Source organism: Sideroxyarcus sp. TK5 (assembly GCF_054601595.1).
The window spans coordinates 445,422-501,996 of sequence record NZ_BAAHSJ010000001.1; the positions used below are offsets into that span (position 1 = coordinate 445,422).

Genomic DNA, 56,575 nt, shown 5'->3' on the forward strand with positions numbered 1-56,575 from the left:
CCCACAGCGAGGCGTCCGAGGTGACGACGGTCAGCTCGACCCGCACCGCATGCCGTTGCTCGAACGCGCGCACCACTTCCGCCTCGGCGTAACCAGGCCAGGCCAGTACCCGTAACACGGGCTGCGCCGCGCCGGCCGGGGCGGATGCCAGCACGAGCAGCGACACGACTGGCAGCAGCAATCTCCGGCAGGTCGAGAGGAAGCGGGAAAGTGCCATGCGCTCAGACCATGAATCTGTGGGTGGCCTCGTTCAGTGTGTGCGCCGTGTCTATCATCCGCTCCGATTCCCGGACGCACAGTGATGTGAGCTTGGCGGTCTCGTCGGTGCTGTGCTGGTTCTCCTCGATACGCTTGAGCACCAGCCCCACCAGCATCTGCTGGTCGTCTGCCGCTTCGCGCACTTCCTCCACCGAAGCCTTCATCGCGGCCGTCGCCTGTTCGATCTGCACGAACGTCTCGGATGAGAGTCTGGAGGCGCGCAGGCCGTCGACGACGGCATTGGCGTTCTCTTCGGAGATGCTGACGGTGGATGCTACATCGGCGCTCACCTGCTTGAGCACGCCGTCGATGCGCGTGGTCGCCTGCGCGGCCTGCTCGGACAGTTTCCGGACTTCATCCGCGACCACGGCGAAGCCGCGCCCCTGCTCGCCCGCGCGTGCCGCCTCGATGGCCGCATTGAGCGCCAGCAGGTTGGTCTGGTCCGCGATGGCGCGGATGGCGGAGACCGCCGTCTCGACCTCCCTGGCGCTGGCCTCCAGACTGTTGGCATTGGCCGAGATCTTGCGGCTGGCCGCATCCAGCACGGAGATGGCCTGCTCGGTCGCGGACACATGCCGGACCCCGTTGCGCACCAGTTCATCGGCGGAGGCGGCACTGCCGCCCGCCGAGTCGGACAGTTCGAGGATGGTGCGCGAGGCATCGGCCATGCCGTTGATGACCTTGATGATCTCCTGCTCGTTCTGGCGGTATTCCGCCATGCTGGCACCGAGCGAGTTCATGGAGTCGCCGATCTCGCGCGCGGTCGCATCCACGGTGTTGGCGGATGCCGTCATCTCGCCCAGCGTGTCGCGCAGGCCGGAGGCCATGGCATCGAAGCCGCCGGTGATCTCGCCCACCGTGTCCGCGCTGCGTATGCCGCATCCCTCGCGCAGGTCGCCGTTGCGTATGCGTTCGGCGGCGACTGCCACCTTGCGCAGCTTGCCCACCAGCAGCCATTCCAGCAGCAGGTGGTTGAAGATGCCGATGGTGATGCCCGCCACGATGCAGCCGACGATGAACCAGCCCAGCATGCCGGGCTTCCATTGCACGAAGAAATTGGCATAGAACGGGAATATCAACCCCATGAGCAGGCCGAACCCGAGGAAGGAATACTTCAGTTGCTTGAGAATGGAGGGGGACTTGTTCGCCATTGCCGTCCTTTCGAAATAAGGTCTTGCTGCAATAATCCTGTGCAGCATATGCCTGTTTCGGCAAGAAACAATAATGCTTTAGTGTGTCCCACCCTCCTTCCTTGGGGGTGGGCGGCCGGGGGACTATGCCGCCGGTCTGCTCTCGCCGCCCAGCGCCTCGACCAGAGCGGGCAGCAATTTCTTCAGTTCGCCGCTCATCAGGGCGAAATCGGCATCGAAGGCGTCGTCCTGCGCATCGCTGTCGGCCTGCTCCTTGAGCAGGTCCAGTGCCTGCAGGCGTTTGATCTGGCCGTTCTCGTGCAATACGAAGGAGATGCGGTCGTACCAGGTCATCGCCAGCCGGGTCACTTCCTTGCCTGCGCTGATGTGCTTGGCGATCTCTTCCGCTTCCAGCGAGTGGCGCACATAACGCACGGTGGCTTTCTCTTCGCCCGAGGCGCGCAACTCGCAATCTCGGTCGACGGTGAACACTGAGGGCAGTTCCTCGCCCGCCAGCCAGGAGGTCATCGCGGTGGTGGGGGAGACTTCCGTCTTGAGCGGCGTGAAGGCAATGCCGTCCACCGACTTCACCAGCAGTTCCACCAGTTCGTCCGCCTTGGCCAGGTTGGCTGCATCCAGCACCAGCAGTCCAGCGGCGGTGTCTATCCATGCATACGTGCGGCGGCGAACGGCGAAGGCGCGCGGCAGCAATTCGTCGGTGACCGCTTCCTTGAGTTGCTTCATCTGCTTGCGGCCCGGCTTGTAGCCTTGCTGTTCTTCCATTTCCACTGCACGGTCTTTGCAGATGGTGTTGATGACCGATGCGGGTAGCAACTTCTTTTCCGCGCCGAGGCAGATCAGCATCTGCTTGCCCAGCGTGTGCACGAAGGACGGCTCAGCCTCCTTGGGCGGTATCCAGCCCGCGCGTTGCAGCTCCAGACCGGAGCAGGGCTGCAGTGCATGTTGCGAGAGTTTCTCTTCCAGTTGTCCGGGAGTGACGTCCCATTTGTTGAGACGATAGACGATCAGATTCTTGAACCACATGATTGCGTTTTGCCTTGCAGAAAAAGGGCGCGATCCTCGCGCAGATGCGTGCGGGTGCCGCCATGGCGACACCCGCGACGCGCGTGACTTACGATTGCAGGCCGACCACCACCGACTTGCCTTTCAGCGCCAGCGCCTTGCCCATGCGGGCGCGTTTGCCGAAATGGCTTTGCAGATCCTTGTCGTTGAGCGTCAGGCTCTGCTCCTTGCTGCCGCTGGAGGTGATGACGGTGACCTTGGGCTGACCGGCCACGGTCACCGCGGCCAGCTCGTCCCCGTCCGCCATGCCCATCACCACCACGCCCTTGCCGCCGCCCGCGAGCTGTTTCATCTCGGCCAGCAGGAAGGCGAGCAGACGACCGGATCTGCAGGCCGCCACCACCAGCGCATTGTCGGAAGGCGTGAACAGGGCAGGCGGCAGGATCGCTTCGCCTTCCACGCTGATGAACTGTTTGCCCGCCTTGTTGCGTCCCACCATGTTGCCCAGCGTGCAGGTGAAGCCGTAACCGGCGGCGGTGGCCAGCAGCACATGCTGTTCTGCCTTGCCGCACAGCACATGCACGATCTTCGCGCCGGTCGCCACTTCGATCAGCGTCGCCAGCGGCACGCCGTCGCCGCGGCCGCCCGGCAGCAAGTGCACGGGGATGCTGCACACGCGGCCGTTGCTGCAGATCACGATGCAGTGGTCGGTGGTGCGGCATTCGAACGCGCCCAGCAAGCCATCGCCGTCCTTGAACGAGATGCCCGCCAGATCGAGTCCGTGGCCCTGACGTGTACGGCCCCAGTGTTTCTTCGAGACGATGACTGTCACCGGTTCGTCCACCACCTGCGTGGTCAGCACCACGCGTTCGGCTTCCTCGATCAGCGTGCGGCGCTCGTCGCCATAGGTCTTGATGTCCTCGTCGATCTCTTTCGCCACGCGGCGGCGCATCATGGCATCGGAGGCCAGCAGTTTGCCCAGCTCTTCGCCTTCGTCCTTCAGTTGCTTCAGTTCGCGCTCGATCTTGATGCCTTCCATCTTCGCCAACTGGCGCAGACGGATCTCAAGGATGTCCTCGGCCTGACGGTCGGACAGATCGAAGCGCTCGATCAGCGCGGGCTTGGGTTCGTCCGATTCGCGGATCAGTGCGATCACCTCGTCCAGGTTCAGGTACACGATCATGCGACCGTCGAGGATGTGGATGCGGTCGTTGACCTGTGCCAGACGATGTTCGCAACGGCGGCGCACCGTGGCGATACGGAAGCTCGCCCACTCGCGCAGTACCTCGGCCATCGGCTTCTGGCGCGGCCTGCCGTCCAGACTGATCATCACCATGTTCAGTTGCAGCGAACTTTCCAGACTGGTGTGCGCGAGCAATATGGTCATCAGCTCGTCCACCGACTGGCGGCTGGACTTCGGTTCGAACACCAGCCGCACCGCATTGTCCTTGTCCGATTCGTCGGTCACCCTGTCCAGCACCGATAGCAGCAACTGCTTGTTCTGCACCTGCTCCTGCGTGAGTGCCTTCTTGTTGGCGCGCACCTTGGGATTGGTGAGGTCCTCGATCTCTTCCATGATCTTCTTGGCCGAAGTGCCGTGCGGCAGTTCGTACACCGCCACGCGCCACTGGCCGCGCGCCAGTTCTTCCACTTTCCAGCGCGCGCGCATCTTGAGCGAGCCGCGACCCGTGCGGTAACACTCGGCGATCTCGCGCGGCGAGGAGATGATCTGTCCGCCGCTGGGCAAGTCGGGGCCGCTGATCGAGGCCAGCAATTCCTCGTCGGAACATTTCGGATCGCGCACGCAGATGGCGGCGGCAGCGCCGATCTCGCGCAGATTGTGCGAGGGGATCTCGGTCGCCATGCCGACCGCGATGCCGGATGCGCCGTTGAGCAGCACCATGGGCAGACGCGCCGGCAGCATGGCCGGTTCGTCGAAGTGGCCGTCGTAGTTCGGCTGCATGTCCACCGTGCCCATGTCCAGTTCGGACAGCAGCAGGTCGGCGATAGGCGTCAAACGCGCTTCGGTGTAGCGCATCGCGGCGGCGTTGTCGCCGTCGCGCGAACCGAAATTGCCCTGGCCGTCCACCAGCGGATAGCGCATGGAAAAACCCTGCGCCAGTCGCACCATCGCCTCGTAGGCCGACGAGTCGCCGTGCGGGTGGAACTTGCCCAGCACCTCGCCCACCACGCGCGCGGACTTCACATGCTTGCGGTCGTGCGCCAGCCCCATCTCGCGCATCGCATACAGGATGCGGCGCTGCACCGGCTTCTGGCCGTCGCACACGTCTGGCAGCGCGCGGCCCTTGACCACCGATACCGCGTATTCCAGATAGGCGCGCTCGGCATACTGCGCCAGCGGCACCGAGTCACCATCCGGCGGCGGGGGCAGCGGCGCGAACTGGCGTGCGTTGCCGCCGCCGTCGCCTGCCGCTGCTTCCACTACTTCCTGTTGCATTGCTTCTTCCGGTTGTGCGCCTTCTTCTTCGAAAAGATCAGACATCGCCTGTTACCTCGTTACCGTGATATTCCAGCCAGGCGCGGCGCGCGCCCGACTCCTGTTTACCCATCAGCATGTTCATGACGCGATGCGTATCTTCTTTTGAAGATGCATCCAGCGCCACGCACAGCGCGCGCCGCGTGTCCGGGTTCATGGTGGTGTCCCACAACTGTTCCGGGTTCATCTCGCCCAGACCTTTGAAGCGCGAGATCGACCATGATCCTTCACGCACCTTGTCCTTGCGCAGACGGTCTTCGATGGAAGTCAGCTCGTCCTCGTTCAGGGCGTAGATCTTGCGCATCGGCTTCTTGCCTTGCGCGGGCACATCGACGCGGAACAACGGCGGCTGCGCGAGGAAGATGTGACCGTCCGCGACCAGACGCGGGAAGTGGCGGAAGAACAGTGTCAGCAGCAGCGTGGCGATGTGCGATCCATCCACGTCCGCGTCGGCCATGATGTAGATGCCCTTGTAACGCAGGCCGGACAGATCGACGTTGTCGGTGAGGTCGTGCGGATCGACACCGATGGCCACCGCGATGTCATGCACCTCGGCATTGGCGAACAGGCGGTTGCGATCCACCTCGAAAGTGTTGAGCACCTTGCCGCGCAACGGCAGAATGGCCTGGAACTCCTTGTTGCGGCCCTGCTTGGCCGAGCCGCCTGCGGAGTCGCCCTCGACCAGGAACAGCTCGTTGCGCTCCGGGTTGAAGTCGGCCGCGTCGGTCAGCTTGCCCGGCAGCACGGCGACTGCGGAGCCTTTCTTCTTCTCCACCTTCTGCGCCGATTTCATGCGGCTCTGCGCCTGCTTGATCACTACTTCGGCGATGCGCTTGCCGTAATCGACGTGTTCGTTCAGCCACAGCAGCAGTGGATCGGTGACCATGGTCGAGACGAGTTTCAGCGCGGTGCGCGACACCAGCCTGTCTTTGGTCTGGCCCTGGAAGGAAGGGTCGAGCACCTTGGCGGACAGCACGAAGCTGGCGCGGTTGGCGACGTCGTCCGAAGTCAGCTTCACACCCTTGGGCAGCATGCCGTGCAGTTCGATGAAGCTCTTTACCGCGTTGAACATCGCGTCGCGCAGGCCGGAATCGTGCGTGCCGCCGTTCCAGGTCGGGATCAGGTTCACATAGGACTCGCGCGTGATCGCGCCTTCCTCGGTCCACGCCAGTGCCCAGCTCGCGCCTTCGCCTTCGGCATAGTTGTCGTCGTTCTTGCCGACGTAGCGCTCGCCGGAGAACACCGGCGCGATCAATGCGCCGCCGTCTTCCTGCGCGTCCAGCGCCTGCGTCAGGTAGCCGCGCAGGCCGTCGGGATAGTTCCACTCCTTCTTCTCGCCGCTCTTCTCGATCAGCAGCGTGACGGTCACACCCGGCAGCAGCACCGCCTTGGAGCGCAGCGCGCGTTCCAGTTGCACCAGGTTGACGTTGGGTGCATCGAAATATTTTCCGTCCGGCCAGACGCGCACCGTGGTGCCGGTCTTGCGCTTGGGACATTCGCCCACGCGCGCCAGCGGCTGCTTCGCGACGCCGTGTTCGAATCGAAGATGGTGTTCGCCGCCGTCGCGGAACACGGTGACCTCGAGCGCGGTGGACAATGCATTGGTCACCGCCACACCCACGCCGTGCAGGCCGCCGGAGAACTGGTAGGCGCCGCCTTTCTCCTTGTCGAACTTGCCGCCCGCGTGCAGCACGGTGTAGGCGACCTCGACCACGGACTTCTTTTCCTCCGGATGCAGGCCGACCGGGATGCCGCGCCCGTCGTCCGACACCGTCACCGAACCGTCGATGTGTGCGGTGACGACGATGTTCTTGCAGAAACCGGCCAGCGCCTCGTCGCAGGCGTTGTCCACCACCTCGGCGATGATGTGGTTGGGGTTGTCCAGCGTGGTGTACATGCCGGGGCGCTGGCGCACGGGGTCCAGGCCGCGCAGCACCTTGAATGACGACTCATCGTATTTGACGCTCAACGGAGACTCCTGAATAGAACAACTTGCTGATTATTAAGCTTTGCTTTGGACGGGAGGCGTATCGGGCAACACGTTCTCCTCGCCATCCAGACGCGCGATGATAACCGCCCCGCATGAATCGCTGAAGACATTCACCGACGTGCGGCACATATCCAGCACGCGATCCACCGCCAGGATCAGGCCGATGGCCTCCAGCGGCAGGCCGATGGCACTCAGGATGATGGCGATGGCGACCAGGCTGGCGGAGGGGATGGCCGCCACGCCGATGGAGGTGACCAGCGCCAGCAGCACGACGGTGAACTGCTGCACGAAGCCCAGCTCGATGCCGTAAGCCTGCGCGATGAACATCGCCGCCACGCATTCGTACAGCGCGGTGCCGTCCATGTTCACCGTCGCGCCCAGCGGCAGCACGAAGCTGCTGGTGCGGTTGGACACGCCCGCGCGTTTCTCCACGCATTCCATGGTCAGCGGCAGGGTGGCGGCGGAAGAACTGGTGGAGAAAGCGGTGAGCAGGGCGGGGGCCATGGCGCGGTAATGGCGCAGCGGGCTCACGCCGCCTACGAAATACAGCAGGGCAGGCAGCGCCAGCAGGGAATGTATCGCCAGCCCGGCCAGCACGCTGAAGAAGAACCAGGCCAGCGGTGCGATGGCAGCGAAGCCGGTGCTAGCCACCACCTTGGCTACCAGCCCGAACACGCCGATGGGCGCGAACTTCATCACCCAGTCGGTGATCTTCATCATCACCTGGAAGATGCCGTTCCAGAGTTTGTACTGGCTCTCGGCGTAAGGCTCCTCGATCCGGGTCATGAAGAAACCGAACAGCAGGCTGAAGAAGATCAGCCCCAGCATCTGTCCGTCGGCTGCGGCGGACACGATGTTGGTGGGTACCATGCGCAGGAAGATGCCCACCAGGTCGCCCGCACCTTTGTCCTCGATGCTGGCCGCCACCTCATCGCTCACCTGCGCCATGCCGAGTCGTTCCTTCGCCGGTTGGCCGTCGATGATGCCGGGTGCGGTCATGTTCACGATGGCGAGGCCGATCAGGATGGCGAACAGGCTGGTGGTCGCGTAATAGATCAGCGTTTTTGCGCCCAGCCGCCCGAACGCGCCGCCCCCGCCGATGCCCGCGATGCCGACGATGATGGACGACACCACCAGCGGCACGATCAGCATCTTCAATGCATTGAGGAACAGCGTGCCGATGAAATCGAACACCGCGTACCAGCGCACGCCGAACAGTGTGGCGTCAGTACCCGCGACAGAGCCGGCGATGGCGGCCAGCAAAAGGGCGATGAGGATCTGCCAGTGCAGTTTGAGTTTGGTCATGGTTGCGGATATTCAGGTCGCGCCGGTCGTGGGACCGGCGCTGGTTTGGTGCGCAGTGGCTGCGCGGCGACTAGGTTGCGTTTGCCAGCTTGTGCTTCACTCTTGCGCACATCGCGCGATCTCGGCGTTGTCCGTCAGTTCGAGGCAGTGTCTGAAATCCAGATCCTTGGCACGCGGCTTGTTCGATGTGCTGTGCTTGTTGGGCTTGGCGGGTTTCATGGCCGGAGCGGGCGCTTCCGCTGTCTCCGCTGCGACCGGCTTCAACTCTTCAACTTCCAGTCTGGTGGCTGTGCTGCTATGCCCGCTGCCCTCTTCGCCGGCTGCAAATACGGTTGCACCGGTCAGCATCATCGCAGCGGCAAGCAAAGACATAAGATAATTTTTCATGAATGACTCCCTGTATCCGACTTCAAGCTATCGATGAAATGTTGCATCACGAGTGCCGGAGTATAGAGACTTTGCCGGGTTCGGCAAAATGAATATCCCGGTGTGAGAGAAGGCTGGTTGTGACCATTCGGCGCAGTAATGATAACGCCGGATGTGTGCTGCAATTTAAATGCTGTCTTTCAATATGCAAGGATGAGATGCGTGTTTCCGGGCGACGATCAGCCGTTCGCCTTCCTGAACTCCGCCATGAATCCAGACAGCTCTTCCACCGCCGACAGCGTCAAGCCGTTATAGAGCGAGGCGCGTATGCCGCCGATGGAGCGGTGTCCCCCCAGGCCGGAGAAGCCTGATGCGGAACAATCCTGCAGGAAGCGTTGCTCCAGTTCCTTGCTGGGCAGGTTGAAGGATACGTTCATCTGCGAGCGGTCGGCGATGGCGGCGTGGCCGCGATAGTAACCGTCGCTCTCATCCAGTGCGCGATACAGCAGTTCGGCTTTTTGTGTGTTAAGCGCGGCCATTCGCTCCAGTCCGCCGATCTCGTTCATCAACCAGCGCGTTACCAGCAACACCACGTAGATGGAGAACACCGGCGGGGTGTTGAAGATGGAGTGGGCTTTGATGTGGCTGCGGTAATCGAGGAAGCCGGGCAGGTCGTCCGGTGCGTCCTTCAGTATCTCGTCGCGCAACAGCACCACCGTCACCCCGGCGGGGCCGATGTTCTTCTGCGCATGCGCGTAGATCATGGCGTAGCGGTCCGCCGCGCAGGGGCGCGACAGGAAATCGGACGACATGTCGCACACGCGCGGCACGTCGTCGCGGCCGAGCACGCGCTGGAACTGCAGGCCTTCCACGGTCTCGTTGGAGATGTAGTGCAGATAGGGCGCGTCCGGCGAGTAGTCGAGTTCCGCATCGGTCGGCAGGCGGTCGAAGTGGTTCGCTTCGCCGCTCCACAGCACGCGCACCGGGCCTTCGCGCTTCGCTTCGGCCAGCGCCTTGCCGCTCCAGTAGCCGGTGTGCAGATAGTCCGCAGGCGTTTTTTTGCCGCGTAACAGCGTCATCGGGATCATGGAGAACTGTTGCGTCGCGCCGCCTTGCAGGAACAGCACGTGGTAGTCCTTGTTCAGGCCGAGCAGGGTGCGGATGTTGTCTTCCAGTTCCTGCACGACGGCGGCGAACCAGTCGGAACGGTGGCTGATGCCGAGGATGGAAAGTCCCACTTCCGGCACGGCGATGATGGCCTGCTGTACTTGTTGCAGCACGGTCTCCGGCAGCGCGCCGGGCCCGCCGGAGAAGTTCAGCCGGTTGCTGGGCTTAGCCATGGCGGCTCGCGGTCAGGCGTTGCAGATAGGCGCGGAAGGCATCGCGCGCCTTGGCGATGTGCTGCTGTTTGTAGGGGAACAGTTCTTCCGGGTCCATCGCGTGCACGACCATGGTGTGGTCGATCTCGAAGATGAGCAGCTTGCCGTCGCGCGTCTCGGCGCCGTCGATGAGCAGATAGTCCAGACCCGTGCGGCGGTATATCTCGTCCAGCGCATTGCGATGGCGTTGCGCGAAGTCGTCGAAGTGTTCCATGAAGGCGAGTTCCTCGGCGCGTTTGTTCGCGTCCTCGTACATGCCCGCGTTGAGGTAGTGGATCATCCAGTTGCCGGACACGGCCATGTGGCAGGCGTAGGGCTGGCCGGCTATGAGCGCGATGCGGAATTTGCGGAACAGGCCGTCGTCGCCGCTGTAGTCGACGAAACGCGCGATGAAGAGATCGCTTGCCTGTACCTTGGCAAGATACGCCGCCAGTTCTTGCGCCGAGGCGATGCGCGCCAGATCGCGTCCCGCTTGCGAGTCGTAGGGGCGCACGATGATCGGATAGTCGTTGCCGGGGAAGTTCGCGGCGAGCGTGGTCTGGCCTGCGGCGATCGCCTGCAACACTTCGCGTCCACAGCGCAGTGTAGGCGGCATCTCGATACCGGCTGCATCCCGCAGCAGTTCGCTGGCCGCATCGCGACCGACGCAGGGGATGTGCTTCGGCTGGTTGATGACCGGTTGCGGCCAGTCATGCAACTTTTCTTCCAGAGCGAGCAGTGTGGCGCGGTTGGCATCCGATTCGCTGATGGCGACCAGTACCGCATCGTGTTCGGGGATGGGCAATGCGAGCGGGTCTGGCTGGCTCACGTAATACAGGATCAGGTCCACGTCCGTGCGTTCCAGCAGGCAGTCGATGGGCGTGTTGGCCGCGATGTCGCCGGGTGCCATCAGTACCAGCAAACGCGTGAGGACAGGCTGCTGCATCGCCGGTAGACGGTAGATGCGCTGTTGCTCCAGCGCTATGGCCTGGATGGACAGGCCGATGTCGCGCTGGCCGATGCACTGCATGGCGACCGACAGGTTCATCCACAACTGGCCGTCGGTCTGCTTCTGCTGCGCTTCGGCGAGCAGGGCTTCGGCATAGGGTTTCAGGTCTTGTCCGGAGACGCTGGCGCGCAGGAAAGGGGCCAGTCCCAGGAAGGTCGTCTCGGAAGTGTTCTGCTCGGTGGTGGCGTTCATTGCTTTACTTTATTCAGGGCGAGGGGCAAGGATAGTTGAAAAGTACGGCTTTCGTGCCGCGAATAGCGCAGGAATTCCTTGATTCAACTTCGCTTTGGCGACAGGGAACATGCCGGACCCGCATGCTCGTCACGGTCAGGCGGACGGCCGTTGCTTGTGGAAGGTGAGCGGGATAATGGAAGGCGGAGGTGATTTAAGGATGTACTTCTTCGCCTTGCCCATCACGTGCATCTCGCACTTGCGGCAATCGAATTCCAGACGCAGGCGCTCACTGCCGTTGACCAGCGTCATCGGCTCGGCGCGCACCTGGCCCTGCACGCCGATCACCCCCTTGGCCTGTTTCGGGCACAGGCTCAGCGAATAGCGGATGCAGTGGCGCGTGATCATCAGTGGGACTTCGCCGGGCTCTTCGTGCGCCTCGTAGGCGGCGGCGATCAGCTTCACGCCGTGCTGCGCGTAGAAGTCGCGCGCGGCGCTGTTGTACACATTGGCGAGGAAGGAGAGCGTTTCTTCCGGATAGGTGGCAGGCGGTTGCACCGCCGCCTTGCGCGGCAGCGGCACATACGCAGCCAGGCGCGCGGCCTCCAGCTTTTCCACGGCATCGCGGCGCAAGGTGTTGAGCAGCGAAGAGGGGATGAACTGCGGTTGTGACCAGTGCACGTCTGCACCTTCCAGTTCGAAGTCGGTATTGCCCATGCGTGCGAGCTGCGCACGTACGGCGTCCTCTGCTTCTTCCGGTTGCTTCGCGGGTTGCTTGTCGAAGTCGGCGCTCGCGCTGACTTCGATGTCGTCCTCGTCGTGCAAGGTCAGCGTGTAACCCGTCGCGGTTTCCGCCAGCGTGGCGTGCACGCCGATCTTGCGCTCCGCCGACTTCTTGCTGAGCGCCATCTCCCACGCGTGGTCGCTGTTGCGGTTGATGGTGAGGCCGACGCGCAATCCAGTCAGTTCAGCCATCTTCTCGTTCGGCCACACGCGCCATGCCGCGCCCACCTGCTTCACCGTGTTTGCGCGCAAGCCGCGCGTCTCGCGTTTGTGCAGGTAGTTGAGGCCGTCGCCGTTCGAAAGCTGTTCGGTGGTCTCGATCTCGAACCAGTCCGGCCCGAGCTTGCTGATGCTGCCCAACGGCAGGCCGACGAAGCTGGGCGCATCGAACGCGCCGATGTCGATCTGGCGGCCGTTGGCGAAATAGTCGGTCGCGCCGCGATGGAAGGTCTTGTCCGGATCCGGTGTGAAGAACAGTTTCGTGGTGCCGCTGGAAGCCGCATGCAGGTCGTGGCGGTTCTCCAGGATCTCGTCCAGCAGGCGGCGGTAATGGCCGGTGATGTTCTTTACATACGGCGCATCCTTGTAGCGCCCCTCGATCTTGAAGCTGCGCACGCCCGCCTTGACCAGTGCACGCAGGTTCGCGCTCTGATTGTTGTCCTTCACCGACAGCAGGTGTTTCTCGAACGCGACGATCTGTCCCTTGTCGTCTTCCAGCGTGTAAGGCAGGCGGCAGGCCTGCGAGCAGTCGCCGCGATTGGCACTGCGTCCGGTGTGTGCGTGGCTGATGTTGCACTGGCCGGAATACGCGACGCACAACGCGCCGTGGATGAAATGCTCGATCACTGTGTCGCTGGGCGCCGCCGCGCGCACCTTGATGATCTCCTCGATGGTCAATTCGCGCGCCAGCACCAGTTGCGAGAAACCGACATCGGCGAGGAACTTCGCCTTCTCCGGCGTGCGGATGTCGCATTGCGTGGAGGCATGCAGGTCGATGGGTGGCAGGTCGAGTTGCAGCAGCCCCATGTCCTGCACGATGAGCGCATCCACACCGATGTCGTAGCAGTCCTGCGCCAGCCTGCGTGCAGGCTCAAGCTCCGCATCGTGCAGGATGGTGTTCAGCGTGACATAGACCTTGGCGTGGAAACGATGCGCATAACGCACCAGCTCCGCGATGTCGGCCAGGCTGTTGCCCGCCTTGTCGCGTGCCCCAAACGAAGGGCCACCGATATACACCGCATCCGCCCCGTGCAAGATCGCCTCGCGCGCGATGGCGACGGTCTTGGCGGGAGCGAGCAGTTCGAGGGAGGAGAGGGGGGCTGACATGGCGGCGCGATTATACGCGAGCAGGTTTGATCAATCACAATCACACTTTCTTGCAGATACATGCAATGCATCACCTGGTGACTCTCACAACATATGCAGTCTATGACCTATATATTTTGGCATATGGTTAATAGGGGGATTTCCTGCTAAGTTTCGCTGAGATGGATATTGCTAGGGTATTACTTAACTGATGGAAAGGGGTGCAGAAATGGGGCAAGCGAAAATTGAAATTACAATTGGACAGATTTCCTTCTCTGGCGAAGGAGAATCATCTTGGCTGTCTGAGCAGTTAGATAAAATTCTCGAGAGAGCTGAAAACCTGATGTCGTTAGCCCCTATTCCAGCTATACCCGCTGCCCTAGGTATTAATGGCGCTAGTCATGAAGCGGCAAATTTATCAGGCCATGCTGAAATATCTTCCAAGCCGTTAGCAATTTGGCTGAAGGAGAAAGGTGCAGATACAAATCAAAATCTTAAATTTCTTGCGACTGCCATCTGGCTCGAATCGAAGGGGCAGAACAGGCTGCAGACCAAAGATGTAACCTCAGCCCTAGGTACTGCAAATCAAAAACGACTTGGTAATGCAGCTGAAAATTTGAATCAGAATGTTAAACAGGGGTTCTGTGAAAAAGAAGGAAAGCAGTTTTACGTGACTGAAGAGGGTAAGCGTAAGTTAGGCATCAATTAATATGGCTGAACTCAAAACACTCCTAGGCTCCCTACCCGAAGGGTTAAGAACTCCATTGGTTCAGGAGTATAAAAAGCTCACTCAAAACTATATGGAGCATCGGTGGGAGCCTGCCGAGCTCAGCGCTGGAAAAATATGTGAAATAGCCTATTCCATAATTAAAGGCCACGTAGACGGCAATTACCCAATCTCGCCATCCAAGCCAAGAAATATGGCTGAGGCATGCAGGAAACTTGAAAACGAAACGTCCTTGCCAAGAAGTTTTCAGATACTAATTCCTCGAATGCTTCCAGCGCTATACGAGATCAGAAACAACCGAGGAGTTGGACATGTAGGTAGTGATGTAGATGCGAATGCGGTAGATGCCACGTTAATGCTTACGATGGTCAATTGGATTATGGCAGAGCTTGTTCGAGTGTTTCATACGGGCACATTGGAAGAGGCTCAAATTGCGGTAGATGCGCTCGCACAGAGAAGCACACCTTTGGTATGGGATAGTAATGGACTAAAAAAAGTATTGTCTCCAAAAATGAACTTGAAAGAACAGATTCTATTGTTGGCATCATCCACAGAAATGGATGTTTCCATTGAGAATCTGATGAAGTGGACGGAATCAACCAATAAAACCTACTACAAAAAAACTTTGAAAGTCTTACATAAAGAAAAGCTTATTCACTTTGATGAGAAGGCTGGAGTTGTCACTTTGTTGCCTGCAGGTAGCCACGCGGTAGCAAGCATAATTGAGCAGCATGCGAATCCGTAATTAGCCAATCGAATTTGTTTCTTCAGAGCGCTGACTTCTAGAGCACTTCGTGTTGTGCTAAGCATGAATAATCCAGCTGTCTGGATTGTCTCCATCACCAGCTGTTTTCGCCGACAAGCAGTTCCTATGACTTCACCCCGCCAAGCTAGATATGGCGGGGTTTTAGTTTTCGCTCAAGCAACGATCTTCTTACTACGCAACGTCTCAATGATCTCGTTGATCACTCCCGGGTCGTCGATGGTCGAAGGCACGTTGTAAGGCTTGCCATTGACGATGCCGTTCAGCGTCTTGCGTAGCGTCTTGCCGGAGCGGGTCTTGGGCAGGCGTTTCAATATCACCGTGTCCTTGTAGCAGGCGATGGCGCCGATGTTGTCGCGGATGCGTTTGACCAGTTCCTGTCCCAGCTGTGTTTCGTCTACGCTGACGCCGGATTTCAGCACCACCAGCCCCATCGGTATCTGCCCCTTCAACTCGTCGTCGCGCGCAATCACGGCGCACTCGGCCACGGCCGGGTGTCCAGCCACGACTTCCTCGATCTCGCCGGTGGAGAGGCGGTGTCCCGCCACGTTGATCACGTCGTCCACGCGGCCCATCACGAACACATAACCTTCGTCGTCGATGTAGCCGCCGTCGCCAGTGGTGTAGTAGCCGGGCAGGAATTGCAGATAGCTGTCGCGGAACTTATTGTCGTCGCCCCACACGCGGTTCATGCAGCTGGGCGGCAGCGGCAGCTTGATGGCGATGTAGCCCTGCTCATTGCGCGCCAGTTGTTTGCCGTTCTCGTCCAGGATGCGCACGTCGAAGCCCGGCGTCGGCAGGGTGGAAGAACCCAGTTTCACCGGCAGCGGCTCCACCCCCCACAGGTTGGCGGTGATGCCCCAGCCGGTCTCGGTCTGCCACCAGTGGTCGACCACGGTCTTGCCGCTCTTCTCGGTCAGCCATTCCTGCGTGGGCGGGTCGAGGCGTTCGCCTGCGGAGAAGATGACTTGCAGGCTGCTCAGATCATACGGCTTCATCAACAAGGCATCGGGGTCTTCTTTCTTCACGGCACGGAAGGCGGTGGGCGCGGTGAAGAAGGACTTCACCTTGTACTCGGAGATGATGTGCCACAGCGCACCCGCATCCGGCGTCATGATGGGTTTGCCTTCATAGACGATCGTGGTGCAACCGTGCAGCAGCGGGCCGTACACGATGTAGGAGTGGCCGACCACCCAGCCCACGTCCGACGCGGCCCAGAACACGTCGCCCGCTTCCACGTTGTAGATGGCTTTCATGCTGTAGTTGAGCGCCACCGCATGGCCGCCGTTCTCGCGCACCACGCCTTTCGGTTTGCCGGTGGTGCCGGAGGTGTAGAGGATGTACAGCGGGTCGCTGCCTTTCACCGGGGTGCAACCGACCGCCTTGGCTTTCGCCAGCAAGGTCGTCCAGTCGTGGTCGCGCCCGGCGACGAGCGATGCGCTCGCCTGCGGACGTTGCAGCACCACGCAGCTTTGCGGTTTGTGTGCGGCGAGGTCGATGGCTTTGTCCACCAGCGGTTTGTATTCGATGACCTTCTTCACCTCGATGCCGCACGATGCGGTCATGATGACCTTGGGGGTGGCATCGTCGATGCGCACGGCCAGCTCGGGCGGCGCGAAACCGCCGAACACCACCGAGTGGATCGCGCCCAGCCGCGCCACCGCCAGCATGGCGACCACCGCTTCGGGGATCATCGGCATGTAGATGATGACGCGGTCGCCTTTCACCACGCCCAGGTCGGCCAGCATGCCCGCCGTGCGCGCGACCTGGTCGGTCAGCTCGGCGTAGCTGATCTTCGCTTTCGTGTTGGTAACGGGGGAGTCGTAGATGATCGCAGTCTGGTTGCCGCGCCCGTTCTTCACATGATGGTCGAGCGCCATGTAGGCGGTGTTCATCTCGCCGTCGGCGAACCAGTGGCCGATGCCGTCGGCATCCTTGCTCAGAATCTGCTGCGGGAACTTGTACCACTCCAACTGTTTTGCCTGGTCACGCCAGAAGCCCTCGGGATCCTGCATCGAACGGTCATACTCTGATTGGTAACTCATTTCGAATCCTCCCTGATGGTGCAGCCCATGCGGGCAAAAAAAGTTATTCGGTTAAAACGAATCTAAAAACTATCTCCCGGAACACGCACATAGCCTTCCATCAGGATGCGCGCGCTGCGGCTCATCGTGACTTTCTCCACCTTCCACTCGCCGCCGTTTTGGCTGGCGGCCGCACCGACCCGCAAGGTGCCGGAAGGATGGCCGAATTTCACCACATCACGTTCGCCGCCGCCCGCGGCCAGATTCACCAGCGTGCCGGGGATCGCCGCGGCCGTGCCGATGGCAACGGCTGCCGTGCCCATCATGGCATGGTGCAGCTTGCCCATCGACAGGGCGCGCACCAGCAGATCGACTTCCGACGCTTTGATCGTTTTGCCGCTCGAAGACACATGGTCAACAGGCGGTGCGACGAAGGCGATCTTCGGGGTGTGCTGGCGGGTTGCGGCTTCTTCGGGGGTCTTGATCAGCCCCATGCGCAATGCGCCCGCCACGCGGATCTTCTCGAACCGCGCCAGTGCGGCCGGGTTGGTGTTGATGGCTTCGCGCAGTTCGGTGCCGGTGTAACCGATATCCTTTGCATTCACGAACACGGTCGGGATGCCCGCGGTGATCATGGTGGCCGGGAAACTGCCGACACCGGGGACATCGAGCTGGTCGACCAGATTGCCGGTGGGGAACAGGTTGCCGCCTTCTTCGCCCTCGTCGGACGGGTCCATGAAATCCAGCACGATCTCGGCGGCGGGGAAGGTTACCCCGTCCAGTTCGAAATCGCCGGTCTCATGCACCTGACCGTTCCTGACCGGCACATGCGCGTTGATGGTCTTGCTGATGTTGGCCTGCCAGATGCGCACGGTGCAGACGCCATCTTTAAGGCGCGCAGTGTCGATGTAGCCGGCATGGATCGCGAAAGCGCCTGCGCCCGTGGAGAGGTTGCCGCAGTTGCCGCTCCAGTCGACGAAGTCCTTGTCGATGGAGACCTGGCCGTAGAGGTAATCCACGTCATGGCCGGGGCGCGTGCTCCTGGACAGGATCACGCACTTGCTGGTGCTGGAGGTCGCACCGCCCATGCCGTCGATCTGCGCGGCATAGGGGTCGGGGCTGCCGATCACGCGCTGGAACAGTTTGTCGCGCGCCTTGCCCGGCACCTGCGCTGCCTGCGGCAGATCTTCCAAGCGGAAGAACACGCCTTTGGAAGTACCGCCGCGCATGTAGGTGGCGGGGATTTTGATTTGTGGGGCGTGGGACATCAGGACACCTCTAGTAATTCGTCACACCGGCGCAGGCCGGTGTCCAGCAATAAATAAGAGCAGTGCGACGCGCTGATAAAACTGCTTTTTTTATATAACCGCTGGATTCCGGCCTTCGCCGGAATGACGGAGTTTGAATTTTTTGAGATGCGCATCATGCCGCTCCTTCGAGGAAGTCCTGCGCGAAGCGCTGCAACACACCGCCCGCTTGATACACGCGCACTTCGGCAGCAGTATCCAGTCGGCAGGTCACCGGGATGCGCACGGTCTCGCCATTCTTGCGGTGCATCACTACGGTCAGCGCGGCGCGCGGTGCGATGCTGCCTTCCACATCGAAAGTCTCGGTGCCGTCGATTGCGTAAGTCTTGCGCGTATCGCCCGCCTTGAATTCCAGCGGCAGTACGCCCATGCCGACCAGGTTGGTGCGGTGGATGCGCTCGAAACCTTCCGCCACAATGGCTTCCACACCGGCCAGGCGCACGCCTTTGGCCGCCCAGTCGCGCGAGGAACCCTGGCCGTAATCGGCACCGGCCACGATGATGAGATTCTGCTTGCGTCCCATGTAGGTCTCGATGGCTTCCCACATGCGCATCACCTTGCCGTCCGGCTCGACGCGGGCGAGGGAGCCTTTCTTCACCTCGCCGTTGACCACGGCCATCTCGTTGACCAGTTGCGGGTTGGCGAACGTGGCGCGTTGCGCGGTGAGGTGGTCGCCGCGGTGCGTCGCGTAAGAGTTGAAGTCCTCTTCCGGCAGGCCCATCTTCGCCAGGTATTCACCGGCGGCCGAGTCGCGCAGGATCGCGTTCGAAGGCGACAGGTGGTCGGTGGTGATGTTGTCCGGCAGCACGGCCAGCGGACGCATGCCTTTCAGCGTGCGTTCGCCCGCCAGTGCGCCTTCCCAGTAGGGCGGACGACGGATGTAGGTGGACTGCGGACGCCAGTCGTACAACGGGCTCTTTGCCGCTTCGATCACGCCCAGGTCGAACATCGGTGTGTAGATCTGCTTGAACTGTTCCGGCTTCACGCTGGCAGCAACGATGGCGTCGATCTCCTCGTCGGCAGGCCAGATGTCTTTCAGTGTGACCGGCTTGCCCGACTTGTCGGTGCCCAGGGCATCCTGTTCGATGTCGAAGCGCACCGTGCCTGCGATCGCATAAGCGACCACCAGCGGTGGCGAAGCGAGGAAGGCCTGCTTTGCATAGGGATGGATGCGGCCATCGAAGTTGCGGTTGCCGGAGAGCACGGCGGTGGCGTACAGGTCGCGGTCTATGATCTCCTGCTGGATCTTCGGGTCAAGTGCGCCGGACATGCCGTTGCAGGTGGTGCAGGCGAAGCCGACGATGCCGAAGCCCAGCTTCTCCAGTTCAGTCAGCAGGCCCGCTTCTTTCAGATACAGCTCGGCGACTTTGGAGCCGGGCGCAAAGGAAGTCTTGACCCAGGGCTTGCGCAGCAGACCCAGTGCGTTGGCTTTCTTTGCCAGCAATGCGGCGGCCACTACGTTGTGCGGGTTGGAGGTGTTGGTGCAGGAGGTGATGGCTGCGATGATGACCGCGCCATCCGGCATCAGTCCTTGCGCTTCTTCGGCCTTGCCTGCTGCCAGCTTGGCTTCGTCGGCGATGCCGCGCTCGTGCAGGGCGGAGGTGGGCAGGCGGCGGTGCGGGTTGGAGGGGCCTGCCATGTTGCGCACCACGCTGGACAGGTCGAATTGCAGCACACGTTCGTATTCGGCGGCAACCATCTGGTCCGCCCACAGACCGGTGGTCTTCGCGTAGTTCTCCACGAGGGCGACCTGTTCGGGATCGCGCCCGGTCAGCTTCAGGTAGTCGATAGTTTGTTTGTCGATGTAGAACATCGCCGCCGTAGCGCCATACTCCGGGCACATGTTGGAGATGGTGGCGCGGTCGCCGATGGAGAGGCTGTCCGCACCTGCGCCGAAGAATTCGACCCAGGCGCCGACCACTTTTTCCTTGCGCAGGAACTCGGTCAGCGCCAGCACGATGTCGGTGGCGGTGATGCCGGGCTGGCGTTTGCCCACCAGCTTCACGCCGACGATGTCCGGCAGCCGCATCATGGAAGGCAGGCCCAGCATCACGGTCTCGGCTTCCAGACCGCCGACGCCGATGGCGACCACGCCAAGGGCATCGACGTGCGGGGTGTGCGAGTCGGTGCCCACGCAGGTATCGGGGAAGGCAACGCCTTCGCGCGCCTGGATCACCGGTGACATCTTCTCCAGATTGATTTGGTGCATGATGCCATTACCGGCGGGGATCACATCGACGTTCTTGAACGCGGTCTTGGTCCACTCGATGAAGTGGAAGCGGTCTTCATTGCGGCGGTCTTCGATCTCGCGGTTCTTGCGGAAGGCATCCTTGTCGAAACCGGGCGCTTCCACGGCCAGCGAGTGGTCGACGATCAACTGGGTCGGCACCACCGGGTTGACCAGTGCGGGGTCGCCGCCCTGATCGGCAATCGCATCGCGCAGACCGGCGAGGTCCACCAGTGCGGTCTGGCCGAGGATGTCGTGGCACACCACACGCGCGGGATACCAGGGGAAGTCCAGGTCGCGCTTGCGCTCGATCAGTTGCTTCAGCGCATCGGTCAGTTCATCCGGTTCGCAGCGGCGCACCAGTTGTTCGGCCAGCACTTTGGAAGTGTAAGGCAGCTTGGCATAAGCGCCGGGCTGGATGGCTTCGACGGCGGCCTGCGTATCGAAGTAGTCCAGTTTGGTTCCGGCCAGAGGTTTACGGTATTTACTGTTCATGATGCCTTTCTCAGCCGCGCTCAGCCAGGGGAACCCACTTCAGGTTCTCCGGCCCGACATAGTTCGCACTCGGGCGGATGATCTTGCCGTCGGCGCGTTGTTCCATCACGTGCGCACCCCAGCCGGTGACGCGTGCGATCACGAACAGCGGGGTGAACATCTCGGTCGGTACGCCCATCTGGTTGTAGGACACAGCGGAGAACCAGTCGAGGTTGGGGAACATCTTCTTCAGGTCCCACATCACGGTTTCCAGTCTGTCGGCGATGTCGTACATCAACGTATTGCCGTTCTCATCCGAGAGTTGTTTCGCCACGCGCTTGATTACCACGTTGCGCGGATCGGAGATGGTGTACACCGGATGGCCGAAACCGATCACGATCTCCTTGCGGCCGACGCGTTCGCGGATGTCCGCTTCCGCTTCGTCTGCGCTCTTGTAGCGGCTCTGGATGCGGAAGGCTTCCTCGTTCGCGCCGCCGTGCTTGGGGCCGCGCAGCGCGCCGATGGCGCCGGTGATGCAGGAGTAGATGTCGGAGTTGGTGCCCGCGATCACGCGTGCGGTGAAGGTGGAGGCGTTGAACTCATGCTCTGCGTACAAAATCAGCGAAGTGTGCATCGCGCGCACCCACGAGGCTTTCGCCGGTTTGCCGTGCAGCAGGTGCAGGAAGTGACCGCCGATGGAATCGTCATCGGTCTCGACCTCGATGCGTTTTCCGTTGTGACTGTAGTGATACCAGTACACCAGCATGGAACCGAAGCTGGCCATCAGGCGATCCAGTATCTCTTTGGTCTGCGCCGGGTCGTGCTTTTCGGCTTCCTGTTCCAGCGTACCCAGCACCGAGCAGCCGGTCCGCATCACATCCATCGGGTGTGCTCTGGCAGGCAGCGCTTCCAGTGCCTGTTTCAGTGCAGGCGGCAGGCCGCGCAGTGTTCGCAGTTTTGCTTTGTAGGCTTTGAGTTGTGCAGCATTGGGTAGCGTGCCGTGGATCAGCAGATGCGCGATCTCCTCGAACTCGGCTTGTTCGGCGAAGTCGAGGATGTCGTAACCACGATAGTGCAGATCGTTGCCGGTGCGGCCTACGGTACACACCGCGGTGTTGCCTGCGACGGTGCCGGACAGGGCGACGGATTTTTTCGGCTTGGGTAAGGTGGTCTCTTCGGTCATCGCTTGCTCCCTTGCTTGATGGTTAATCTGCACCTTTTTCGGCGAACAGGCGGTCGAGCTGCTGCTCGTAAGCGTGGTAGCCGAGGTAGTCATAGAGGTCCATGCGCGTCTGCATGGTAGGCACGACGTTCTGCTGTGTACCGTCGGCGAGGATGTGTTGATACACATTCAGCGCCGCCTGGCTCATCGCGCGGAAGGCGGAGAGCGGGTAAAGAACCAGTTGCACGCCGACGCCTGCCAGTTGTTCGGTGGTGAACAGCGGGGTCGCGCCGAACTCGGTGATGTTGGCCAGCACCGGCACGTTCACCGCTTTGGTGAACTGGGCATACTGTTCCAGCGTGTTCATCGCTTCAGGGAAGATCATGTCGGCTCCGGCTTCGACACAGGCTTGCGCACGCTCGATGGCGGATGTCATGCCTTCCACGGCCAGCGCATCGGTTCGTGCCATGATCACGAAGCTGCCGTCCACACGCGCATCCACCGCCGCCTTCACGCGATCCACCATCTCGCTCTGGCTCACGATGGCCTTGTTGGGACGATGGCCGCAGCGTTTCTGCATCACCTGATCTTCGATATGGAAACCGGCCGCGCCGGCCTGCGCCACTTCGCGCGTGGCACGCGCGATGTTGAAAGCGCCGCCCCAGCCGGTGTCGACATCCACCAGCAGAGGCAGGTCGCTCGCGGCGGTGATGCGGCGCGTGTCTTCGCACACGTCGTGCAGCGTGGTGATGCCGAGATCGGGGATGCCGAGCGAGGAAGCGGCCACGCCTCCGCCGGACAGGTACAGCGCCTTGTGGCCGGTCTTCTGCGCGAGGATGCCGCAATAGGCGGTGACCGCGCCGACGACTTGCAGGGGATGGTTGTCTGCGACGGCCTGACGCAGTTTGTTGCCGGGGGTGTTTGGTTTCTGTGTCATCAGTTTTCTCCGTGAATCTTCAAACTTCGTCATTCCGGCGCAGGCCGGAATCCAGTGTAGTTATCCAACATGCAGTTGGGTTTTGTCCGCTACGCGGAATTGTTCTTCTTGCTGGATTCCGGCCTGCGCCGGAATGACGGCCAAGCAAGGTCATGCGACTTCCTTTTCTTCCTTATCGATCATTTCGCTGATGCTGCGCCATGCACCTTGTATGTGACGGCGCATCAGCAGTTCGGCCAGTTCGCCATCGCGGTTCGCCAGTGCTTCGACGATCTGGCGGTGCTGGTTCAGTGCAGGTTTGGTGCGCTGCGCGTTGCGGCTGGTGCGGTAGCGGCACATGCGCAGCAACTGGTATTGCTCGCTGCCCAGCATATCCATCAGCATCTGGTTACCGCTGCCGCGCGCGATCTGGAAATGGAAGTCGAGGTCCCCTTCGCTTTGGGCGTAGACCTTGCCGCCCTGTTTGGCGATCTGCTTTTCGTGCTTGTCGAGCAGGGCGCTCAACTCGGCGATCTCGTCGTCCGTCATCTGTGCGGCGGCGACGCGGCAGGCCATGCCTTCCAGCGCTTCACGCACGGTATACAGGTCGGACAACGTCTTGCGGTCCAGCACCACCACGCGCGCGCCGGCATTCGGGGTGCGTTTCACCAGCCGCATGCCTTCCAGATGGCGCAACGCCTCGCGCAACGGGCCGCGTCCCATGCCGAAGCGCTCTGCCAATTCGGCTTCGTTCAGTTTCTGTCCTTGCGCCAGTTCGCCGGTGACGATGCTCTGCGCCAGTTTGTGCGTGGCCAGGTCGGACAGGGTGGCGGATGGGGGATGGGGGATCAACACTGGGAAACTCCGATTGTCGACAAAGTGGCCGAATGCTAGCACCAAAACATTGCCAAATGGCAAGAAAGTATGGTTTATGTCGACAAAGATGGTTGTGTTGCTTGGGCTGGATACTGATAAATGGTTGAAAGATAGGGGCGAAAACAAAACAGCCCGCATGAGGCGGGCTGTTGCAGGAAAGATTGTCGACTATCGTCGCTGGTAGGTGACGAAGTGGAATTGTAGGGGCTGCGGTTCGGTCTGGCTGCGCACCTCGCGCGCGATTTCCAGCCAGGCACTCCGGTCGAACTCGGGGAAGTGCGCGTCGCCGTCCACCTCCTGCTGGATCTCGGTGATGTACAGCGTATCGACCAGCGGCAGTGCCTGTGCGTACAGATCCGCACCGCCGACGATGAATATCTCATCGTCATCCTTGCAGGCGGTGATGGCATCATTCAGCGAGTGCGCGACGAGGCAGCCTGCCACCTGCAGCCCGGCATTACGCGTGACGATCACCGTGGTGCGCCCCGGCAGCGGTTTGCCGATGGAATCGAAAGTCTTGCGTCCCATGATCATGTGATGCCCCATGGTCAGTGCCTTGAAGTGCTTCAGATCTTCCGGGCAGCGCCAGGGCAGGGTGTTGTTCACGCCGATGGTGCGGTTCTGCGCCATCGCCACGATGAGGGAGAGGCTCACACCGCCACCGGAGCTTTGATTGCGGGATGCGGGTCGTAGCCTTCCAGCGTGAAGTCCTCGAACCTGAAGCTGAAGATGTCTTTCACCTCCGGGTTGATCTTCATGGTCGGCAGCGCGCGCGGCTCGCGCGACAGTTGCAGCGCGGTCTGTTCCATGTGGTTCGAATAGAGGTGCGCATCGCCGAAGGTGTGTACGAAATCGCCGTACTTCAGCCCGCACACTTGCGCCATCATCATGGTCAGCAGCGCATAGCTGGCGATGTTGAACGGCACGCCGAGGAAGATGTCGGCGCTGCGCTGGTACAACTGGCAGGAGAGTTTGCCGTCGGCGACATAGAACTGGAAGAAAGCGTGGCACGGTGCCAGCGCCATCTTGTCCAGCTCGCCCACGTTCCAGGCCGAGACGATGATGCGGCGCGAATCTGGATTGGTCTTGAGCTGGTCGACGGCGATCTTGATCTGGTCGATCACGCGGCCATCGACAGCCTCCCACGAGCGCCACTGTTTGCCGTACACCGGCCCCAGGTTGCCGTTCTCGTCCGCCCACTCGTCCCAGATGCTGACACCGTTGTCCTTGAGATACTTGGTGTTGGTGCTGCCCTGCAGGAACCACAGCAGTTCATGGATGATGGATTTCAGGTGGCACTTTTTGGTGGTGACCAGCGTGAAACCTTGCGAGAGATCGAAGCGCATCTGGTAGCCGAACACGCTGGTCGTGCCGGTGCCGGTGCGGTCGGATTTCGTGGTGCCGTGGTCCAGCACGTGCTGCATCAAGTCGAGGTATTGGCGCATGGGGTAGCCCGTATAATCGCGGCGTTCATTGACTAAATTCGAGGCCGCAATGCTAGCACAACTGACCCTATCCAAGACCCTGCCCGCCACTGCTCACCTGCTGGTGCTGCTGCCCAAGGGCAAGACATTACCCAAGGATGCGGCACATGCCGCACTGCTCGCCAGCGTGCTCAAACGCCGCGACATGAAGGCGGATGAGCTGGCGAAATCGCCTGTCGCTGCGAATGCAGCGGACGGGACGCTGGTTGCTTGGGCGATGCTGGATGCGGAGAAAGATGCTTTCGCGCAGCAGGTGCTGGTGCGCAAGGCCTTGCAGTTGCTGCTGGACGAACAACCGAGGCAGATCGCTATCGTCGTGTCCGGCGCGACGGCGCAACGTGCTGCTGAATTGGCGGTGTACGGTGCATGGGTGAACAGCGCGCTGCTGCCGATGCGCAAGAAGAAGGACGAGCGCAAGCCCTTGCAGAAGATCGTGCTGGTAGGTGTGGTGGACAAGAAACCGTTCGCCGCACTGCAGGCGCAGGCGGCAGGCAATCTGCTGTGTCGCGAGCTGACGGTGACGGCACCGAATGAATTGACGCCGGGGCTGTATCGTCAGCGCATCAGGAAGCTGGCGCAGGCCAAGGGCTGGAAGCATGAAGAGTTCGACATGAAGAAGTTGCGCAAGATGGGGGCGGGCGCGTTCGTTGCAGTGGCGCAGGGCAGCGATCCCGAGGACGCTGCCATCGTGCATCTGACCTACAAACATCCGAAGGCGAAACAGACTGTCGCGCTGGTGGGCAAGGGTATCTGTTTCGATACCGGCGGCCACAACCTGAAGCCGTCGCGCTACATGCACAACATGCACGAGGACATGAATGGTTCAGCAGTGTCGCTCGGCATCCTGTTCGCGGCGAACGAACAGAAGCTGGCGGTGAATATCGACTGCTGGCTGGCGATCGCGCAGAACCATATCAGCCCCAAGGCATACAAGCAGAACGACATCGTCAAGGCGCTGAACGGCACGCATATCGAGATCATCCACACCGATGCCGAAGGCCGCATGGTGCTGGCTGATACGCTGACGCTGGCTTCGCGCGCCAAGCCGGATTTGATGATCGACTTCGCCACGCTGACCGGCAGCATGGCGGCTGCGTTGGGTGCGCGTTATTCAGGCGTGTTCGCCAGCAGCGACGAATTGGCGCAGCGTGCGGTGAACACCGGCAAGCTGAGCGGCGAGCGCCTGTGCGCCTTCCCGCAGGATGAGGACTACGAAGCCGAGCTTGATTCCAAAGTGGCCGACATCAAGCAATGCACATTGACCGGTGATGCCGACCACATCCTCGCCACGCGCTTCCTGAAGCGCTTCGTCGAGCACGACACACCTTGGCTGCATGTGGATCTGTCATCCAGCCGCTGCGAAGGCGGGCTGGGTATCGTCGCGAGCGAGGTGAACGGCTTCGGCGTGGCGTGGGGTGTGGCGATGCTGAAGGGGGCGCAATGATGCGCTGGTTGTTGCTCGCGCTGGCGTTGATGCTGGCCGGCTGCGGCGAGGCGGAGAAACTGCCAGCTTTGCCGCCCGGCAGCGTGGTGCTGGCCTTGGGTGACAGCCTCACCGCCGGCGCGGGCGTTAAGTCGGAGCAAGCCTGGCCCGCCTTGCTGGCGCAACGCACCGGCTGGCAGGTGATCAACGGTGGCGTGAACGGAAACACCAGTGGCGATGCTTTGCAGCGATTGCCCGCGTTGCTCGAAGAACACAGGCCCGCGCTGGTACTGCTGACACTGGGCGGCAACGACATGTTGCGCCGCTTGCCGGTGCAGCAGCTGGAAGAGAATCTGGCGCGCATGGTGGTGAAGAGCAGGGCGGAGGGGGCTCAGGTGGTGATGGTGGCAACACCGCAACCTAGTCTTGCCGGGGCCGTTTTGCGCAATCTTGCCCCGCCGGAATTCTATGGCAGGGTGGCGGGATCACTGCAAGTGCCGCTGATCGAGGATGCCATCGCCGAGGTGCTTTCCGATCCCTTGCTCAAGGGCGACCAGATCCATCCGAATGCGGAGGGGCATACGGTGCTTGCCACAAAGATATTCGAAGCTTTGCGCAAGATCGGCTACGCGAACTGACCGGGTCAAGTTAGCCATTGCGGAAGCGGATGAGCGCCTGCTAGTATGGCTCTGCGGCAAGTGCTGTTTGCCCGCGAACATATCGGTGTATGACCGTTCTTCAACCCGTTCAGGAGGATTCAAGATGACGATGCAAAATTCCGGTTTCATGCGTTGGACCAGCCGCGTGATGATGGTGCTCATGACTTGCATGGCGATGCCGTTGACTGCCAATGCCGCGATGGTGGAAACGGATGTGGTAGTCGACCATGCCCTGGCTGAACAGGGGCGCGCAAAGATCATGGCGCTGGTGAATCGCGACGATGTGCGTGCGCAATTGGAAGATCGCGGCGTCACGACAGAGCAAGCGCAGGCGCGAGTCGATGCGCTGACGGACGAGGAAGTGTTGCAGGTCGCGGGCAAGCTGGATCAGTTGCCGGCCGGTGGCGACATCCTCGGTACTGCGGTATTCATCTTCATCGTTCTGCTGGTCACAGACATCCTCGGTTACACGAAGATATTCCCGTTCACACGCTCGGTACGCTGATCCGCGATGTCCAGAGTCTATGCCAGCCTTTTGGCTGGCATATTCATTCTGATGGCAGCGGGATGCAGGACGCTGCCGCCCCCGGCTGCCTTGTCCGAGGAAAAGGCGGCATCGTTGCCGCGCCAGGTCGAGCTTTCCGAAGTGCCGTTCTTTGCGCAGGAAGATTACCAGTGCGGCCCGGCTGCACTGGCGATGGTCATGGAGCATGCCGGCATTGATGTCGATCCGGAGGTGCTCAGGCCGGAAGTCTATCTGCCGGAACGCGAAGGGTCATTGCAGGTCGAGATGCTCGGTGCGACGCGACGCCATGGTCTGGTGGCCTATCAGATGTCGCCGGTGCTGGGCGAGGTGCTGGAGGAGGTCGCGCGCGGCACACCGGTCGTGGTGCTGCAGAACCTGGCGCTGGACTGGTATCCGGTCTGGCATTACGCGGTGGTCATCGGTTACGACCTGGATGACAAGGAGATCATCCTTCGTTCGGGGCGCGAGCGCGTCCAGCGCATGTCGCTGCTGGCGTTCGAGAACACCTGGGCGCGCAGTGCACACTGGGCGATGGTTGCGCTGTCACCGGGGAAGGTGCCGTACACGGCAAAGGAGTCGCGTTATGTCGCTGCGGTCAATGCATTCGGCAAGACGGGGCAACTGCCTGCCGCCCGCACGGCCTATCTTGCAGCGAAGCAGCGTTGGCCAGGCAGTCTGGGTGTGAGCATCGCCCTGGGTAATGTCGCCTACATGATGAAGCGCATGGATGAGGCCGAGGCTGAATTCAGGAGCGCCGTCGAATCGCATCCGGATTCGGTCGCCGCGCTCAATAATCTGGCGCAGACGCTTTCCGACATGGGGCGAGATGCGGAGGCGCTACCGTTCGTGCAGCGCGCTGTGAAACTGGGCGGTCCGCTGCAAGACATCGTGTTGTCGACGCAAGCCGCGATCGAACGCAAACTCAAGCAGTGATCAGGTGGTCAGCGCGACCACAAGATAACGCCCGAATTTCCCGGCCAGCATGAACAAGGCTGCGTGCCAGGGATTCAAACGTAGCCAGCCTGCCGCCAGACATAATGCATCACCGATCAAGGGTGCCCATGCAAGCAGCAGTGCGGGCGTGCCGTGTCTCCTTACTTTGTCCACATGCTTGAGCTGTTGTGTCTGCGGCAGCAGCCAGCCCATGCCGAACGAGATCATGCCGCCTATCGTGTTGCCCAACGTGCCGATCAGGAGTGCTGGCCAGAACAGTTCCGGGTGCAGCTTCAGTACGCCGAACAGCACTGCTTCGGAACCGCCGGGCAGCAGCGTGGCGGCCAGCAGGCTGGAGATGAACAGGCCCCACAGGCTGAGGTCGCTGTTCAGCCAGTGGGTCAGTGCTTCCAATTAGTGGGACTTCTTTCTCGGCGGCAGCAGGTCGGTGATGGTGCCTTCCGCCATCTCGGCCGCAAAGTTGAATGTCTCGGACAGCGTAGGGTGCGGGTGGATGGTGAGACCGATGTCTTCCATGTCTGCACCCATCTCCAGTGCCAGCACGGCCTCGGCGATCAGTTCGCCCGCATTGGTGCCAACGATACCGGCACCGAGGATGCGGCGGCTCTTCGGATCGAGCAGCACTTTGGTGGAACCCTCCTCGCGTGCGATGGACAGCGCGCGACCGGAAGCGGCCCACGGGAAGACGCCCTTTTCGTACTCGATGCCTTGCGCCTTGGCTTGCGTCTCGGTGAGACCCATCCATGCCACTTCCGGATCGGTATAGGCCACGGACGGGATGGTGAGCGGCTCGAAGAAGGCTTTATGTCCGGCGATGTTCTCCGCCGCGACCTTGCCCTCGTGCACCGCCTTGTGCGCCAGCATCGGGTCGCCGACGATGTCGCCGATGGCGAAGATGTGCGGCACGTTGGTGCGCATCTGCTTGTCGACCGGGATGAAGCCGCGCTCGTTGACGACGAGGCCTGCCGCTTCGGCATTGATCTCGCGCCCGTTCGGACGGCGGCCCACCGCCATCAGGACTTTGTCATAAAGCTGAGGTTCAGCGGGAGCCTGCTCGCCTTCGAAGGTGACTTTCAGCCCTTTCTTCTCTGCCTCGATCCTGGTGACCTTGGTCTTCAGCATGATGGCTTCGTAACGCTTGGCGATGCGTGTGTGCAACGGTTTGACCATGTCTTTGTCCGCGCCCGGCATCAGCTGGTCCATGAGCTCGACCACCGAGATCTTCGCGCCCAGTGCTTCATACACCGTCGCCATCTCCAGACCGATGATGCCGCCACCGATCACCAGCATGCGTTTCGGCACATCCTTCAGTGCCAATGCGCCGGTGGAATCGATGATGCGTTCGTCGTCGTAAGGGAAGCCGGGGATGCGCGCCACGCTGGAACCCGCTGCGACGATAGCATTGTCGAAAGTGACGATCTTCTCGCCTTCTTCAGTTTGCACCGCGATGGAGTTGGGCGAAGTGAACTTGGCGATACCGCGCACTACTTGCACCTTGCGCTGTTTCGCCAGTCCGGCGAGGCCGCCGGTGAGCTTGCCGATCACGCTTTCCTTCCAGCCTCGGATCAGGTCGATATCGATCTTCGGCTTGCCGAAGGTCACGCCGTGGTGGCTGACTTCTTCCGCTTCGTTGATCACCTTGGCGACATGCAGCAATGCCTTGGACGGGATGCAGCCGACGTTCAGGCAGACGCCGCCCAGCGTGGCGTGCTTCTCGATCAGGATGACCTGTTTGCCGAGGTCGGCGGCGCGGAAGGCAGCGGTATATCCGCCGGGGCCGGCACCGAGCACGACGACTTCGGCGTGGAGGTCGCCCTTGGCGACACTTGCAGCGGGTGTCGGGGCTGGCTGTGGTGCGGCGACAGGTGCGGCGGCTTGAGGGGCTGGCGCGGTCTTGGCCGGTGCCGCAGCAGCGGCACTGCTTTCCAGTAGCAGGATCACGGAACCCTCACTGACCTTGTCGCCGACCTTGATCTTCATCTCCTTCACCACGCCGGCGGCGGGAGAGGGGACGTCCATGGTCGCCTTGTCGGTCTCCAGCGTGATCAGCGTCTGCTCTTGTTCCACGCTGTCGCCTGCCTTGACGCTGATTTCGATGATGGCGACGTCCTTGAAGCCGCCGATGTCCGGTACCTTGATCTCGATAGTGCTCATGATGTTCTCTTTCTTGTCAGATGCGGATCTGCCCGTTGCCGAGCACGATGTATTTTTGCGACGTCAGCCCTTCCAGTCCGACCGGACCGCGCGCATGGATCTTGTCGGTGGAGATGCCGATCTCTGCGCCCAGGCCGTATTCGAAGCCGTCGGCGAAGCGAGTCGAGGCATTCACCATCACGCTGGCCGAATCCACCTCGCGCAGGAAGCGCATCGCTTTTGAATAGTTCTCGGTGACGATGCTGTCGGTGTGCTGCGAGCTGTAGGTGTTGATGTGGGAAATGGCCTCGTCCAGGTTCTCTACCACGCGCACGCTCAGGATAGGCGCGAGATATTCGGTGCGCCAGTCTTCCTCGGTGGCCTCCTTCATCTGGGGCACGAGAGCCCGCGCGCTGGTATCGCCGCGCAATTCCACGCCCTTGTTCAGATAGATCTTGCACAGTTCGGGCAACACCTTGGTTGCCACGCCCGCATTCACCAGCAAGGTCTCCATCGCGTTGCACACGCCGTAGCGGTGGGTCTTGGCGTTGTCGGCGATGCGCACCGCTTTCTCCATGTCGGCCTCGTCGTCGATGTAGACATGGCAGATACCGTCGAGATGCTTGATGACTGGGACCTTGGCTTCGTCGGAGATGCGCGCGATCAGGCCCTTGCCGCCGCGCGGCACGATCACATCGACATATTCCTTCATGGTGATGAGTTCGCCCACGGCGGCGCGGTCGGTGGTGTTCACTACCTGTACGGCGGTCTCTGGCAGGCCTGCTTCGCGCAACCCCTGCAATACGCACGCCGCGATGGCTCGGTTGGAATGGATCGCTTCCGAGCCGCCGCGCAGGATGGCCGCGTTGCCGGATTTCAGGCACAGGCCGGCTGCGTCAGCGGTCACGTTCGGGCGCGATTCGTAGATGATGCCGATGACGCCCAGCGGTACGCGCATCTTGCCGACCTGGATGCCGGACGGACGATACTTCATGTCGCTGATCTCTCCGATCGGATCGGGCAATGCGGCGATCTGGCGCAGGCCCTCTGCCATGCCCTGGATGGTCTTTTCGGTAAGCGTCAGACGGTCGATGGAGGCGGCGTCGAGGCCGTTCTGCTTCGCAGCCGCAATATCCTTTTCGTTCTCGGCGATGAGTTTTCGGGTGTCGAGCAGGATGGCGGTGGCGATGTTCTCCAGTGCCCGGTTCTTGGCGTTGGTATCGGCCATCGCCATCGCGCGCGATGCGGTGCGGGCTTGTTGCCCGACGCTCTTCATGTATTGCTTGATGTCGTTCATGGTGCGTAACAGGAGATCAGTGGCTCGTATTTTAGCATTGCGCATGCGTTAGAATGCGCGCCTTATTCAAGAGAACCCAGCATGTCCGACATCCTCAACAAGATACTTGCAGTCAAAGCACAGGAAGTAGCCGCCGCGCTTTCTGCCAAGCCCTTGCCCGTGATCCGTGCTGAGGCGCAGCAGGCGTTGCCGGCGCGCGATTTCGTGGCTGCCATTCGTGGCAAGATCGCGGCAGGAGAGGCAGCTGTGATCGCCGAGATCAAGAAAGCCAGTCCCAGCAAAGGTGTGATCCGCGCGGATTTCCATCCGGCCGAGATCGCGCAGAGTTACGCAAGGCACGGTGCAGCCTGTCTGTCCGTGCTGACCGACGAGCAATTTTTCCAGGGCAGTGCCGAATATCTGAAACAGGCGCGTGCGGCCTGCGAATTGCCTGTGTTGCGCAAGGATTTCATGGTCAGTGAATATCAGGTCTACCAGGCGCGTGCGATGGGGGCCGATGCCATCCTGCTGATCGCTGCCGCGTTGTCGCTCAAGCAGATGCAGGCTTTCGAGAAGCTGGCGCAGCAGCTGGGCATGGCAGTGCTGGTCGAAGTGCATGACGGCAAGGAGCTGGAAGTGGCCTTGCAACTGAAGACGCCCTTGATCGGTGTCAACAATCGTAATCTGCGCACTTTCGAGGTCAGTCTGCAAACCACCCTGGACCTGCTGGAGCAGATCCCTGCTGATCGCACCGTCGTCACCGAGAGCGGCATCTTCACCGCACAGGACGTCAAGCGCATGCGCGACCATCAGGTGCATGCATTCCTTGTGGGCGAGGCGTTCATGCGTGCGGACGATCCGGGGGCGGAACTGTCCCGTACTTTTTCTTCTTAAGGTAGCGCCACAGAAGGGGGGCGGAAATACGCTCCCGTTTGCATTGCAATCCCCCGCTCGGGCATCCCATTGGTGTGTTTCGCCCTTGTTTTTCGGCGGTTGTCGGCTTGTCCCGAAAACTCATGTTGCAAATCAGCAACAGAATGCACGAATTTTGATGCAGGTCAATTTACGGCACTTTTGTTGAGGCAGAATCCGCTCCGAGCTCGCTGTAGGGGCTTGATTGCCGGAGGTCTCGGGCGGTGTTGCAGATTTGTGACGTCGTAAGCGTCCCGTAAGGTGCCGATAGTACGGTGCATCGCGAGACGAATGAGGCAAACCGACAGTCGTCTTCATGGCAAACCAACTTATAAATAGAGGAGTTCCACATGCAAAAGAAAATCATCGCACTGGCTGTTGCTGCCGCTTTCTCTGCCCCTGCTTTCGCTGAAACGACCGTTTACGGAATCGTCGATGCTGCTGTAATCAACAAGTCGGTTACAAATCTGAAGAGTTCCATGTTTGCAATTTCTGGCGGCCTTTCTGGCTCGCGCATTGGCGTGAAAGTCACTGAAGGTCTGGATAATGGTATGACTGCCGTTGCTGTGGCGGAATACAAGTTGGCTACGGACACTTCCGATGGCGTAGGTACTGCGCGTCAGGAAATGCTGGCCTTGGCTGGTGATTTCGGTACTGTTGCGGCTGGTTACCTGCAAACGGCTGGTTATGACTGGCAAGCCAAATTTGACCCGCTCGCTGGCTCTGCAATTTCGCCTTTGCAAAATGTGAACGCAGCCAATCTCATTGGCACGACTGCTGTAGCTGCTCGCCTGCCTCACGCACTGGCTTACATTTCTCCAGACATGAACGGTTTGACTCTGGCAGCAAACTACACTACCAACCTGACTGATGCTTTGGTTCAGCCAGCATCCGGCGCAACCACCGGCAACAAGGTTACGGCAATGATGTTGTCTGCAACTTATGCGCAAGGCCCCTTGTCCGCAGGTGTTGTGTATGCAGGTACTGCCAGCGACGACAATGGCTATGCAAAAACCACTGATATGGCCTTTGCTGGTTCCTACGACATGGGCGTGGCCAAGCTGATGGGTACCTTCCAGACCAACAAGACAGACGGTGGTGCGGGCACCAACAATGCACTGTCTCTCAGCGCAGTTGCTCCATTTGGTCCTGGTGCTGTTGTAGCTAGCTTCGCCAAGAACTCCATCGCAGGTGGCGGCGGTAACGACGATAGCTCTTTCACGGCTGCGTATGTGTACAACCTGTCCAAGAGCACGACCGCATATGGTGCATTGAACCAGATCAATGCCAAAGCGGCTAATGTTGCAACGGATACGACTATTCTGGCAGTTGGTCTGCGCAAGAAGTTCTAAATCAGCCTTACCCTCTGATTTGGATGAGAACGGGCCTCTTCGGAGGCCCGTTTTTTATTGTGGGGTCATTCCCGCTCAGGCAGGAATCCAGTAACCTTGCTATATAAATTCTCAAAGCAGGAGATCAGCATGCCGAATCTGGATACATTGATCATCGAATTCGATAAGGGCTTGCGCACGCTGTTCGCCAAGGCACCGACTGCGCGGCCTTATCCCGATGCGGCCATCCCCGATGTGTCGATGAGCGAGGCGGAGAAAAAGCATGCCGCCGCGCTGATGCGCATCAACCATACCGGTGAGATCTGCGCGCAGGCGCTGTATCAGGGGCAGGCGCTGACGGCGTGCGATCCAATGGTGCAGGAAAAATTGAATAAGGCGGCGTGGGAGGAGACCGAGCATCTGGCCTGGACCTCGCACCGTGTGCATGAACTGGGCGGCCGATTGAGCCTGCTCAATCCGCTGTGGTACACCGGTTCACTGGCGATCGGCGCTGTCGCCGGGGCACTAGGCGATAAGTGGAATCTGGGGTTTCTGGCCGAAACAGAGCGTCAGGTCGGTGCGCATCTGCAGCATCATCTGGATACGCTGCCGCCGCAGGATGCGAAGAGCCGTGCGGTGGCACAGCAGATGTATGTGGACGAGGTCGGCCATTCGGATATGGCTGTCGCGCTGGGGGCGGCCGAGTTGCCGCTGCCGGTGAAGCTGGCGATGCGCGGCATGTCCAAGGTGATGACCAAGACCGTCTATTGGGTCTAGCTGTCATATCGGCCCTTCGGCAGGCTCAGGAAAACTGACCTGCGGTCAGGCCGGAATGGCGGTGCGACTCAGCCCTCTTGTATCTCGAAATCGTGCGTGATGTCCGCCGTCTTGCCGAGCATGATGGAGGCTGAGCAGTATTTTTCTGCAGACAGGCTGATCGCGCGTTCTACCTGTTCGCGTTTCAGTCCTTTGCCTGTAACGATGAAATGCATGTGGATCTGCGTGAACACCTTGGGGTCGGTCTCGGCGCGTTCCGACTGTATGTCCACCACGCAGTCGGTGATGGGCTGGCGCGCTTTCTTGAGGATGTGCACCACATCATAGGCGGTGCAAGCACCGGTTCCGATCAGCAGCATCTCCATCGGGCGCGGGCCGAGGTTCCGGCCGCCGCCGGCCGGCGGGCCGTCCATCAATACCGCGTGTCCGCTCTCAGTCTCACCCAGGAACGAGACTTCTTCCACCCATTTGATGCGTGCTTTCATGTGCGAGCCTCCTCAGTTGATTGCGTCAGGATTTTAGCCGATACCAGAGCATGCCGATGACTTCATGCATGAAACGGTAACTTTCCAGCAGGGCAGCGGCGTTGGGAATGAAACTCAGCAGGTCGGTCTTGTGATATGTGGTGAATGCGGTGGCGGCAGGCACCACTTCGAAACCAGCGCGTTCGAAGACCTGTATCGAGCGCGGCATGTGCCATGCTTGGGTCACAAGGTAGATGCGTGTCACCCCTTCTCGCGCCAGCAGTTCGTGGCTGTGGCGTGCGTTTTCCAGCGTATTGTCCGAGCTGTCCTCGACCCAGCGCACCGGCACGGAGAATTCCTGCTCCAGCACCTGCTTCATCTGCGGCGCTTCGGGCCCCCCGCCTTGCGGGTCGCCGCCACTGACCAATACCGGCTTGCCGGTCCGGCGATACAGCATGGCTGCGTAGCGCACGCGTTCAAGCGTCTCCTTGCTGACGGTGTTGCCGCCATATTCCGCAGCGTCGAAACGCTGGCCGCCGCTCAAGACGACGATGGCATCGGCGGACGCCTTGCTGGGATCGGCTGGTTCGCCTTCGATGCTTTGCAGCAGGTTATCGGCCACGAACGGAGTGGACAGCAGCCAAATGCCGGCAACCGAGGTCGCGATCAGGATGCGTGCCGCGCGCGGCCGCTTGTGCCACAGATACAAGCCGATGCCTGCCACAACCAGCAGGTTCAGGGGTGGCAGCAGAAAGGCACTGATGAGGTTGGTGAGGAACCAGGACATGGGATATGGCGAAAATGGGTGGCGCATGATACGCCTGCATGGTGAGTCGAGGCTAGCGCGCGGCAGGTACAATGCCTGCATGAACCCCTCGTTGCAGGCACGTCATCGTCCTACCGGGCTGAACAGTCGTTTCGCCGGAAAGGGGCTGTCTTTTGCCGGATATGTTCGGCAGACTGAGGCGATGTTGCGACGGGCCCATGCAGGCAAGCCGGATGTCGAGCGGATCGTGGCCGGCAATGCGCCGTTCGCATTGCAGCCTTCGGGAGATTTCCCAAGGGGAGGCGAAAAACCATACCGGCGCGGTGTGTTGCTCACCCACGGCCTGAGCGATTCACCCTACCACATGCGCCATTTGGGCGAGTTCTTCCGGCGTAGCGGATTCCGGGTGATGGCGGTGTTGTTGCCGGGACATGGGACGCAGCCGGGCGATCTGCTCGATGTGCATTGGGAGGACTGGGCCGAGGCAGTGGCTTATGGCACGCAGTGTCTGGAGGAAGAGGTGGATGAGGTCTATCTGGCGGGCTTCTCGGCGGGTGGTGCGCTGAGTCTGCTGCAGGCGCAAAGGGACGAACGCGTGCGCGGCCTGTTCCTGTTCTCCCCCGCGCTGGAGATTGCCGCTCGTGCCCGGTGGGCAAGTATGAGTCGCTTCTATGGCTGGATGTTGTCACGCCGCGCCTGGTTGTCCGTGATGCCGGACCGGGATCGTTACAAATATGAATCTTTCTGCATGAATGCGGTGACCCAGATGTGGCGTCTGACGCGGGCATTGCCGCATGGCGACTTGAAGATCCCGGTGTTCGTAGCGGCCAGTGCCGACGATGCGACAGTCATCGCGGCCGCCACGCTGAAGTTCTTCGATGGCTTGGAGTATCCCTTGCGCAAGATGGTGTGGTATGCCGCAGCCGACCCGCAACAGGCGGATGTGGAATGGGTGCGGAGCGCGTTGCCGGAAAAACGTATCCTTTCCAGTGCGCATACCGCCATCGTCATCCCTCCCGATGATGCGCATTACGGCGAGTCGGGCGAATACACGAATTGCCTGCACTATTTTGCCGGGAATGAGGTGCAATATTCCGCATGCCGCGCATCCCGATCCGCATGGCTGGGCGAGGTGACGGCGCAGAACCTGAAATACGGGCTGCTGCAGCGGCTCATGTACAACCCGCATTACGCGGCGATGGAAGCCGCCATGCACAACTTCATTGAAAGACTGCCATGAGCAAGACCTTGATCTATGCGCACCGCGGTGCCAATCGCGAGGCTGCGGAGAATACGCGTACGGCTTTCGAGAGGGCGCTTCTGTATCCCATCGACGGTATCGAGACCGATGTGCAGTTGAGTCGCGATGGGGTCGCCGTGCTGTGGCATGACCGCGATCTGAAGAAGCTGGGCCTGCCCGGCAAGCGTATCGATGATTACGACTTCAGGCAGTTGCTGGAGATGGATTTCGCGGCGCATTTTCCGGGTGTGCAACCGGAATGCGTGATGGCCTTGCAGTCATTCGTCGAGGCCTACCGTGCGCGTTGCGGCTTGTTGCTGGAGATCAAGAATCGAAGTTGGGAAGATATCGCGCGGCAAGAGATGAAGGTGCGCCAGACATTGGCGCTGGCAGGAGACGCGGATGCTGGCGTGCTGGTCTCTTCTTTCAATATGAACAGTCTTGTTTATGCGCATGGCATCGCACCCGCTTTTCCATTGGTGCTCAATCTGGAGCCGGAGCATACTGTGAGCGATGCACGGCGCGCGCTTGACGAACATCCGTTCCTGCACGGACTCTGCGTCGAGATATCCACGCTGGATGTCGATATGGTCGGTCTGCTGCGCGGGCGGGGAAAGTCCATCGCCGTCTATACCTGCGATAGCGATGCCGAGATCGAGCGTGCGCTGCTGCTCGGAGTGGATATCCTGATCAGTGATGTGCCGCAGAAAGCCTTGCGGATGAGGGAAGAATGAGGCGCGACTTCTCCGCCCTGCAGGGAGAGTTCGATTTGCTCGTCTGCGGCGGCGGCATCTACGGCGCGTGGACGGCATACGATGCCGCCTTGCGCGGACTCAAGGTCGCGTTGGTGGAGCAGGGCGACTGGGCTGGCGCGACATCGTCCGCTTCCAGCAAGCTGATCCATGGCGGCCTGCGCTATCTCGAGACCTACGATTTCAAGTTGGTGCGCAAGGCACTGAACGAGCGGCAGCTGCTGCTCGATATCGCGCCGCATCGTGTATGGCCGTTGCGTTTCGGCGTTCCGGTGTATGCGGACAGTCGTAACGGGACGCTGCTGCTGAAAGCGGGGTTGATGCTGTATGACGCATTGGCGGAATTTCCCGTCGAGCCGATGCGGCATCGCCATTTCTTCAAGCGCGCATTCTCGACCCACTTCCCGTATCTGGATGACGCGGGGCTGCATGGCGGCTTTACCTACGGCGATGCGCAGACAGACGATGCGCGCCTGGTGCTGGAGTTGGTGGCGGGTGCGATGGCGCACGGTGCGGTGTGCGTCAACTACGCGCAGTTGGTCGAATGGCATGAGGAAGGCGGCAAGGTGTGCGGGGCTGAAGTGCGGGATGTGTTGACCGGCGACACGCGTCAGTTGCGCGCCAGGCAATGCGTGAGCACTTCGGGGCGCTGGGAGGTGTTGGGCGAGCAAGGGCGCGCATGGTGTCGTTTGAGCAAGGGTGTGCATCTGGTCTTGCCTGCATTGCGCGCGAAGGAGGCGGTGCTGCTCACGGCGAAGAAGGATGGACGCGTGTTCTTCATCATCCCGTGGTATGGCCGAACGCTGCTGGGCACGACTGATACCGACTATCGCGGCGACGTCGAACGGGTGCAGGTCGAGGAGGCGGACATCGACTATCTGCTCGACGCGGCCAATCGCTATCTCAGGCATGCATGGGGCAGACGGGATGTGATCGGCAGTTATGCTGGGGTGCGCGTGATGCGACAGAGTGATGCGGCTCATCCCTCCGCTGTCAGCCGGGACTGGGAGTTGAGGACGGCAGAGAACGGCTTGCATCACGCCATCGGCGGCAAGCTCACCTCGGCACGCGAGGATGCGGCGGTGGTCGTGGATGCGGTGTGTGCAAAGTTGGGGATCGATGCGGCATGCGCCAGCAAAGGATGTTTGCTTCCGTGGGCGCCGCAACAGGGCTTTGGGCAATGGGCGGCTGAATCGGCTGCAGCGGCGCGGGGATTGGGCATCGACGATGAAAGTGCGCAGTGGCTGATGCGTCGGCATGGGGTGCGCATCGTAGAGGTGTTCGCTATCGTCAGAGAGTCGCCGCATTATGCCTCCCGCATCGTGACGGAGGTGCCGTTGATTCATGCGGATCTGCTGGTATGCGCGCGCGATGAGATGGTGGTGCATCTTGCCGACCTGCTAAGACGGCGTATGCCCTTGCTTATCCTGGCGAGGCTGGAGGAAGGGCGGTTGCGACATCTCGCCGAACTGCTGGCACCCGGGTTGGGCTGGGATGCGCAGCGTGTCGCTGATGAAGTGCAGACTTGTCTGGCATGATCGTCGCGGCCGCACTCGATCTGGGGACGACCGGCATCAAGGCTGGGCTGCTGTCCGCGCAAGGCGAGCTGGATGCGGTCGTGGTCCGTCATGCGCCGCCTGTTATGGCGGTGGCAGGTCGTTATGAAAGCGATGCGGAGGCTTATGCAGAGGCGGTCGATGCGGTGCTTGCGGAATGTCTGGCCCGGACCAGTGCGCGCCCGCCACTCGGGCTGTGCAGCCAGCGATCTTCTTTCGTCATATGGGAGCGAGCCAGCGGACGTCCGGTCACGCCACTCATCTCATGGCAAGATGACCGTGGTATGGCGAGCTGCGAGGCATTGCGGGAAAAAGAAGGGCGCATCCGGGCGCTTACCGGCCTGCCGCTTACGCCCTATTATCTGGCCCCCAAACTGAGCGTGCTGCTCGCAGCGCAGCCGGAATGGCGAACGCTACTGGCTGACGGTGTGTGGATGCTGGGTACGCTCGATACCTTTCTTATATGGCGCTGGACGGGCGGCCGGCATCATGTGACCGATGCCTCGATGGCGGCGCGCACCTTGTTGATGGATGTGCGTGGCTTGCAGTGGTCCGCAGAGTTGTGTGATCTGTTCGGTGTGGATGTTGCCATCCTGCCGGAGATAATGCCCTCGGCCGGTTTGAGGATCGCACTCGGCAATGGGCTGTGTTTGCAGGCAAGTGTGGCCGACCAGTCGGCGGCGCTGTGGCATGGCATCGTGCCGGGACATCGTGAGGCGATGGTGAATCTCGGGACGGGTGGATTCGTCGCTGCATATGGTTTGCAGGGGCATGCGGCCCCGGCCGGGTATTTGCAGACGCTGGTATGCATGGATGCGCATCATCAGGTTCATATGGCATGCGAAGGGACTTTGAATTCTATCGCGGAGGCACTGGCGGGTTATCAGGTGGAAGGTTGTTCGCCGGATGAGTTGGCGAGCGACGATATCTACTGCGTGGCGGAGCCCAGCGGCTTGGGCGCGCCCTATTTCAGGCGCGACATCGGGTCGAGGTTCTCGGAGTCGGTCGATCATCTGGACAGGCATCGCATCGCCCTGCTGTTGCAGGAAGGCATCATCTTTCGTGTGGCGCGGATAATCGAGGATATTCAGCGCGGCTCGGGTGTGGATGGCGTGTATCTTTCTGGCGGCTTGTCCAATTTGTCCTGTATCCAACATGGGATTGCAGGCCTTATACCAGCGGCATTCCGGCTGTCGCAGTCCGATGCCGGCCTGATCGGGGTGGCCCAATTGGTGACAGGGGCGGATGCTGGGGTATTCAGGCGGGCTGAGCGGATATCGATGAACGGGTCCCAAGCCAGGCTAAGGCGGAAGTTCGAGGGGTGGAAAGCGTGGCTGGACGGGTTGCTATGATCCGGCTCGCCCGGGGGCGGGATGGCCAGGGGTCGATAAGCGTTTGACAGGTGAAATGGTCTCGCATAGAATGCGCGCCCTTCGCAGTCCGTTATTCATTTATTGTTTTAGGAAATGCCATGAAAACATTTTCCGCTAAAGCGCAGGAAGTCCAGCACGACTGGATCCTGGTCGACGCAGCTGACAAAGTGCTGGGCCGTTTGGCCAGCCAGATCGCTACCCGCCTGCGCGGCAAGCATAAGGCTATTTATACGCCGCACGTGGACACCGGCGATTTCGTCGTGGTCGTGAACGCTGAAAAAGTGCGCGTGACCGGCAATAAAGCCCAGGACAAGATGTACTACCGCCACACCGGTTTCCCCGGCGGTATCTACGAAACCAATTTCATCAAGATGCAGCAGCGTCACCCGCAGCGTCTTTTGCAGAAGGCCGTGCGCGGCATGCTGCCGAAGGGACCTTTGGGTTACGCGATGCTGAGCAAGCTGAAGGTGTACGCAGGTGCAACGCATCCGCACAGCGCGCAGCAACCCAAACCTACCGATCTGTTGAAGGCTTAATCATGAGCGTGACTTATAACTACGGAACTGGCCGTCGCAAGAGTGCGGTGGCGCGTGTGTTCATCAAGGCAGGCAAGGGCGACATCGTCGTCAATGACAAGCCGCTGGACGTTTTCTTCTCCCGCGAGACCGGTCGTATGGTCGTGCGTCAGCCGCTGGAATTGACCCAGATGATGGGCAAGTTCGACATCCTGGTCAACGTCACCGGTGGCGGCGAATCCGGCCAGGCCGGTGCGGTGCGCCACGGCATCACCCGCGCACTGATCGATTACGATGCATCCCTGAAGTCCACCCTGAGCCAAGCCGGCTTGGTGACTCGCGATGCACGTGAGGTCGAGCGTAAGAAAGTCGGTCTGCGCAAGGCGCGTCGCAGGAAACAATTCTCCAAGCGTTAAGCTTGTGTGGAACCGGGAAAGCCGCCTTTGGGCGGCTTTTTCATTTATCATTCGGCCACTTTTCAGGAGGGCAGCGTGGTCAAAGTCGGTATCGTAGGTGGCACGGGTTATACCGGGGTTGAATTGCTCCGTTTGCTGGCGGCGCATCCACAGGCAGAATTGCACGCGATCACTTCGCGTGCCGAAGCGGGTATGCCGGTCAGCCAGATGTTCCCCAGTCTGCGCGGGCGGGTGGATCTCGCGTTCTCGCATCCCGATGAGGCGCATCTCGACCAGTGTGACGTGGTGTTCTTCGCCACCCCCAACGGCATCGCCATGCAGCAGGTGAGAGCCCTGCTGGACGCGGGAGTCAAGGTCATCGATCTGGCTGCGGACTTTCGCATCAAGGATGTCGCGGAATGGGGGAAGTGGTATGGCATGAGTCATGCCTGCCCTGATCTGGTGGCAGAGGCCGTCTATGGGCTGCCCGAGCTGAATCGGGAGCAGATCAAGCATGCGCGCCTGGTCGCCAATCCGGGTTGTTACCCTACTGCGGTCCAACTGGGATTCATCCCTTTGCTGGAGGCTGGTGTCGTCGATACCAGTTCCCTCATCGCAGATTCGAAGTCCGGGGTGTCGGGTGCGGGACGTAAAGCCGAAGTGCACACCCTGTTCTCCGAAGCTGGCGACAACTTCAAGGCCTACGGCGTGGCCGGCCATCGGCACTTGCCGGAGATCAGGCAAGGGCTGGCGAATGTGACCGGTGCGCCGGTCGGGCTGACTTTCGTGCCGCATCTGACCCCCTTGATTCGCGGTATCCACGCCACGCTTTATGCGCGGCTGACCAAGGAAGTCGATCTGCAAGCGCTGTTCGAGCGGCGTTATGCCGACGAAGCCTTCGTCGATGTGTTGCCGGCTGGTGCGATGCCGGAGACGCGTTCTGTGCGGGGTTCCAATATCTGCCGTATAGCAGTGCATCGTCCACAGGGGGGGGATACCGTGGTGGTGTTGTCGGTGATCGACAATCTGGTCAAAGGGGCGGCCGGGCAGGCGGTGCAGAACATGAATATACTGTTCGGGTTGCCGGAAAAGACCGGTATCGATCTGGTTCCATTGTTGCCCTAAAAGAGAATGATCAAAGGATTCAAACGCCGCTTCAGCATCTCCGCGCCGCGTCTGGCGGTGCGCCCGCACGTGCCTTGGTACGTGCGCTGGGCCATCGTTCTCCCATTCATGCTGGTGATGGGGTTCCTGGTTTGGTGGGCCTATGATGCAGGCATGGCGCTGGCGGGTTTCCATCGCGGCGAAGCTGAGCAGGAGATCGCAGTGTTGCGAGAGCGCTTGCAGGAGTTGGAGCGGCAGAGTGCCGATCAAGCCAACCAGATTGCGGTTCATGAACGTCAGGCCCAGATCCAGCAAGCGGCCGCTGATGAAGTGCTGGAACAGGTGAATGCGCTGCATGATGAGAATCTGCGTCTGCGTGAAGACCTGTCTTTCTTTCAGAGCTTGCCGCTCACAGCCGGTCGTGATGCGGAACTTTCCATACATAGCCTTAAACTTGAGCCCGCCAGTCTGCCCGGTGAATATCATTGCCGCATGTTGCTGGTGCAAGGTGTTCAGCGCCGTGGAAGGGTCTTCCAGGGGAATCTGCAGATAGTGGTCAACGGCGAGCAGGGGGGGCAAAAAGTGGTGTTACAATTCCCCGAGCCTGATTCGGCCGAGGTTGCCGCGCAAGGCCTGAATTTCAAGTATTACCAGCGTGTCGAAAGGATATTCCGCCTTCCGGATGGGGTGCATATCGATAGCGTGGAGATACGAGTCTTCGAGAAGGGCATGCAGGAACCCAAGGTGACGCAGACGGTATTGCTTTCATAATGGAGTGGCTAGATGTTCAGTAAACACAGCAAACCGCAGAATCGCATCGATTCTTTGATAGGAGCAGGGACTCGGGTCAATGGCGATATCCACTTTGCGGGCGGGTTGCGCGTGGACGGAGAAGTCACTGGCTGCGTGATCGCGGATCCGGCCAAAGCCAGCACGCTGGTGTTGAGCGAGCAGGCCCGGGTGCATGGTGAGATCAGCGTCACCCATCTGGTGGTCAACGGCATGGTGACCGGCCCCGTTCAGGCATCGGAGTATCTGGAACTTCAAAGCAAAGCCAAGGTCACTGGTGATGTCAGATACAAAACACTGGAGATACAGTTGGGTGCCATCGTCGAGGGTAAGCTGGTGCACATCAATGAGGCCTCGGAAAAAGTCGTGCCGCTCAAGGTGGGCGGCGCTGAATCGTAATAAAAGACAAGGAGTACGACCATGAATGCTGTGACTGAGATGCAAGATCCGCTGTTGTTCACCGACAGCGCTGCCAACAAGGTGAAACAACTGATCGAAGAAGAGGGCAATGCCGACTTGAAGCTGCGCGTCTTTGTCACCGGCGGCGGCTGCTCCGGTTTTCAATACGGCTTCACTTTTGATGAAGTCGTCAACGAAGATGATACGGTCATGAACAAGAACGGCGTGCAGTTACTGGTCGATCCCATGAGTTTCCAGTATCTGGTCGGCGCGGAGATCGATTACACCGAGGGACTGGAAGGTTCACAGTTCGTCATCAAGAACCCGAATGCAACGACCACCTGCGGTTGTGGATCCTCATTCTCGGCATAAGGGGTCGGTGGCCGAAACAAGGGACGGGGCGCGTGAGCGCCCCGTTTTGTTTTATGCGGGATAGATCGCACCCAGCACGCAAGGATGGGACGCGCCCGTAGCAGCGGGCAGGTTGCCAGGATGCAGTGTCATGGCCTGGCGTGCCAGCCAGGCAAAGGCGACCGCTTCCATCCAGTCCGCAGGGATGCCGAGCGCGTCTGTCTTGCGGATGAGGCAGCCAGGCAGGCGACGCTGTAGCAGGGAGATCAACGCGGAGTTGTGTGCACCGCCTCCACACACATAGAGCTCTTCTACCCCTGCGCAGAATCTTTCGGCGGCATCAGCGATGCTGTCGCAAGTGAGAGCCAACAGGGTCGCCTGAATATCTGCCGGGGATTCTGTGCCATCAAGCTGATTCTCCAGCCATGCTGGATTGAACAGGTCACGCCCGGTACTCTTGGGGGGGGGCGAGGAAAAATACGGTTCGTCCAGCATGCGTTGCAGCAACACTTGAATGATCGTGCCGCTGGCAGCCCACTCGCCATTCTTGTCATATGGGCAGCCCTTGTGTTTGCTGATCCAGCTGTCCATCAACAGGTTGCCCGGACCGGTGTCGAAGCCCGTCGTGCCGAGACCTGGCTTGAGATCGGTGAGGTTGGCGATTCCGCCGAGGTTGAGTATGGCGCGATGGATCGTGGGATGGCGCAGCATCATGTCGTGGAATGCGGGCACCAACGGGGCGCCCTGGCCGCCTGCAGCGATGTCGCGCGAGCGGAAGTCGCTCACGACATGGATGCCGGTCAGCTCGGCCAAAAGCGCGGCATTGCCGAGCTGCACCGTGTAGCCTTGTTCGGGCCGATGGCGGATGGTCTGGCCGTGGCAGCCGATGGCCTGGATGTGATGCGGGGGGATGCCCACCTTGTTCAGCAGGGTAAGCGCGGCATCTGCATAAGCGCGTGCCAAGGCAATGGAGGCGAGCTGCGCGCGGTGCAGTTCATCGAAACCGGGTTGGTGCAGTTCAAGCAATACGTCTTTAAGCGTGCGGGGATAAGGCTGGTAATGGCTCGCGAGGAGCTGCGGCTTCCCTTCTTTGAAATCGGTCAAAGCGACATCGATGCCATCCAGGCTGGTGCCTGACATGATGCCGAGATAGAGGTCGGGAGCGGTTGCCACTAATCGAGTTTGGCGATGCGTGTATTGCGCAACAAGGAGAGACGAGCATCCAGATCACGCATGGATTCGGTGAATGCGGTGCGTTGTACTTCGCTGATCGGCTTGCCGTCCGGTAGCGCAATCTTCAGTGGGTCTCGCTGGATGCCGCTCACCTTGAATTCATAGTGCAGGTGGGGGCCGCTGGCCAGTCCGGTCTTGCCCACATATCCGATGATCTCGCCCTGACCGACGCGCTGGCCGCGACGCAGGCTGGCGGCGAATCTGGATAGGTGCCCATAGACCGTTTGATAATGTCCCTGATGCTGCAGCATCACCACGTTGCCGTAGCCGCCCCGCTGTCCGATGAAACTCACGACACCGTCGGCGGTGGCGCGAACCTTGGTGCCGATGGGGGCGGCGTAGTCCACGCCTTTGTGCGCGCGCCACTTGTTGAGCACCGGATGGAAGCGCGAGCGGCTGAAGCCGGAGCTCACGCGCGAGAATTCGATGGGGGAACGCAGGAAAGCCTTGCGCATGCTCTTGCCCTCGGGCGAGAAGTAGTCGCCGCCATGACTTGAGTTCTGGAAGTAGAAAGCGCGGAAGGTGCGGCCATGGTTGATGAACTCGGCGGCCAGGATGCGGCCATTGTGTGTCGATTCGCCATTCGCATAGTTCATCTCATAGATCACGCTGAACTTGTCGTGCCGACGCAGGTCGCGGTGGAAGTCGATATCGCCGCCGAAGATCTCGGCCATCTGGTTGGCGATGGAATCCGGCAAGCCCGCTTCGTCCGTGGCAGCGTACAGGCTGCTGCTGATCTCGCCGGTCTGCACGAAGACACGACGCTCGGTCTCGGCAGCCTGTTCCGTCACCCTGAAATTCTCGCCGTCTTTGAGGATTCGGACCTGGTTGCCATCATTGTCGGTGTATCTCAATGCAAGCAGGTTGTGAGCATCGTCCGTCTCGACCAGAAATGACTTGCCCACGCGCAATTGGCGGAACGAGCGAGTAGATGGGGCCCGGCGCAGGAATTCGTCGGCCGCCGGATCCTGTACATTGACACGACGCAGCAGCTCACTGACGGTATCGCCTCGCTGCACGCGGTCATTGCGCCAGAACACGCTGGCCGTGGGTGATTGAGCAGTGTTGACCGGCAGTTCGATGTTCTCGATGACGCTGTATTGCGAGGAGGGTAGCCCCACGGTCTGGGGCATGATGCCGAACGCCGTCAGCACCCCGAGCAACGGCAGGGTGGACAGGGTGACGAACCAGCGCAGCTTCATCTTGTGCGCGTGTAGCAGGGTGTTTTGCGGTAACATTCGCGCTTCCTTGGCGGCATCGTCGGGTCATATGCGAAAGGCATTGCGGCCGACAAGCAGAATACGGTGCCACTTTAACAGAAAGCGATACCCCATCAAAATCCGCCCGGCTCCCGGGCAAGAGACAGACAAACGGTCTTTCGACATGAGTCAAGAAGAAATCCTCAATCAAATCAAGCGTGGCAGTGATGAACTGCTGATCGAGGCCGAGCTGGTAAAGAAGCTGGGGCTGGGCCGCCCGTTGCGCATCAAGGCCGGCTTTGATCCGACCGCACCCGACCTGCACCTTGGCCATACCGTGTTGCTGAACAAGATGCGCCAGTTGCAGGATCTCGGCCACCATGCCCTGTTTCTGATCGGCGACTTCACCGGCATGATCGGCGACCCCACAGGCAAGAATGCCACCCGCCCGCCGCTCACGCGTGAGCAGGTGCTTGCCAATGCGGAAAGCTATAAAGACCAAGTGTTCAAGGTACTCGATCCGGAGCGGACCGAGGTCGTGTTCAACTCCTCCTGGATGGACAAGTTCAGTGCGGTCGACCTTATCCGCCTGGCCGCCACCCACACCGTGGCGCAAATGCTGGAGCGCGACGATTTTTCCAAGCGTTACAAGGGCAACCAGCCCATCGCCATCCATGAATTCATCTACCCGTTGGTGCAGGGTTACGACTCCGTCGCCCTCAAGGCCGACATCGAGCTCGGTGGCACCGACCAGAAATTCAACCTGCTGATGGGGCGCGAACTGCAAAGGCATCATGGTCAGCCGCAGCAGTGCGTACTCACCATGCCGCTACTGGAAGGGCTGGACGGTGTGAACAAGATGTCCAAATCGTTGGGCAACTATGTCGGCATCACTGACTCGCCGACCGAGATGTTCGGCAAGATCATGTCTGTCTCCGATGACCTGATGTGGCGCTATTACGATCTGCTCTCGTTCCGCAGTCTGGCGCAGATCGCCAATTTCAAGGAAGAGGTCGCGCAGGGGCGAAATCCGCGCGATATCAAGGTGATGCTGGCGCAGGAGATCGTCGCCCGCTTCCACTCTCAGAAGGTGGCCGAGGACGCCTTGGCCGAGTTCGAGGCACGCTTCCAGAAGGGCGTGTTACCGGACGACATGCCGGAGATCTCGGTGCAGTCCGGCGGCGGCAGCATCGGTATCGCCCATCTGCTGAAACAGGCCGATCTGGTTGCCAGCACTTCCGAGGCGATCCGCATGATCGGTCAGGGCGGCGTTAAGCTAGATGGCGAGAAGGTCAGCGACAAAGCCCTGCAGATCAAGGTCGGTGCGGTAGTCGTGGCCCAAGTCGGCAAGCGCAAGTTCGGTCGGGTAACGGTTTTGTAAATACAGGTTGTGCGCCGGGTGCGTCTTCGGTAGAATCGCGCCCTCGAATTTTTGGTTAAAGGTAGTTTGTCCATGACAACCGTACGTGTTAAAGAAAATGAGCCGTTCGAAGTGGCAATGCGCCGCTTCAAGCGTTCCGTTGAAAAGACCGGTCTGCTGACCGATTTGCGCGCTCGCGAGTTTTACGAGAAGCCCACAGCAGAGCGCAAGCGCAAGCTGGCCGCTGCCGTCAAGCGTCACTACAAGCGCCTGCGCAGCCAGACTCTGCCGCCGAAGCTGTACTGATCCGGTATTATCTCGACGCCGCAATCTTTCGGGGTTGCGGCGTTTTGCATTTGTTTTGAGGAGTAGCGCTTGAGCCTGAAGCTGCAGATCACCGAAGATATGAAATCCGCGATGCGCGCCAAGGACACGGCCCGCCTCAGTGCGATCCGGCTACTGCTTGCTGCCATGAAGCAGAAAGAGGTCGACGAGCGTGTCGAACTCGGCGATGCGGATGTGCTGGCGATCATCGACAAGATGCTCAAGCAGCGTCGCGATTCCATCGCCCAGTATGATGCGGCCGGACGGCAGGATCTGGCGGATGTCGAGAAGTTCGAGGTGTCAGTGCTGCAAGCCTATATGCCGCAGCAGATGAGCGATGCGGAAGTCGCTGCCGCCATCGTACAGGCTGTCGCCGCATCCGGTGCAGCCGGCGTGCAGGATATGGGCAAGGTGATGGCGATCCTTAAGCCCCAACTGGCCGGGCGTGCCGATCTGGGCAAAGTGTCCGGACAAGTCAAGGCTGCTTTGTCAAAGTGATTCCGCTGTCCCGGTGCTGACCGGGAAGCGGGGTTTCAATATTGAGCGGGGGCGGGAGTGATTCCAAAAAGTTTCATTCAGGACCTGCTCAACCGTCTGGACATCGTCGATGTCATCGAGCGCTATGTCCCGCTCAAGAAGGCGGGTGCCAACTACGTCGCCTGCTGTCCTTTCCATAACGAAAAATCTCCCTCCTTCACTGTCAGCCAGAGCAAGCAGTTCTATCACTGCTTCGGCTGTGGCGCGCATGGCACGGCCATAGGCTTCGTCATGGAGCACACCGGAAGCGGTTTCGTGGAAGCGGTGGAAGACCTGGCCAAAGGTATCGGTCTTGAAGTGCCACGTGAAGCTTCGAACGTCCCGCAACAGAAAGTTGCGCCCGACCTGTATGAACTGATGCAGACAGCGACGCGCTACTACCGCGAGCAGCTGAAAAATAACCCGCGAGCCATCGAATACCTCAAGGGACGCGGGCTGTCTGGTGAAGTGGCGGCGCGTTTTGGCATCGGCTATGCACCGGACGACTGGCAGCCATTGAAGAATGCGGTTCCAAGCTATCAGGATGCAGCGCTCGTCGAAACCGGCATGGTGATCGAGGGGGATGGCGGAAAGCGCTACGACCGTTTCCGTGACCGCATCATGTTCCCCATCGTGAATGTGCGCGGTCAGGTCATCGGTTTCGGTGGGCGCGTGCTGGATAAGGGCGAGCCGAAATATCTAAATTCCCCAGAGACCAAACTGTTCGAGAAAGGTCATGAGCTATACGGTCTGTATCAGGCGCAAAAGGCCATTCGTGCACACCAGCGCGTGGTCGTGGTTGAAGGTTATATGGACGTGGTGGCGCTCGCGCAGCACGGCGTGGAATATGCGGTGGCGACACTGGGGACGGCAACGACGCCCTTCCATATTCAAAAGCTGATGCGCTTGTGCGACCAACTGGTTTTCTGTTTCGACGGGGATCGTGCCGGCCAGAAGGCCGCCTGGCGTGCGCTGGAGAACGCCTTGCCGCAGTTGCAGGATGGCAAACGAATCGGCTTCCTGTTCCTGCCTGAGGAGCACGACCCCGATTCATACATACGCGAATTCGGAACCGAGGCATTCGAGCGCGAACTGGACGATTCAATGACACTGTCCGGCTATCTGCTGCGAGAACTTTCTTCGCAAGTAGACCTGACGACTCAGGAAGGGAAAAGCGCGCTGGTTAAGAATGCCCAGCCGTTGCTGACAGCCATCACGGCACCGACCACCGCTTTGCTGTTACGCAAGCAGGTCGCGGCGCTGGCCGGTCTGGAGCAGGCCGAACTGGAAGCGCTGTGGTCCATCAAGTCGGTCACCGCGCCCAAACGGCTGGCCCCACAAAAGGCAAAGCGCAACGCCCCGTCGGAACTGCGCCATATGTTGCGCTGCCTGCTGATGAAGCCTGAACTTGCACGTGATTTGCCACGCGACTGGTCGAATGAGACTGCCGAAGGGGTCGCCATCGCCGCGCTGGCTGACTGGTTGCGTGAAGGAGCCGACGAGGTCAGCACCGCTGCACTGATACAGCATTTTCAGGATACGGTGCACGCTGCGGTGTTCGCATCCGTGCAGGGCGAAGTCATGCAGCTGGGTGACGATTACGACATCGACTCGGACTTTGCTGGCGTACTGCGCAAGATTCAACGGTCAGAGATCGAAAGTGAGATGGCGTTGCTACAGGCAAAGGGTTTGGCCGGGATGACCCACGCCGATCGCGCCCGGCACGCTGAACTTAACGAGGCGCTGTTGAGATTGAAGGCTGTCGTGAGTTGAAAATCAAGAGGCAGGCACGGTAATTGCATCCGACTGTGCAGGCGCTACTTGAAGCTAACCTTCGGAAAAGTTGAATAAATCTGCTATAATCCGCGCCCTTTTGGCGGTCCTGGGGACTCGACTGCCCGCTAATCAATCTAATTCTGGGAACCGAGCATGGCGACTCAGCAAAAAAAGAAAACCACCACTCCGGCAAAGAAAACCACAGCGGTGATTCAGGACGAAACACAGGGCGCAGAGGAAAAGAGCGCCGGGAAAACGACCGTCGTAAAAGCCAAGGCGGCTGAAGTAAACAACAAGCAGAGCGATACTTCCCAAGACATCGAAGAGCGCCGCACCCGCCTCAAGGCTCTCATCCTGCTGGGCAAGGAGCGCGGCTATCTGACCTTCGCCGAGATCAACGACCATCTGCCCGATATGCTGGAGGTCGAGCAGGTGGAGGGCGTGGTCAGCATGATCAACGACATGGGTATCTCCGTGTGCGACGTCGCGCCGGATAGCGAGTCGTTGGTGATGAACGAAGTCGCCCCTCCCGTAGCCGATGATGATGCCGCTGCCGAAGCCGAGGCTGCCATCTCCACCGTTGATTCCGAATTCGGACGCACCACCGATCCTGTCCGCATGTACATGCGCGAGATGGGGGTGGTCAACCTGCTCACTCGTCAGGACGAGATCGAGATCGCCAAGCGCATCGAAGACGGCCTGAAGCATATGATCATGGCCATCTCCGCCTGTCCTGCGACCATCGCGGAGATCCTGTTGCTGGCCCAGAAGATCGCCAGCGACGAGATGCGTGTGGAGGAACTGATCGACGGATTCGTTGATGGCGAGGATGAAGCGAAGATCGGCAGCGATGCCGACGATGCCGACGGCGAGTCGAATGACGACCATGAAGCCGATAGCGATGATGGCGACAGTGATGACGAAGAGGATGAAGAGGCGCAGGCGGAAGCCGCTGCTGCTGCTGTGGCCGCTAACCTCGCACAGATGAAGGTCGATGCGCTGGCCCGATTTGCGGTGATCAGCGACCTGTTCACCAAGATGGGCAAGGCTTACGAGAAATACGGTTACCGCAGCAAACAGTACGACAAGCTGCAGCAGCAGATTTCCGACGAGTTGATGCAGTTCCGTTTCTCTGCCAAACAAGTGGACGCCTTGTGCGACACCATGCGCAAGATGGTGGAGGAAGTACGTGCCAGTGAACGTGCCATCCAGACTCTGTGCGTCACCAAATCGCACATGCCCCGTCCGCACTTCATCAAGTCTTTCCCTTCCAACGAGCTCGATCTGGAATGGGTGCATCGCGAGATCGCGGCCAAGAAGCCCTACAGCGATGCGCTGTCGCGCAACGAGGCCGCCATCATCGACCAGCAGAAGCAGATGATCGCCCTGCAACAGCGTGTGGGTATCCCCATCGTCGACCTGAAAGAGATAAACCGGCAGATGACCAACGGCGAAGCCAAGGCACGCCGCGCCAAGCGCGACATGATCGAGGCCAACCTGCGTCTGGTCATCTCCATCGCCAAGAAATACACCAACCGCGGCCTGCAATTCCTCGACCTGATCCAGGAAGGAAACATCGGTCTGATGAAGGCCGTGGACAAATTCGAATACCGCCGCGGTTACAAGTTCTCGACCTACGCGACATGGTGGATCCGCCAGGCGATCACCCGTTCCATCGCCGATCAGGCGCGCACCATCCGTATCCCGGTGCACATGATCGAGACCATCAACAAGATGAACCGCATCTCGCGCCAGATCATGCAGGAGACTGGTATCGAGGCCGATGCCGCCACGCTCGCCATCAAGATGGAGATGCCGGAGGACAAGATCCGCAAGATCCTCAAGATCGCCAAGGAGCCCATCTCCATGGAGACGCCGGTGGGCGACGATGACGATTCGCATCTTGGCGACTTCATCGAGGACGCCAACAGCTTGGCACCGATCGATGCGGCCGTGTTCGATAGCCTGCGCAACGTGACCAAGGACATCCTCGACAGCCTGACGCAACGCGAAGCCAAAGTGCTGCGCATGCGCTTCGGTATCGAGATGAACACCGACCACACGCTGGAAGAGGTCGGAAAACAGTTCGATGTCACACGCGAACGTATCCGTCAGATAGAAGCCAAGGCCCTGCGCAAGCTGCGCCATCCTTCGCGCTCCGAGAAGCTGAAGAGTTTCCTCGACGGCGAAGGTTAAGTGTCACGGGCCCTTAGCTCAGTTGGTTAGAGCAGAGGACTCATAATCCTTTGGTCGACAGTTCAAGTCTGTCAGGGCCCACCAATACAAAAGCCTCGCATCATTGCGAGGCTTTGTTTTTTGTGTCAAGGCGCTTTACGCGAGTCGCAATGCGTTCTCTACATGGTCCAGAAACGCGCGCGTCTTGCTGGGCAGGAAGCGTCGCATCGGCATCACCGCCCAGGCGGTGACGGAGGGAAAGCGCCAGTCGGGCAGCACGCGCACCAGTCTTTTTTTCTTCACGTCCTCTTCGGCAAATGGCACAGGCAGCATGCCAATGCCTGCACCATCCAATAGCAGTTGTTGTATGACGCTGATGGAGTTCAGCGTCATGCGTCCGGGAGGGATACCTTGCCACTCTTCCTTGCCATGCTGTAATTGCCACGCCAGTGCTTGACCGTTCTCTGCGCCCATACGCAGTGCGGCGTGGTGTGCCAGCTCGTCCGGGTGGCGCGGGGCGGGGTGCAGTGCCAGATAGATGGGGCTGGCATAGAGGCCGAGGTGTTGTTCGTCCAGTTTGCGTGCGACCAGCGTGGAATCGTTCGCCAGTTCGCCCATGCGGATGGCGAGGTCGAAGCGTTCGCCGATCAGGTCCACCAGTCGCGAGCTAAGGTCGAGTTCGAGTTCGATCTCGGGATAGGCTTCGATGAAGGTGGCCAGTGCGCGCGACAGCGTGCGTCTGGCGTAGTCTTCCGGCATGGAGACGCGCAGCCTGCCGCGCGGTTGCACATCCTGGCTGCGCACGAAATCCTGCACGGTGACGACTTCTTCCGCGACGCGGCGACAGTGATCGAGGAAGGCTTCGCCGAATTCGGTGAGGGTCAGGCGGCGTGTGGTGCGGATCAACAGCTTCTGTCCCAACGTTTCTTCCAGATGCCCCAGGCGGCGCGAAACGGTGGCTTTGGGCATGCTGAGTTGTTCGGCGGCGCGCACCAGACTAGCCTGTTCGGCGATGGCGGCGAACAGGATCATGTCGTCGGCGGAGATATTTGTTTGTTCCATTTACGGGATAGTCTATCTCGCAAGAGTATATTTATCTATCAATTTGGAACGACTAGTATGCAAGCACTTTAGTCAACCAAGGATGTGCCATGAACACGGCGACCCCAACACTTCTCAAGCGTACGCGCGCTATCGAACGTCTGGTGCAGGGCGTGGCGACTTCGGACGGCGCGGGCGTCAGCCTGACGCGCGTGCTGACCGGCAAACTGCAGCGTCGTCTCGATCCCTTCCTGATGCTGGATGCATTCGGCAGCGACGATCCGGACGACTACATCGCCGGTTTCCCCGACCATCCGCATCGCGGCTTCGAGACCATCACCTATATGTTGTCCGGGCGCATGCGCCATCGCGACAGTGCCGGGCACGAAGGTCTGCTGGAGAACGGTGGCATGCAGTGGATGATCGCCGGGCGTGGCGCGATCCATTCCGAGATCCCCGAGCAGGAAGACGGGCTGATGGAGGGTTTCCAGCTGTGGCTCAACTTGCCTGCGCGCAACAAGATGGCTGCGCCCTGGTACAAGGATTTCGCATCGGCGGAGATCCCCGAATACATCACAGCGGAAGGCGCGACAGTGCGCGTGATTGCCGGTGAGAGCAATAGGGTGACGGGGGCGATGACGCGCGAGATCACCGAGCCGGTCTATCTGGACATCCACCTGCCTGCCGGCACACCGTTCTCGACCGCTCTGCCGGCCACACACAATGCCTTCATCTACGTTTATCGCGGAGCGGTGCAGGTCGGCGAGACGCAAGTGGATGTGCAGCGCATGGGCATCCTGGGCAACGAAGCGGATGCGGATGGCGTGACGATGACTGCAACAGAGGATGCCCGGTTGATCCTGGTCGCGGGCAAACCGCTCAACGAACCCATCGTGCAATACGGTCCCTTCGTGATGAACACGCAGGAAGAGATCCATCAGGCGCTGGACGATTACCGCTGCGGGCGACTGGCATGAAGGAGGGCATGATGCTGAGAACGATCGGATACCTGTTGATGGCAGCGTTGTTGATGCACTTCGGCGTGGCGGGGGCGGCCCAATATCGCCAGGTGCAGGCGAATGAAAGCGCGGTGATGTTCGGCTACACGCAGATGGGCGTGGCGATGGAAGGCAAGTTCGACCGCTTCACTGCCCAGCTCGCTTTCGATCCTGCCAGACTGGATATGGCGCGGGCCAGCATAGAGATCGACATCGCCAGCATCGACACCGGTGTGGATGAGGCGAACGAAGAAGCGCTCGGCAAGCAGTGGTTCGATACCCGAACCCATCCGACGGCGAGTTTCGTCTCAACCGGCATGAAGTCGCTGGGCGGCAACCGTTATGAAGCCAGCGGCAAACTCAGCATCAAAGGCAGGACGCGGGATGTCTTCGTGCCGGTCACCTTCACGGAAGCCGGCGCGCGCGGCCAGTTCGACGGCGTGCTGAACATCAAACGTCTCGACTATGCCATCGGCGAAGGCGCATGGTCGGATGTCGGCACCGTCGCCGACGAGATACAGATCAAGTTCCATTTTGTCGTCACTGCAGCACCGAACAAGAAGTAAATCCAACCACCAAAAGGAGAACGCCATGAAACGCACACTCGCCACCCTGACCGCTGCTTTTGTTTCGGTCGCAGCCTATGCCGCACCGGAGACGTACATGATCGAACCGACGCATTCCATGCCGCGTTTCGAATACAACCACCTCGGATATTCCATCCAGCTCAGCCGCTTCGACAAAGTCTCCGGCAGCATCACGCTGGACCGCGCGAAGAAGACCGGCAAGGTCGATGTGACCATTGATGCCAAGTCTGTCAACACTGGTTCGGCGTTGTTCAATGAACACATCCAGGCTGCGGATTTCTTCGACACAGAGATGTTCCCCACCATCACCTACAGATCGAGCAAGGTCGAATTCAAGGGGGATCAGCCGGTGTCTGTGGTTGGTGAACTGACGATCAAGGACATCACCAAACCGGTCACGCTCACCATCAATTCCTTCCACTGCATGCCGCATCCGATGGTGAAGAAGGAGGCTTGCGGCGCGACTGCCTCGGCCAAGGTGAAACGCTCCGACTTCGATATGGCCAAGAATGTGCC

54 protein-coding genes and 1 tRNA gene (2 of these 55 only partly in view) are annotated in these 56,575 nt (G+C 60.3%); 28 read left to right on the plus strand and 27 right to left on the minus strand.

The genetic code is table 11. The features are described from left to right. From ACYPYQ_RS02255 to ACYPYQ_RS02300, 10 genes are all read right to left on the minus strand, one after another. Positions 1–217, minus strand: the 5' end (the start) of a protein-coding gene (locus ACYPYQ_RS02255; RefSeq protein ID WP_459718847.1) for an extracellular solute-binding protein. It extends 842 nt beyond the left edge of the window; only the first 217 of its 1,059 coding nucleotides appear in the window; the start codon lies at positions 215–217; its stop codon lies off the left edge, out of view. A 4-nt stretch (positions 218–221) separates the two neighbouring features. Continuing rightward, positions 222–1,409: a methyl-accepting chemotaxis protein gene (locus ACYPYQ_RS02260; protein ID WP_459718850.1), complete on the minus strand. Its 1,188-nt coding sequence runs from the start codon at positions 1,407–1,409 to the stop codon at positions 222–224. Between the two features lie 123 nt (positions 1,410–1,532). Then, positions 1,533–2,432 carry a recombination-associated protein RdgC gene (locus ACYPYQ_RS02265; protein ID WP_459718853.1) on the minus strand — a complete coding sequence of 300 codons (900 nt, stop codon included), beginning with the start codon at positions 2,430–2,432 and terminating at the stop codon, positions 1,533–1,535. Between the two features lie 88 nt (positions 2,433–2,520). Beyond that, complete coding sequence (parC, locus tag ACYPYQ_RS02270; RefSeq protein ID WP_459718857.1) at positions 2,521–4,914, minus strand: DNA topoisomerase IV subunit A; 2,394 nt, start codon at positions 4,912–4,914, stop codon at positions 2,521–2,523. Then, the gene (locus tag ACYPYQ_RS02275; protein ID WP_459718859.1) at positions 4,907–6,877 is read right to left on the minus strand and encodes a DNA topoisomerase IV subunit B; all 1,971 of its coding nucleotides are present in this window, start codon (positions 6,875–6,877) and stop codon (positions 4,907–4,909) included. Before ACYPYQ_RS02275 ends, parC begins: the two co-directional genes overlap by 8 nt. 33 nt (positions 6,878–6,910) lie before the next feature. Further along, the gene (locus ACYPYQ_RS02280) at positions 6,911–8,203 is read right to left on the minus strand and encodes a dicarboxylate/amino acid:cation symporter (protein WP_459718863.1); all 1,293 of its coding nucleotides are present in this window, start codon (positions 8,201–8,203) and stop codon (positions 6,911–6,913) included. A gap of 96 nt (positions 8,204–8,299) precedes the next feature. After that, positions 8,300–8,590 carry a hypothetical protein gene (locus ACYPYQ_RS02285; protein ID WP_459718865.1) on the minus strand — a complete coding sequence of 97 codons (291 nt, stop codon included), beginning with the start codon at positions 8,588–8,590 and terminating at the stop codon, positions 8,300–8,302. Positions 8,591–8,808: 218 nt separating this feature from the next. Then, the gene (locus ACYPYQ_RS02290) at positions 8,809–9,909 is read right to left on the minus strand and encodes a phosphoserine transaminase (protein ID WP_459718869.1); all 1,101 of its coding nucleotides are present in this window, start codon (positions 9,907–9,909) and stop codon (positions 8,809–8,811) included. Then, positions 9,902–11,128 carry an ATP-grasp domain-containing protein gene (locus tag ACYPYQ_RS02295; protein ID WP_459718873.1) on the minus strand — a complete coding sequence of 409 codons (1,227 nt, stop codon included), beginning with the start codon at positions 11,126–11,128 and terminating at the stop codon, positions 9,902–9,904. The genes ACYPYQ_RS02290 and ACYPYQ_RS02295 overlap by 8 nt, the downstream gene beginning before the upstream one ends. 135 nt (positions 11,129–11,263) lie before the next feature. Beyond that, positions 11,264–13,216 (minus strand): peptidase U32 family protein, encoded by a 1,953-nt coding sequence (locus tag ACYPYQ_RS02300; protein ID WP_459718876.1) that lies wholly within the window; start codon positions 13,214–13,216, stop codon positions 11,264–11,266. 208 nt (positions 13,217–13,424) lie between these two features. Between ACYPYQ_RS02300 and ACYPYQ_RS02305 the strand changes: the two genes are divergently transcribed. Beyond that, entirely contained in the window at positions 13,425–13,904 is a 480-nt protein-coding gene (locus tag ACYPYQ_RS02305) for a hypothetical protein (protein ID WP_459718879.1), read from the plus strand. A 1-nt stretch (position 13,905) separates the two neighbouring features. Beyond that, on the plus strand, positions 13,906–14,667 hold the full coding sequence (locus ACYPYQ_RS02310; RefSeq protein WP_459718882.1) for a hypothetical protein: 762 nt from the start codon (positions 13,906–13,908) through the stop codon (positions 14,665–14,667). Between the two features lie 173 nt (positions 14,668–14,840). On the opposite strand, the gene ACYPYQ_RS02315 is transcribed toward ACYPYQ_RS02310, so the two are convergent. The 9 genes from ACYPYQ_RS02315 to ACYPYQ_RS02355 form a co-directional block, all read right to left on the minus strand. Further along, positions 14,841–16,730 carry a propionyl-CoA synthetase gene (locus ACYPYQ_RS02315; RefSeq protein WP_459718885.1) on the minus strand — a complete coding sequence of 630 codons (1,890 nt, stop codon included), beginning with the start codon at positions 16,728–16,730 and terminating at the stop codon, positions 14,841–14,843. Between the two features lie 62 nt (positions 16,731–16,792). Next, positions 16,793–17,977 (minus strand): 2-methylaconitate cis-trans isomerase PrpF, encoded by a 1,185-nt coding sequence (gene prpF, locus ACYPYQ_RS02320; RefSeq protein ID WP_459718888.1) that lies wholly within the window; start codon positions 17,975–17,977, stop codon positions 16,793–16,795. After that, entirely contained in the window at positions 17,977–18,135 is a 159-nt protein-coding gene (locus tag ACYPYQ_RS02325; protein WP_459718891.1) for a hypothetical protein, read from the minus strand. The genes prpF and ACYPYQ_RS02325 overlap by 1 nt, the downstream gene beginning before the upstream one ends. After that, positions 18,132–20,738 (minus strand): Fe/S-dependent 2-methylisocitrate dehydratase AcnD, encoded by a 2,607-nt coding sequence (gene acnD / locus ACYPYQ_RS02330; RefSeq protein ID WP_459718895.1) that lies wholly within the window; start codon positions 20,736–20,738, stop codon positions 18,132–18,134. The genes ACYPYQ_RS02325 and acnD overlap by 4 nt, the downstream gene beginning before the upstream one ends. 10 nt (positions 20,739–20,748) lie before the next feature. Next, positions 20,749–21,900: a bifunctional 2-methylcitrate synthase/citrate synthase gene (gene prpC / locus ACYPYQ_RS02335; protein WP_459718898.1), complete on the minus strand. Its 1,152-nt coding sequence runs from the start codon at positions 21,898–21,900 to the stop codon at positions 20,749–20,751. A 22-nt stretch (positions 21,901–21,922) separates the two neighbouring features. Then, positions 21,923–22,816 carry a methylisocitrate lyase gene (gene prpB / locus ACYPYQ_RS02340; protein ID WP_459718901.1) on the minus strand — a complete coding sequence of 298 codons (894 nt, stop codon included), beginning with the start codon at positions 22,814–22,816 and terminating at the stop codon, positions 21,923–21,925. A gap of 150 nt (positions 22,817–22,966) precedes the next feature. After that, on the minus strand, positions 22,967–23,650 hold the full coding sequence (locus ACYPYQ_RS02345; protein WP_459718904.1) for a GntR family transcriptional regulator: 684 nt from the start codon (positions 23,648–23,650) through the stop codon (positions 22,967–22,969). Between the two features lie 189 nt (positions 23,651–23,839). Then, positions 23,840–24,325, minus strand: coding sequence for a dihydrofolate reductase (locus tag ACYPYQ_RS02350; RefSeq protein ID WP_459718907.1), 486 nt, complete (start codon positions 24,323–24,325; stop codon positions 23,840–23,842). After that, on the minus strand, positions 24,322–25,116 hold the full coding sequence (locus tag ACYPYQ_RS02355) for a thymidylate synthase (RefSeq protein WP_459718909.1): 795 nt from the start codon (positions 25,114–25,116) through the stop codon (positions 24,322–24,324). The genes ACYPYQ_RS02350 and ACYPYQ_RS02355 overlap by 4 nt, the downstream gene beginning before the upstream one ends. Before the next feature lie 49 nt (positions 25,117–25,165). On the opposite strand from ACYPYQ_RS02355, the gene ACYPYQ_RS02360 reads away from it, so the two are divergent. The 4 genes from ACYPYQ_RS02360 to ACYPYQ_RS02375 all read left to right on the plus strand — a co-directional run bounded on the left by ACYPYQ_RS02360 (position 25,166) and on the right by ACYPYQ_RS02375 (position 28,696). After that, the gene (locus tag ACYPYQ_RS02360; protein WP_459718912.1) at positions 25,166–26,599 is read left to right on the plus strand and encodes a M17 family metallopeptidase; all 1,434 of its coding nucleotides are present in this window, start codon (positions 25,166–25,168) and stop codon (positions 26,597–26,599) included. Then, complete coding sequence (locus ACYPYQ_RS02365; RefSeq protein ID WP_459718916.1) at positions 26,596–27,216, plus strand: arylesterase; 621 nt, start codon at positions 26,596–26,598, stop codon at positions 27,214–27,216. The genes ACYPYQ_RS02360 and ACYPYQ_RS02365 overlap by 4 nt, the downstream gene beginning before the upstream one ends. A 124-nt stretch (positions 27,217–27,340) precedes the next feature. Next, on the plus strand, positions 27,341–27,742 hold the full coding sequence (locus ACYPYQ_RS02370) for a PA2779 family protein (protein ID WP_459718919.1): 402 nt from the start codon (positions 27,341–27,343) through the stop codon (positions 27,740–27,742). Positions 27,743–27,748: 6 nt separating this feature from the next. Then, positions 27,749–28,696, plus strand: coding sequence for a PA2778 family cysteine peptidase (locus tag ACYPYQ_RS02375; protein ID WP_459718922.1), 948 nt, complete (start codon positions 27,749–27,751; stop codon positions 28,694–28,696). Here ACYPYQ_RS02375 and ACYPYQ_RS02380 read toward each other — a convergent pair whose 3' ends face one another. From ACYPYQ_RS02380 to ACYPYQ_RS02390, 3 genes are read right to left on the minus strand one after another with little or no spacing between them, the layout of a single operon-like run. Continuing rightward, the gene (locus ACYPYQ_RS02380; protein ID WP_459718925.1) at positions 28,697–29,110 is read right to left on the minus strand and encodes a YqaA family protein; all 414 of its coding nucleotides are present in this window, start codon (positions 29,108–29,110) and stop codon (positions 28,697–28,699) included. Continuing rightward, positions 29,111–30,871, minus strand: coding sequence for a dihydrolipoyl dehydrogenase (lpdA, locus tag ACYPYQ_RS02385; protein ID WP_459718928.1), 1,761 nt, complete (start codon positions 30,869–30,871; stop codon positions 29,111–29,113). Positions 30,872–30,887: 16 nt separating this feature from the next. Then, a complete protein-coding gene (locus tag ACYPYQ_RS02390; RefSeq protein ID WP_459718930.1) occupies positions 30,888–32,147 on the minus strand; it encodes a glutamate-5-semialdehyde dehydrogenase in 1,260 nt (419 codons plus the stop codon). A gap of 81 nt (positions 32,148–32,228) precedes the next feature. Here ACYPYQ_RS02390 and trpC point away from each other — a divergent pair, with 81 nt between their 5' ends. The 3 genes from trpC to coq7 all read left to right on the plus strand — a co-directional run bounded on the left by trpC (position 32,229) and on the right by coq7 (position 35,146). Then, the gene (gene trpC, locus ACYPYQ_RS02395; RefSeq protein ID WP_459718932.1) at positions 32,229–33,020 is read left to right on the plus strand and encodes an indole-3-glycerol phosphate synthase TrpC; all 792 of its coding nucleotides are present in this window, start codon (positions 32,229–32,231) and stop codon (positions 33,018–33,020) included. Between the two features lie 368 nt (positions 33,021–33,388). Further along, positions 33,389–34,390 (plus strand): porin, encoded by a 1,002-nt coding sequence (locus tag ACYPYQ_RS02400; protein WP_459718936.1) that lies wholly within the window; start codon positions 33,389–33,391, stop codon positions 34,388–34,390. 129 nt (positions 34,391–34,519) lie between these two features. Next, complete coding sequence (gene coq7 / locus ACYPYQ_RS02405; protein ID WP_459718939.1) at positions 34,520–35,146, plus strand: 2-polyprenyl-3-methyl-6-methoxy-1,4-benzoquinone monooxygenase; 627 nt, start codon at positions 34,520–34,522, stop codon at positions 35,144–35,146. Positions 35,147–35,214: 68 nt separating this feature from the next. Here coq7 and ACYPYQ_RS02410 read toward each other — a convergent pair whose 3' ends face one another. Both ACYPYQ_RS02410 and ACYPYQ_RS02415 read right to left on the minus strand, forming a co-directional pair. Further along, positions 35,215–35,631 carry an OsmC family protein gene (locus ACYPYQ_RS02410; RefSeq protein ID WP_459718942.1) on the minus strand — a complete coding sequence of 139 codons (417 nt, stop codon included), beginning with the start codon at positions 35,629–35,631 and terminating at the stop codon, positions 35,215–35,217. Between the two features lie 25 nt (positions 35,632–35,656). After that, positions 35,657–36,424: a YdcF family protein gene (locus ACYPYQ_RS02415; RefSeq protein ID WP_459718945.1), complete on the minus strand. Its 768-nt coding sequence runs from the start codon at positions 36,422–36,424 to the stop codon at positions 35,657–35,659. 52 nt (positions 36,425–36,476) lie between these two features. Here ACYPYQ_RS02415 and ACYPYQ_RS02420 point away from each other — a divergent pair, with 52 nt between their 5' ends. The 10 genes from ACYPYQ_RS02420 to erpA all read left to right on the plus strand — a co-directional run bounded on the left by ACYPYQ_RS02420 (position 36,477) and on the right by erpA (position 44,871). Further along, a complete protein-coding gene (locus ACYPYQ_RS02420; protein ID WP_459718948.1) occupies positions 36,477–37,616 on the plus strand; it encodes an alpha/beta hydrolase in 1,140 nt (379 codons plus the stop codon). Further along, positions 37,613–38,350, plus strand: coding sequence for a glycerophosphodiester phosphodiesterase (locus ACYPYQ_RS02425; protein WP_459718952.1), 738 nt, complete (start codon positions 37,613–37,615; stop codon positions 38,348–38,350). The genes ACYPYQ_RS02420 and ACYPYQ_RS02425 overlap by 4 nt, the downstream gene beginning before the upstream one ends. Beyond that, positions 38,347–39,906: a glycerol-3-phosphate dehydrogenase/oxidase gene (locus tag ACYPYQ_RS02430; RefSeq protein WP_459718954.1), complete on the plus strand. Its 1,560-nt coding sequence runs from the start codon at positions 38,347–38,349 to the stop codon at positions 39,904–39,906. The genes ACYPYQ_RS02425 and ACYPYQ_RS02430 overlap by 4 nt, the downstream gene beginning before the upstream one ends. Further along, positions 39,903–41,276 carry an FGGY family carbohydrate kinase gene (locus tag ACYPYQ_RS02435; protein ID WP_459719305.1) on the plus strand — a complete coding sequence of 458 codons (1,374 nt, stop codon included), beginning with the start codon at positions 39,903–39,905 and terminating at the stop codon, positions 41,274–41,276. Before ACYPYQ_RS02430 ends, ACYPYQ_RS02435 begins: the two co-directional genes overlap by 4 nt. Before the next feature lie 119 nt (positions 41,277–41,395). Then, positions 41,396–41,833 carry a 50S ribosomal protein L13 gene (rplM, locus tag ACYPYQ_RS02440; protein ID WP_459718959.1) on the plus strand — a complete coding sequence of 146 codons (438 nt, stop codon included), beginning with the start codon at positions 41,396–41,398 and terminating at the stop codon, positions 41,831–41,833. 2 nt (positions 41,834–41,835) lie between these two features. Beyond that, a complete protein-coding gene (rpsI, locus tag ACYPYQ_RS02445; protein WP_459718962.1) occupies positions 41,836–42,228 on the plus strand; it encodes a 30S ribosomal protein S9 in 393 nt (130 codons plus the stop codon). Between the two features lie 75 nt (positions 42,229–42,303). Beyond that, complete coding sequence (gene argC / locus ACYPYQ_RS02450) at positions 42,304–43,332, plus strand: N-acetyl-gamma-glutamyl-phosphate reductase (RefSeq protein WP_459718968.1); 1,029 nt, start codon at positions 42,304–42,306, stop codon at positions 43,330–43,332. Positions 43,333–43,338: 6 nt separating this feature from the next. Then, positions 43,339–44,082 carry a DUF6776 family protein gene (locus tag ACYPYQ_RS02455; RefSeq protein ID WP_459718972.1) on the plus strand — a complete coding sequence of 248 codons (744 nt, stop codon included), beginning with the start codon at positions 43,339–43,341 and terminating at the stop codon, positions 44,080–44,082. Positions 44,083–44,094: 12 nt separating this feature from the next. Beyond that, a complete protein-coding gene (locus ACYPYQ_RS02460; protein ID WP_459718977.1) occupies positions 44,095–44,499 on the plus strand; it encodes a bactofilin family protein in 405 nt (134 codons plus the stop codon). Between the two features lie 21 nt (positions 44,500–44,520). Then, a complete protein-coding gene (gene erpA / locus ACYPYQ_RS02465; RefSeq protein ID WP_459718980.1) occupies positions 44,521–44,871 on the plus strand; it encodes an iron-sulfur cluster insertion protein ErpA in 351 nt (116 codons plus the stop codon). Between the two features lie 51 nt (positions 44,872–44,922). Here erpA and ACYPYQ_RS02470 read toward each other — a convergent pair whose 3' ends face one another. Together ACYPYQ_RS02470 and ACYPYQ_RS02475 are read right to left on the minus strand one after the other, a co-directional pair. After that, positions 44,923–46,023, minus strand: a complete 1,101-nt coding sequence (locus ACYPYQ_RS02470) for an anhydro-N-acetylmuramic acid kinase (protein WP_459718983.1) — start codon at positions 46,021–46,023, stop codon at positions 44,923–44,925. After that, complete coding sequence (locus ACYPYQ_RS02475; protein WP_459718986.1) at positions 46,023–47,321, minus strand: peptidoglycan DD-metalloendopeptidase family protein; 1,299 nt, start codon at positions 47,319–47,321, stop codon at positions 46,023–46,025. The genes ACYPYQ_RS02470 and ACYPYQ_RS02475 overlap by 1 nt, the downstream gene beginning before the upstream one ends. Positions 47,322–47,466: 145 nt before the next feature. On the opposite strand from ACYPYQ_RS02475, the gene tyrS reads away from it, so the two are divergent. The 6 genes from tyrS to ACYPYQ_RS02505 all read left to right on the plus strand — a co-directional run bounded on the left by tyrS (position 47,467) and on the right by ACYPYQ_RS02505 (position 53,538). Further along, positions 47,467–48,663, plus strand: coding sequence for a tyrosine--tRNA ligase (gene tyrS, locus ACYPYQ_RS02480; protein ID WP_459718990.1), 1,197 nt, complete (start codon positions 47,467–47,469; stop codon positions 48,661–48,663). A 72-nt stretch (positions 48,664–48,735) separates the two neighbouring features. Then, positions 48,736–48,948, plus strand: a complete 213-nt coding sequence (gene rpsU, locus ACYPYQ_RS02485; RefSeq protein WP_013292349.1) for a 30S ribosomal protein S21 — start codon at positions 48,736–48,738, stop codon at positions 48,946–48,948. A gap of 69 nt (positions 48,949–49,017) precedes the next feature. Then, positions 49,018–49,464, plus strand: coding sequence for a GatB/YqeY domain-containing protein (locus tag ACYPYQ_RS02490; RefSeq protein WP_459718996.1), 447 nt, complete (start codon positions 49,018–49,020; stop codon positions 49,462–49,464). 57 nt (positions 49,465–49,521) lie between these two features. Further along, entirely contained in the window at positions 49,522–51,255 is a 1,734-nt protein-coding gene (dnaG, locus tag ACYPYQ_RS02495) for a DNA primase (RefSeq protein WP_459719001.1), read from the plus strand. Between the two features lie 156 nt (positions 51,256–51,411). Beyond that, on the plus strand, positions 51,412–53,454 hold the full coding sequence (rpoD, locus tag ACYPYQ_RS02500; RefSeq protein WP_459719004.1) for an RNA polymerase sigma factor RpoD: 2,043 nt from the start codon (positions 51,412–51,414) through the stop codon (positions 53,452–53,454). Positions 53,455–53,461: 7 nt separating this feature from the next. Continuing rightward, positions 53,462–53,538 (plus strand) — tRNA-Ile (locus tag ACYPYQ_RS02505). Positions 53,539–53,589: 51 nt separating this feature from the next. On the opposite strand, the gene ACYPYQ_RS02510 is transcribed toward ACYPYQ_RS02505, so the two are convergent. Then, positions 53,590–54,495 carry a LysR family transcriptional regulator gene (locus ACYPYQ_RS02510; RefSeq protein WP_459719007.1) on the minus strand — a complete coding sequence of 302 codons (906 nt, stop codon included), beginning with the start codon at positions 54,493–54,495 and terminating at the stop codon, positions 53,590–53,592. Positions 54,496–54,584: 89 nt separating this feature from the next. On the opposite strand from ACYPYQ_RS02510, the gene ACYPYQ_RS02515 reads away from it, so the two are divergent. The 3 genes in view from ACYPYQ_RS02515 to ACYPYQ_RS02525 are tightly spaced (at most 25 nt apart) and all read left to right on the plus strand, a layout consistent with a single transcriptional unit that may run on beyond the window. After that, positions 54,585–55,451 (plus strand): pirin family protein, encoded by an 867-nt coding sequence (locus ACYPYQ_RS02515; RefSeq protein ID WP_459719010.1) that lies wholly within the window; start codon positions 54,585–54,587, stop codon positions 55,449–55,451. 11 nt (positions 55,452–55,462) lie between these two features. Continuing rightward, a complete protein-coding gene (locus ACYPYQ_RS02520) occupies positions 55,463–56,038 on the plus strand; it encodes a YceI family protein (protein ID WP_459719013.1) in 576 nt (191 codons plus the stop codon). Positions 56,039–56,063: 25 nt separating this feature from the next. Continuing rightward, positions 56,064–56,575: the 5' portion of a YceI family protein gene (locus ACYPYQ_RS02525; protein WP_459719015.1), read on the plus strand. The gene runs 55 nt beyond the window's last position; the window shows 512 of its 567 coding nt (coding positions 1–512); its start codon is at positions 56,064–56,066; the stop codon falls past the right edge of the window.

Excerpts from the sequence above, each read along its gene's own strand:
- rpsU (WP_013292349.1), top strand. The coding sequence starts at position 48,736 with ATGACAACCGTACGTGTTAAAGAAAATGAGCCGTTCGAAGTGGCAATG.
- ACYPYQ_RS02295 (WP_459718873.1), bottom strand. The coding sequence starts at position 11,128 with ATGAACGCCACCACCGAGCAGAACACTTCCGAGACGACCTTCCTGGGA.
- ACYPYQ_RS02285 (WP_459718865.1), bottom strand. The coding sequence starts at position 8,590 with ATGAAAAATTATCTTATGTCTTTGCTTGCCGCTGCGATGATGCTGACC.
- ACYPYQ_RS02310 (WP_459718882.1), top strand. The coding sequence starts at position 13,906 with ATGGCTGAACTCAAAACACTCCTAGGCTCCCTACCCGAAGGGTTAAGA.
- rplM (WP_459718959.1), top strand. The coding sequence starts at position 41,396 with ATGAAAACATTTTCCGCTAAAGCGCAGGAAGTCCAGCACGACTGGATC.
- ACYPYQ_RS02360 (WP_459718912.1), top strand. The coding sequence starts at position 25,166 with ATGCTAGCACAACTGACCCTATCCAAGACCCTGCCCGCCACTGCTCAC.
- trpC (WP_459718932.1), top strand. The coding sequence starts at position 32,229 with ATGTCCGACATCCTCAACAAGATACTTGCAGTCAAAGCACAGGAAGTA.
- ACYPYQ_RS02300 (WP_459718876.1), bottom strand. The coding sequence starts at position 13,216 with ATGTCAGCCCCCCTCTCCTCCCTCGAACTGCTCGCTCCCGCCAAGACC.
- ACYPYQ_RS02510 (WP_459719007.1), bottom strand. The coding sequence starts at position 54,495 with ATGGAACAAACAAATATCTCCGCCGACGACATGATCCTGTTCGCCGCC.
- ACYPYQ_RS02430 (WP_459718954.1), top strand. The coding sequence starts at position 38,347 with ATGAGGCGCGACTTCTCCGCCCTGCAGGGAGAGTTCGATTTGCTCGTC.
- ACYPYQ_RS02375 (WP_459718922.1), top strand. The coding sequence starts at position 27,749 with ATGTCCAGAGTCTATGCCAGCCTTTTGGCTGGCATATTCATTCTGATG.
- coq7 (WP_459718939.1), top strand. The coding sequence starts at position 34,520 with ATGCCGAATCTGGATACATTGATCATCGAATTCGATAAGGGCTTGCGC.
- ACYPYQ_RS02260 (WP_459718850.1), bottom strand. The coding sequence starts at position 1,409 with ATGGCGAACAAGTCCCCCTCCATTCTCAAGCAACTGAAGTATTCCTTC.
- prpC (WP_459718898.1), bottom strand. The coding sequence starts at position 21,900 with ATGACCGAAGAGACCACCTTACCCAAGCCGAAAAAATCCGTCGCCCTG.
- ACYPYQ_RS02455 (WP_459718972.1), top strand. The coding sequence starts at position 43,339 with ATGATCAAAGGATTCAAACGCCGCTTCAGCATCTCCGCGCCGCGTCTG.
- ACYPYQ_RS02305 (WP_459718879.1), top strand. The coding sequence starts at position 13,425 with ATGGGGCAAGCGAAAATTGAAATTACAATTGGACAGATTTCCTTCTCT.
- ACYPYQ_RS02290 (WP_459718869.1), bottom strand. The coding sequence starts at position 9,909 with ATGGCTAAGCCCAGCAACCGGCTGAACTTCTCCGGCGGGCCCGGCGCG.
- ACYPYQ_RS02400 (WP_459718936.1), top strand. The coding sequence starts at position 33,389 with ATGCAAAAGAAAATCATCGCACTGGCTGTTGCTGCCGCTTTCTCTGCC.
- tyrS (WP_459718990.1), top strand. The coding sequence starts at position 47,467 with ATGAGTCAAGAAGAAATCCTCAATCAAATCAAGCGTGGCAGTGATGAA.
- ACYPYQ_RS02415 (WP_459718945.1), bottom strand. The coding sequence starts at position 36,424 with ATGCGCCACCCATTTTCGCCATATCCCATGTCCTGGTTCCTCACCAAC.
- ACYPYQ_RS02280 (WP_459718863.1), bottom strand. The coding sequence starts at position 8,203 with ATGACCAAACTCAAACTGCACTGGCAGATCCTCATCGCCCTTTTGCTG.
- parC (WP_459718857.1), bottom strand. The coding sequence starts at position 4,914 with ATGTCTGATCTTTTCGAAGAAGAAGGCGCACAACCGGAAGAAGCAATG.
- ACYPYQ_RS02410 (WP_459718942.1), bottom strand. The coding sequence starts at position 35,631 with ATGAAAGCACGCATCAAATGGGTGGAAGAAGTCTCGTTCCTGGGTGAG.
- ACYPYQ_RS02515 (WP_459719010.1), top strand. The coding sequence starts at position 54,585 with ATGAACACGGCGACCCCAACACTTCTCAAGCGTACGCGCGCTATCGAA.
- rpsI (WP_459718962.1), top strand. The coding sequence starts at position 41,836 with ATGAGCGTGACTTATAACTACGGAACTGGCCGTCGCAAGAGTGCGGTG.
- ACYPYQ_RS02365 (WP_459718916.1), top strand. The coding sequence starts at position 26,596 with ATGATGCGCTGGTTGTTGCTCGCGCTGGCGTTGATGCTGGCCGGCTGC.
- lpdA (WP_459718928.1), bottom strand. The coding sequence starts at position 30,871 with ATGAGCACTATCGAGATCAAGGTACCGGACATCGGCGGCTTCAAGGAC.
- ACYPYQ_RS02315 (WP_459718885.1), bottom strand. The coding sequence starts at position 16,730 with ATGAGTTACCAATCAGAGTATGACCGTTCGATGCAGGATCCCGAGGGC.
- ACYPYQ_RS02355 (WP_459718909.1), bottom strand. The coding sequence starts at position 25,116 with ATGCGCCAATACCTCGACTTGATGCAGCACGTGCTGGACCACGGCACC.
- ACYPYQ_RS02265 (WP_459718853.1), bottom strand. The coding sequence starts at position 2,432 with ATGTGGTTCAAGAATCTGATCGTCTATCGTCTCAACAAATGGGACGTC.
- ACYPYQ_RS02520 (WP_459719013.1), top strand. The coding sequence starts at position 55,463 with ATGCTGAGAACGATCGGATACCTGTTGATGGCAGCGTTGTTGATGCAC.
- ACYPYQ_RS02425 (WP_459718952.1), top strand. The coding sequence starts at position 37,613 with ATGAGCAAGACCTTGATCTATGCGCACCGCGGTGCCAATCGCGAGGCT.
- ACYPYQ_RS02475 (WP_459718986.1), bottom strand. The coding sequence starts at position 47,321 with ATGTTACCGCAAAACACCCTGCTACACGCGCACAAGATGAAGCTGCGC.
- ACYPYQ_RS02435 (WP_459719305.1), top strand. The coding sequence starts at position 39,903 with ATGATCGTCGCGGCCGCACTCGATCTGGGGACGACCGGCATCAAGGCT.
- rpoD (WP_459719004.1), top strand. The coding sequence starts at position 51,412 with ATGGCGACTCAGCAAAAAAAGAAAACCACCACTCCGGCAAAGAAAACC.
- acnD (WP_459718895.1), bottom strand. The coding sequence starts at position 20,738 with ATGAACAGTAAATACCGTAAACCTCTGGCCGGAACCAAACTGGACTAC.
- ACYPYQ_RS02390 (WP_459718930.1), bottom strand. The coding sequence starts at position 32,147 with ATGAACGACATCAAGCAATACATGAAGAGCGTCGGGCAACAAGCCCGC.
- ACYPYQ_RS02420 (WP_459718948.1), top strand. The coding sequence starts at position 36,477 with ATGAACCCCTCGTTGCAGGCACGTCATCGTCCTACCGGGCTGAACAGT.
- ACYPYQ_RS02325 (WP_459718891.1), bottom strand. The coding sequence starts at position 18,135 with ATGATGCGCATCTCAAAAAATTCAAACTCCGTCATTCCGGCGAAGGCC.
- ACYPYQ_RS02460 (WP_459718977.1), top strand. The coding sequence starts at position 44,095 with ATGTTCAGTAAACACAGCAAACCGCAGAATCGCATCGATTCTTTGATA.
- prpF (WP_459718888.1), bottom strand. The coding sequence starts at position 17,977 with ATGTCCCACGCCCCACAAATCAAAATCCCCGCCACCTACATGCGCGGC.
- erpA (WP_459718980.1), top strand. The coding sequence starts at position 44,521 with ATGAATGCTGTGACTGAGATGCAAGATCCGCTGTTGTTCACCGACAGC.
- prpB (WP_459718901.1), bottom strand. The coding sequence starts at position 22,816 with ATGACACAGAAACCAAACACCCCCGGCAACAAACTGCGTCAGGCCGTC.
- ACYPYQ_RS02370 (WP_459718919.1), top strand. The coding sequence starts at position 27,341 with ATGACGATGCAAAATTCCGGTTTCATGCGTTGGACCAGCCGCGTGATG.